The sequence below is a fragment of the Mesorhizobium sp. 1M-11 genome, assembly GCF_001303895.1.
Taxonomy (GTDB): domain Bacteria; phylum Pseudomonadota; class Alphaproteobacteria; order Rhizobiales; family Rhizobiaceae; genus Mesorhizobium.
The window spans coordinates 1-55,802 of record NZ_LJSD01000017.1 but is presented as its reverse complement, the minus strand read 5'-3'; the positions used below and the strand labels follow the sequence as shown (position 1 = coordinate 55,802).

At 60.1% G+C, this 55,802-nt stretch carries 55 protein-coding genes (1 of these 55 running past the window's edge); 29 read left to right on the top strand and 26 right to left on the bottom strand.

Going from position 1 to position 55,802, the window contains the following annotated elements:
• On the top strand, nt 1–412 hold the 3' portion of the coding sequence (locus AO692_RS09895; RefSeq protein WP_054309900.1) for a LysR substrate-binding domain-containing protein. 449 nt of this gene lie to the left of the window's left edge; only the last 412 of its 861 coding nucleotides appear in the window; its start codon lies off the left edge, out of view; its stop codon occupies nt 410–412.
• A 178-nt stretch (nt 413–590) separates the two neighbouring features.
• Here AO692_RS09895 and AO692_RS09890 read toward each other — a convergent pair whose 3' ends face one another.
• Nucleotides 591–1,292: a GntR family transcriptional regulator gene (locus tag AO692_RS09890; RefSeq protein WP_054309899.1), complete on the bottom strand. Its 702-nt coding sequence runs from the start codon at nt 1,290–1,292 to the stop codon at nt 591–593.
• 197 nt (nt 1,293–1,489) lie between these two features.
• Here AO692_RS09890 and AO692_RS09885 point away from each other — a divergent pair, with 197 nt between their 5' ends.
• The 5 genes from AO692_RS09885 to ggt all read left to right on the top strand — a co-directional run bounded on the left by AO692_RS09885 (nt 1,490) and on the right by ggt (nt 7,015).
• Nucleotides 1,490–2,533, top strand: a complete 1,044-nt coding sequence (locus AO692_RS09885) for an ABC transporter substrate-binding protein (RefSeq protein ID WP_054309898.1) — start codon at nt 1,490–1,492, stop codon at nt 2,531–2,533.
• A gap of 76 nt (nt 2,534–2,609) precedes the next feature.
• Nucleotides 2,610–3,692 carry an ABC transporter ATP-binding protein gene (locus AO692_RS09880; protein ID WP_054310022.1) on the top strand — a complete coding sequence of 361 codons (1,083 nt, stop codon included), beginning with the start codon at nt 2,610–2,612 and terminating at the stop codon, nt 3,690–3,692.
• Nucleotides 3,689–4,612 (top strand): ABC transporter permease, encoded by a 924-nt coding sequence (locus tag AO692_RS09875; protein ID WP_054309897.1) that lies wholly within the window; start codon nt 3,689–3,691, stop codon nt 4,610–4,612. Before AO692_RS09880 ends, AO692_RS09875 begins: the two co-directional genes overlap by 4 nt.
• Nucleotides 4,609–5,436, top strand: a complete 828-nt coding sequence (locus AO692_RS09870) for an ABC transporter permease (protein WP_054309896.1) — start codon at nt 4,609–4,611, stop codon at nt 5,434–5,436. The genes AO692_RS09875 and AO692_RS09870 overlap by 4 nt, the downstream gene beginning before the upstream one ends.
• Entirely contained in the window at nt 5,429–7,015 is a 1,587-nt protein-coding gene (gene ggt, locus AO692_RS09865) for a gamma-glutamyltransferase (RefSeq protein ID WP_054309895.1), read from the top strand. The genes AO692_RS09870 and ggt overlap by 8 nt, the downstream gene beginning before the upstream one ends.
• A 1,031-nt stretch (nt 7,016–8,046) precedes the next feature.
• On the opposite strand, the gene AO692_RS09855 is transcribed toward ggt, so the two are convergent.
• Together AO692_RS09855 and AO692_RS09850 are read right to left on the bottom strand one after the other, a co-directional pair.
• Complete coding sequence (locus tag AO692_RS09855; RefSeq protein WP_054309893.1) at nt 8,047–9,123, bottom strand: siderophore-interacting protein; 1,077 nt, start codon at nt 9,121–9,123, stop codon at nt 8,047–8,049.
• A gap of 11 nt (nt 9,124–9,134) precedes the next feature.
• Complete coding sequence (locus AO692_RS09850; protein WP_244483305.1) at nt 9,135–11,090, bottom strand: TonB-dependent hemoglobin/transferrin/lactoferrin family receptor; 1,956 nt, start codon at nt 11,088–11,090, stop codon at nt 9,135–9,137.
• A gap of 347 nt (nt 11,091–11,437) precedes the next feature.
• Here AO692_RS09850 and AO692_RS09845 point away from each other — a divergent pair, with 347 nt between their 5' ends.
• The 5 genes from AO692_RS09845 (at nt 11,438) to AO692_RS09820 (ending at nt 15,612) form a co-directional block, all read left to right on the top strand.
• On the top strand, nt 11,438–12,400 hold the full coding sequence (locus AO692_RS09845) for an ABC transporter substrate-binding protein (protein ID WP_082407285.1): 963 nt from the start codon (nt 11,438–11,440) through the stop codon (nt 12,398–12,400).
• A 1,304-nt stretch (nt 12,401–13,704) separates the two neighbouring features.
• The gene (locus AO692_RS09835; RefSeq protein ID WP_054309890.1) at nt 13,705–14,010 is read left to right on the top strand and encodes a hypothetical protein; all 306 of its coding nucleotides are present in this window, start codon (nt 13,705–13,707) and stop codon (nt 14,008–14,010) included.
• Nucleotides 14,011–14,641: 631 nt separating this feature from the next.
• Nucleotides 14,642–14,851 carry a cold-shock protein gene (locus AO692_RS09830; RefSeq protein WP_054309889.1) on the top strand — a complete coding sequence of 70 codons (210 nt, stop codon included), beginning with the start codon at nt 14,642–14,644 and terminating at the stop codon, nt 14,849–14,851.
• A 113-nt stretch (nt 14,852–14,964) separates the two neighbouring features.
• Nucleotides 14,965–15,201 (top strand): hypothetical protein, encoded by a 237-nt coding sequence (locus AO692_RS09825; protein WP_054309888.1) that lies wholly within the window; start codon nt 14,965–14,967, stop codon nt 15,199–15,201.
• 201 nt (nt 15,202–15,402) lie between these two features.
• Entirely contained in the window at nt 15,403–15,612 is a 210-nt protein-coding gene (locus tag AO692_RS09820) for a hypothetical protein (protein WP_054309887.1), read from the top strand.
• 246 nt (nt 15,613–15,858) lie between these two features.
• On the opposite strand, the gene AO692_RS33380 is transcribed toward AO692_RS09820, so the two are convergent.
• From AO692_RS33380 to AO692_RS09810, 3 genes are all read right to left on the bottom strand, one after another.
• A complete protein-coding gene (locus tag AO692_RS33380; RefSeq protein ID WP_162839660.1) occupies nt 15,859–16,008 on the bottom strand; it encodes a hypothetical protein in 150 nt (49 codons plus the stop codon).
• A 9-nt stretch (nt 16,009–16,017) separates the two neighbouring features.
• Nucleotides 16,018–16,215, bottom strand: coding sequence for a hypothetical protein (locus AO692_RS09815; protein WP_054309886.1), 198 nt, complete (start codon nt 16,213–16,215; stop codon nt 16,018–16,020).
• A gap of 87 nt (nt 16,216–16,302) precedes the next feature.
• The gene (locus tag AO692_RS09810) at nt 16,303–16,713 is read right to left on the bottom strand and encodes a host attachment protein (protein ID WP_054309885.1); all 411 of its coding nucleotides are present in this window, start codon (nt 16,711–16,713) and stop codon (nt 16,303–16,305) included.
• 298 nt (nt 16,714–17,011) lie between these two features.
• On the opposite strand from AO692_RS09810, the gene AO692_RS09805 reads away from it, so the two are divergent.
• Nucleotides 17,012–17,458 carry a DUF305 domain-containing protein gene (locus AO692_RS09805; protein WP_054309884.1) on the top strand — a complete coding sequence of 149 codons (447 nt, stop codon included), beginning with the start codon at nt 17,012–17,014 and terminating at the stop codon, nt 17,456–17,458.
• A 1-nt stretch (nt 17,459) separates the two neighbouring features.
• On the top strand, nt 17,460–17,852 hold the full coding sequence (locus AO692_RS32200; RefSeq protein WP_082407284.1) for a GFA family protein: 393 nt from the start codon (nt 17,460–17,462) through the stop codon (nt 17,850–17,852).
• Here AO692_RS32200 and AO692_RS09800 read toward each other — a convergent pair.
• Nucleotides 17,754–18,935 carry a PAS domain S-box protein gene (locus tag AO692_RS09800; protein WP_082407301.1) on the bottom strand — a complete coding sequence of 394 codons (1,182 nt, stop codon included), beginning with the start codon at nt 18,933–18,935 and terminating at the stop codon, nt 17,754–17,756. The two genes, AO692_RS32200 and AO692_RS09800, sit on opposite strands and share 99 nt — an antisense overlap.
• A 195-nt stretch (nt 18,936–19,130) precedes the next feature.
• Between AO692_RS09800 and AO692_RS09795 the strand changes: the two genes are divergently transcribed.
• The 3 genes from AO692_RS09795 to AO692_RS09785 all read left to right on the top strand — a co-directional run bounded on the left by AO692_RS09795 (nt 19,131) and on the right by AO692_RS09785 (nt 20,378).
• Nucleotides 19,131–19,523 (top strand): nuclear transport factor 2 family protein, encoded by a 393-nt coding sequence (locus AO692_RS09795; RefSeq protein WP_054309883.1) that lies wholly within the window; start codon nt 19,131–19,133, stop codon nt 19,521–19,523.
• A 92-nt stretch (nt 19,524–19,615) separates the two neighbouring features.
• Complete coding sequence (locus tag AO692_RS09790) at nt 19,616–19,831, top strand: hypothetical protein (RefSeq protein WP_054309882.1); 216 nt, start codon at nt 19,616–19,618, stop codon at nt 19,829–19,831.
• A 103-nt stretch (nt 19,832–19,934) separates the two neighbouring features.
• Nucleotides 19,935–20,378: a PPC domain-containing DNA-binding protein gene (locus tag AO692_RS09785; RefSeq protein WP_054309881.1), complete on the top strand. Its 444-nt coding sequence runs from the start codon at nt 19,935–19,937 to the stop codon at nt 20,376–20,378.
• Nucleotides 20,379–20,432: 54 nt separating this feature from the next.
• On the opposite strand, the gene AO692_RS09780 is transcribed toward AO692_RS09785, so the two are convergent.
• Nucleotides 20,433–21,374, bottom strand: coding sequence for a cation diffusion facilitator family transporter (locus tag AO692_RS09780; RefSeq protein WP_054309880.1), 942 nt, complete (start codon nt 21,372–21,374; stop codon nt 20,433–20,435).
• 238 nt (nt 21,375–21,612) lie between these two features.
• On the opposite strand from AO692_RS09780, the gene AO692_RS09775 reads away from it, so the two are divergent.
• Nucleotides 21,613–23,934: a glucose/quinate/shikimate family membrane-bound PQQ-dependent dehydrogenase gene (locus AO692_RS09775; protein ID WP_054309879.1), complete on the top strand. Its 2,322-nt coding sequence runs from the start codon at nt 21,613–21,615 to the stop codon at nt 23,932–23,934.
• A 123-nt stretch (nt 23,935–24,057) separates the two neighbouring features.
• On the opposite strand, the gene AO692_RS09770 is transcribed toward AO692_RS09775, so the two are convergent.
• Nucleotides 24,058–24,540: a RidA family protein gene (locus tag AO692_RS09770; RefSeq protein ID WP_054310020.1), complete on the bottom strand. Its 483-nt coding sequence runs from the start codon at nt 24,538–24,540 to the stop codon at nt 24,058–24,060.
• 192 nt (nt 24,541–24,732) lie between these two features.
• Here AO692_RS09770 and AO692_RS09765 point away from each other — a divergent pair, with 192 nt between their 5' ends.
• The 8 genes from AO692_RS09765 (at nt 24,733) to AO692_RS09730 (ending at nt 34,591) form a co-directional block, all read left to right on the top strand.
• On the top strand, nt 24,733–25,416 hold the full coding sequence (locus AO692_RS09765; protein WP_054309878.1) for a TetR/AcrR family transcriptional regulator: 684 nt from the start codon (nt 24,733–24,735) through the stop codon (nt 25,414–25,416).
• A 144-nt stretch (nt 25,417–25,560) separates the two neighbouring features.
• A complete protein-coding gene (locus AO692_RS09760) occupies nt 25,561–25,959 on the top strand; it encodes a DUF2946 family protein (RefSeq protein WP_054309877.1) in 399 nt (132 codons plus the stop codon).
• Nucleotides 25,960–26,020: 61 nt separating this feature from the next.
• Entirely contained in the window at nt 26,021–27,391 is a 1,371-nt protein-coding gene (locus AO692_RS09755; protein ID WP_054309876.1) for a PepSY domain-containing protein, read from the top strand.
• Between the two features lie 227 nt (nt 27,392–27,618).
• The gene (adiC, locus tag AO692_RS09750) at nt 27,619–28,959 is read left to right on the top strand and encodes an arginine/agmatine antiporter (protein WP_054309875.1); all 1,341 of its coding nucleotides are present in this window, start codon (nt 27,619–27,621) and stop codon (nt 28,957–28,959) included.
• A 2-nt stretch (nt 28,960–28,961) separates the two neighbouring features.
• Entirely contained in the window at nt 28,962–29,267 is a 306-nt protein-coding gene (locus AO692_RS09745) for a hypothetical protein (RefSeq protein WP_054309874.1), read from the top strand.
• Between the two features lie 9 nt (nt 29,268–29,276).
• On the top strand, nt 29,277–30,602 hold the full coding sequence (locus AO692_RS09740; protein ID WP_082407283.1) for an amino acid permease: 1,326 nt from the start codon (nt 29,277–29,279) through the stop codon (nt 30,600–30,602).
• Nucleotides 30,602–32,908 carry an Orn/Lys/Arg decarboxylase N-terminal domain-containing protein gene (locus tag AO692_RS09735; RefSeq protein WP_054309872.1) on the top strand — a complete coding sequence of 769 codons (2,307 nt, stop codon included), beginning with the start codon at nt 30,602–30,604 and terminating at the stop codon, nt 32,906–32,908. Before AO692_RS09740 ends, AO692_RS09735 begins: the two co-directional genes overlap by 1 nt.
• A 315-nt stretch (nt 32,909–33,223) precedes the next feature.
• A complete protein-coding gene (locus AO692_RS09730; protein ID WP_054309871.1) occupies nt 33,224–34,591 on the top strand; it encodes an FAD/NAD(P)-binding protein in 1,368 nt (455 codons plus the stop codon).
• A gap of 70 nt (nt 34,592–34,661) precedes the next feature.
• Here the strand turns inward: AO692_RS09730 and AO692_RS09725 are convergent, their stop codons facing one another.
• Together AO692_RS09725 and AO692_RS33105 are read right to left on the bottom strand one after the other, a co-directional pair.
• A complete protein-coding gene (locus AO692_RS09725; protein ID WP_054309870.1) occupies nt 34,662–35,591 on the bottom strand; it encodes an LLM class flavin-dependent oxidoreductase in 930 nt (309 codons plus the stop codon).
• 80 nt (nt 35,592–35,671) lie between these two features.
• Nucleotides 35,672–35,827: a hypothetical protein gene (locus AO692_RS33105; protein WP_161808054.1), complete on the bottom strand. Its 156-nt coding sequence runs from the start codon at nt 35,825–35,827 to the stop codon at nt 35,672–35,674.
• A gap of 273 nt (nt 35,828–36,100) precedes the next feature.
• On the opposite strand from AO692_RS33105, the gene AO692_RS09720 reads away from it, so the two are divergent.
• Both AO692_RS09720 and mazG read left to right on the top strand, forming a co-directional pair.
• On the top strand, nt 36,101–37,285 hold the full coding sequence (locus AO692_RS09720; protein ID WP_054309869.1) for an amino acid aminotransferase: 1,185 nt from the start codon (nt 36,101–36,103) through the stop codon (nt 37,283–37,285).
• Between the two features lie 98 nt (nt 37,286–37,383).
• Nucleotides 37,384–38,208, top strand: coding sequence for a nucleoside triphosphate pyrophosphohydrolase (mazG, locus tag AO692_RS09715; protein WP_054309868.1), 825 nt, complete (start codon nt 37,384–37,386; stop codon nt 38,206–38,208).
• A gap of 100 nt (nt 38,209–38,308) precedes the next feature.
• On the opposite strand, the gene AO692_RS09710 is transcribed toward mazG, so the two are convergent.
• From AO692_RS09710 to dusB, 9 genes are all read right to left on the bottom strand, one after another.
• Nucleotides 38,309–38,704 carry a VOC family protein gene (locus AO692_RS09710; RefSeq protein ID WP_054309867.1) on the bottom strand — a complete coding sequence of 132 codons (396 nt, stop codon included), beginning with the start codon at nt 38,702–38,704 and terminating at the stop codon, nt 38,309–38,311.
• A 1-nt stretch (nt 38,705) separates the two neighbouring features.
• On the bottom strand, nt 38,706–40,091 hold the full coding sequence (gene hflX, locus AO692_RS09705; RefSeq protein WP_054309866.1) for a GTPase HflX: 1,386 nt from the start codon (nt 40,089–40,091) through the stop codon (nt 38,706–38,708).
• Nucleotides 40,092–40,337, bottom strand: coding sequence for an RNA chaperone Hfq (gene hfq / locus AO692_RS09700; protein ID WP_018428055.1), 246 nt, complete (start codon nt 40,335–40,337; stop codon nt 40,092–40,094).
• A gap of 144 nt (nt 40,338–40,481) precedes the next feature.
• A complete protein-coding gene (locus AO692_RS09695; protein WP_054309865.1) occupies nt 40,482–41,342 on the bottom strand; it encodes a D-amino-acid transaminase in 861 nt (286 codons plus the stop codon).
• Between the two features lie 91 nt (nt 41,343–41,433).
• Nucleotides 41,434–42,795 carry a sigma-54 dependent transcriptional regulator gene (locus AO692_RS09690; protein WP_054309864.1) on the bottom strand — a complete coding sequence of 454 codons (1,362 nt, stop codon included), beginning with the start codon at nt 42,793–42,795 and terminating at the stop codon, nt 41,434–41,436.
• Nucleotides 42,785–45,073: a PAS domain-containing sensor histidine kinase gene (locus tag AO692_RS09685; protein ID WP_054309863.1), complete on the bottom strand. Its 2,289-nt coding sequence runs from the start codon at nt 45,071–45,073 to the stop codon at nt 42,785–42,787. Before AO692_RS09685 ends, AO692_RS09690 begins: the two co-directional genes overlap by 11 nt.
• 148 nt (nt 45,074–45,221) lie before the next feature.
• Nucleotides 45,222–46,682: a nitrogen regulation protein NR(I) gene (ntrC, locus tag AO692_RS09680; RefSeq protein WP_054309862.1), complete on the bottom strand. Its 1,461-nt coding sequence runs from the start codon at nt 46,680–46,682 to the stop codon at nt 45,222–45,224.
• A complete protein-coding gene (locus AO692_RS09675) occupies nt 46,679–47,812 on the bottom strand; it encodes a nitrogen regulation protein NR(II) (RefSeq protein WP_054309861.1) in 1,134 nt (377 codons plus the stop codon). Before AO692_RS09675 ends, ntrC begins: the two co-directional genes overlap by 4 nt.
• On the bottom strand, nt 47,809–48,837 hold the full coding sequence (gene dusB / locus AO692_RS09670; protein ID WP_054309860.1) for a tRNA dihydrouridine synthase DusB: 1,029 nt from the start codon (nt 48,835–48,837) through the stop codon (nt 47,809–47,811). Before dusB ends, AO692_RS09675 begins: the two co-directional genes overlap by 4 nt.
• 139 nt (nt 48,838–48,976) lie before the next feature.
• Here dusB and AO692_RS09665 point away from each other — a divergent pair, with 139 nt between their 5' ends.
• Nucleotides 48,977–50,206 carry a bifunctional 2-C-methyl-D-erythritol 4-phosphate cytidylyltransferase/2-C-methyl-D-erythritol 2,4-cyclodiphosphate synthase gene (locus AO692_RS09665; protein WP_054309859.1) on the top strand — a complete coding sequence of 410 codons (1,230 nt, stop codon included), beginning with the start codon at nt 48,977–48,979 and terminating at the stop codon, nt 50,204–50,206.
• A complete protein-coding gene (locus tag AO692_RS09660; protein ID WP_054309858.1) occupies nt 50,203–50,691 on the top strand; it encodes a CinA family protein in 489 nt (162 codons plus the stop codon). The genes AO692_RS09665 and AO692_RS09660 overlap by 4 nt, the downstream gene beginning before the upstream one ends.
• Before the next feature lie 50 nt (nt 50,692–50,741).
• Here the strand turns inward: AO692_RS09660 and AO692_RS09655 are convergent, their stop codons facing one another.
• The 6 genes from AO692_RS09655 to AO692_RS09630 all read right to left on the bottom strand — a co-directional run.
• Nucleotides 50,742–51,200 (bottom strand): type II toxin-antitoxin system RatA family toxin, encoded by a 459-nt coding sequence (locus tag AO692_RS09655; RefSeq protein ID WP_054309857.1) that lies wholly within the window; start codon nt 51,198–51,200, stop codon nt 50,742–50,744.
• A gap of 9 nt (nt 51,201–51,209) precedes the next feature.
• Nucleotides 51,210–52,178: a lipoyl synthase gene (gene lipA, locus AO692_RS09650; protein ID WP_054309856.1), complete on the bottom strand. Its 969-nt coding sequence runs from the start codon at nt 52,176–52,178 to the stop codon at nt 51,210–51,212.
• Between the two features lie 122 nt (nt 52,179–52,300).
• Nucleotides 52,301–53,743 carry a dihydrolipoyl dehydrogenase gene (gene lpdA / locus AO692_RS09645; protein ID WP_054309855.1) on the bottom strand — a complete coding sequence of 481 codons (1,443 nt, stop codon included), beginning with the start codon at nt 53,741–53,743 and terminating at the stop codon, nt 52,301–52,303.
• Nucleotides 53,744–53,761: 18 nt separating this feature from the next.
• Entirely contained in the window at nt 53,762–54,343 is a 582-nt protein-coding gene (locus AO692_RS09640) for an N-acetyltransferase (protein ID WP_054310019.1), read from the bottom strand.
• Between the two features lie 2 nt (nt 54,344–54,345).
• The gene (locus AO692_RS09635; RefSeq protein ID WP_054309854.1) at nt 54,346–54,984 is read right to left on the bottom strand and encodes an SGNH/GDSL hydrolase family protein; all 639 of its coding nucleotides are present in this window, start codon (nt 54,982–54,984) and stop codon (nt 54,346–54,348) included.
• A 21-nt stretch (nt 54,985–55,005) separates the two neighbouring features.
• Nucleotides 55,006–55,802, bottom strand: a 797-nt coding sequence (locus tag AO692_RS09630; RefSeq protein ID WP_200911721.1) for a 2-oxo acid dehydrogenase subunit E2, incomplete at its 5' end; no start/stop codon positions are given.

Sequence of the window (55,802 nt, the reverse complement as noted above, 5' to 3'; positions counted from 1 at the left end):
GCACAACGGACGAAGCGACGGGGAAATCATTGCCGAAGAAAAATTCGGCTGGTTCGCAGCGCCAGGCTGGCAGCATCGTGCGGACGAGCCCCTGCCCCTCGCCACGATGGCGGAGCCCTGCGGCGTGCGTTCGATGGCTGAGCAACTTCTCAATGCGGCAGGCGTGCCCTGGACCGAAGTATTCGTCGGCGGCGGCGTGACGGCGGTCGCTGCCGCTGTCATGGCTGGACTCGGCGTTGCCGCATTGTCTCCGCGCATGGTGCCATTTGGTGCCGTTGATGTAGGTCCCAAACTCGGACTTCCCGAATTGCCACGCTTACCAATCCTGTTTCACTCAAGAGCCAGGGATGGTCGACCGCGCGATGCGCTTGCCGCACTATCGGCAGCCTTTAGGAACGCGGTGCGGGGCTAAAGGATCAGGCCCTGCGGCTTTCCAGCGGAATCCAGCGGCTCCTCCCACGACCGGCCCCTGCCCTGAATTCAGCCCGGTTACCAAGAATCTCCCGAAGACATAAGTTTGCCGACAGCCAATTCGCCATTCAGAAGTCGGGATTATTTGCGAGCTGACGCTGCTTGATAAGGCAATCCGGTCACGAAGCCTTTGTCAGAAAGGTCTGATAGTCGGACCTGGCCTGCAACAAGCGCAAGATGCCATCGCGCGAACCACGCACATGTGAACGCGCCAGCTTGCCAGCCAGCTCCACCTCACCGTTGCAAATCGCTTCAACGATTTTGGTATGCTCCTGGCGGGTTATTTTCCATTCGTCCAGCCAGAGCAACTCCGCCCATACATAGTGCTGGCACTTGTCCAGTATTCCACAAAGCATCCCGTGCAACATGGCATTGCCGCCTATCTGGGCAATAACCCGATGAAGGTCGATGCCGACCTGCAGTTCCTGAAACTGGTCATTGACGGTACGGTTGGGGATGGCCGCCAGCCTTTCGCATTCCGCGAGTATTTCGCGCAGACGAATCTTGTCTTCTTCTGTCGCGGCAACAGCAGCCAATTCCGCCGAATAGCCATCGAGCACCTCGCGGATATCGAATGCCTCGCGGAACATGTTCAGATCGAACTCGGTGACGACATAGCCTTGGCGTGGCCTTCCGGTAATCAAGCCATCACGCTCCAGGCGATTGAAAGCTTCCCGGATCGGTGTGCGACTGACGTTCAACTTTGCAGCGATATCGTTTTCCGTCACGCGCGCGCCCGGTGGTATCTGGGCGGTCACGATCATTTTCTTCAGAGAATTGTAGACCGCGTCGCGAAGGGTGTTTTTCGTTTGCTTGACCAAAGATCGCTTCCAGTTCTCGGCTCTTTACCCGGTTAATCTAAATCCACCTCAATCCCCATTCCAGGAGTTCCCCAAGGAACCATTGAACCGAGGAACCACGGAAACTCGATGGGTCTTGACAGCATGCATCACCAGTTTACATTCAAAATTGTATACAAAAAAGAATCCAGAATAAAGTGGGAACAACTGGAGGCACAATGAAACGGAAAGGCAATGTTCGACGGGCCGCCGTGGTCGGCATGGTGGCGTTTTCAATTGCAGGGCCAGCCACCGCCGCAGACACGATTACGGTCGCCTCATGGGGCGGCACTTACCAGGAGGCACAGACAAAGGCCTTCTTCAAGCCGACAGCCGAAGCGCTTGGCATTACCATCAAGGAAGACACGACCAACGGCCTGGACGACGTACGCCTTCAGGTTACTGGCAACGCAGTCAAATGGGACATTACCGAGCTTGGTGCCGACGAATGCGCTCGCGGTTCCAAGGAGGGCTTGTTCGAGAAGCTCGACTACAGTGTCATCGACAAGAGCGGTATCAATCCAAAGCTCGTCCATGACGACTGGGTCGGCATCTCCTACACCTCCGTCGTTCTGGTCTACCGGACGGATGTTTTCGGAGATAAGGGGCCGAAAACCTGGGCTGATTTCTGGGATGTCGAGAAATTCCCGGGGCGTCGCGCCCTTTCCGGCAGCCAACCCACAGAAACGCTAAGTGTCGCGGCGCTGGCCAAGGGAATTCCGATCGACAAGGTCTATCCGGTCGATATCGAAGGCGCGCTCCAGTCAGTCGATAAGATCCGCAACCACGTCGATGCCTGGTGGACTTCCGGTGCGCAGGCCATGCAGCTCGTCAAGGACGGCGAAGTCGATATGGCCAGCATCTGGAATGGCCGCGCTGGCACCCTGAGGAAGGAGGGTGCGCCGATCAGCTTCTCCTTCGACCAGGGCGTTCTTACCGCCGACTGCATGGTCATCCCGAAAGGTTCGAAAAACAAGGATATCGCGATGAAGGCGCTGGCCAAATTCGTCAGTCCCGACCTTCAGGCCAGCCTGCCACTTTATGTCGATAATGGACCAGCCAACGAGAAAGCCTTCGAGACCGGCAAGATACCGCAGGAGCGTATCAAGGATATCAACTCCTCGCCCGAAAACATCGGGAAGCAGGTTCTGCAGGACCCGCAATTCTGGCGCGACAATCTGGTCGAGGCGACCGAGAAATTCAACAACCTGATCCAGCAATAGCTGCTGCCGGAGTGGCGCGCGCAGCCACTCCGCTCCGCTTCGCCGGCACAACGATCTGGAGTTGAAGGAGATGCTCTTGTCTCTCGCACCGTCCGCGCTTCCCATCGGCATACACCATATCGAGAAGCGCTTTGGTGCTTTGTCCATCCTCAGCGATCTCAACCTAGACGTCGCAGCGGGCGAATTCCTCACGCTGCTTGGCCCCTCCGGCTCTGGCAAGACGACGCTGTTGATGATCCTGGCAGGCTTCGTGCGAGCCAATGCCGGCAGCATCAAGGTGGGCGGTGAAGAGATCATCACCATGGCGCCCCACAAGCGCAACATTGGCATGGTGTTCCAGAACTACGCGCTGTTCCCGCACATGAACGTATTCCACAACGTCGCGTTTCCGCTGAAACAGCGGCGCGTCTCCGCGGCCGACACCAAGCAACGCGTGGACCACGCGCTCGAACTCGTGCGCTTGCAGGGACTGGGCGAGCGACGTGTCGACCAGCTCTCCGGGGGCCAACGCCAGCGTGTGGCCCTTGCCCGCGCCATCGTCTTCGAGCCTCGGATTGTTTTGATGGATGAACCGTTGTCGGCCCTCGACAAGGGGTTGCGCGAGCACATGCAGATTGAATTGCGGAATCTTCACCGCCGGCTTGGCATGACGACCGTCTACGTCACCCATGACCAGCGCGAGGCAATCACCATGTCGGACCGTATCGCGGTCATGAATGCCGGACGGATCGAGCAGATCGACCAGCCCGAGACCATCTATGCCAAGCCGAAAACGAAGTTCGTCGCAGGCTTCATCGGCGAATCCAATTTTATTCCCGTTGAATGCCGCAACGGCGCTATCTGGCATGAAAATCAAAGACTGCGCCTTAGTGGTCCCGCACCGTCAGCAGGTCGACATTTGATGGTGGTGCGGCCGGAAAAGCTGCGGCTGCTCGCCAATGCGGAACAGGCGGGGGACCTCAATGTGCTGAGGGCCACGGTAGGCGACATCATTTATCAGGGCGACAGCTTCATCTGCTACGCGGCACTCAAGGACGGCCGGCAGATAACTTTGCGCGAATATTGCCGTTCCGACGTGTTGGCGAATTTGCCAGCGCCCGGCGAGCCGATCGCTCTCGGCATCGACGCATCGGACATCGTATTGGTGGCAGATCAATGAGCGCCGTGTCAGCAGGCCATGAGCACGCGGGACGGATAGACGGCACGTTGAATGCTGCGGCGCTACGCGCCGACACGCGGCGTCAGGCGCTGGGTTTTCTGGCGTTGTTGTCGCCGGGCCTGTTCCTGGTCTTCGCCGTCATCATCGTACCGGTTGGCTGGTTGTTCTGGCTTTCGCTCTTCGATGAGACCGGTACGCTGAGCGCTGCCAATTATGCGCGCTTCTTCGAACAGGCATCCTATATCAAGACGTTCATGACCACGTTCAAAGTTGCCTTCGTTGTCACCACGGCCTGTGTGCTGCTCGGTTATCCGCTTGCCTACCTGTTGTCGCAACTGCCCCGACGTGCCGCCTCGATCTGCCTCGTATTCGTCATCTTGCCGTTCTGGACTTCAGTGCTCGTCCGCACCTATGCGTGGCTGGTAATCCTTCAGCGCAAGGGTCTGGTCAACAGCTGGCTGATCGACCACGGCTTGATCAGCCAGCCGCTGCAACTGGCCAACAACTTCACCGGTGTCGTCATCGGCATGATCCACATCATGCTGCCGTTCCTGGTTCTGCCGCTCTATGCCTCGATGAAATCCATCGATATCGACTGCTTGCGCGCAGGTATGAATCTGGGCGCCAGCCCGGCTGCCACTTTCCGGCAGGTATTCTTGCCGCTGTCGCTGCCGGGCCTCGCTTCCGGTGTCGTCATCGTCTTCGTACTGTGCCTCGGCTTCTTCGTCACCCCGGCACTGATGGGCGGCGGCAAGGTCATCATGTGGGCAATGCGCATGGAGCAGGCCGCCAGCCTCTATTCCAACTGGGGCGCCGGCGCGGCACTTGGTGTCGTGCTGCTTGCCGTCACCTTGTCGCTGCTCGGTCTCTTCCGCTGGCTGCTCGGCGCGCGCGCCGCAGGCGTCTGGAGTTCACGATGAACGCGGAGAACAACCTTCCAATCTCGCACTGGCAACGCCTCTGGCTCTACCTGCTCGGCGGACTTGTCATGCTGTTCCTGATCGCTCCGTCGGTGATAATCGTCATCATGTCGTTCTCAGGTTCGACGCTGCTGCAGTTCCCGCCTCAGCAATGGTCGCTGCGCTGGTATCAAAGTTACTTCGGATCGGTGGAATGGCGTGATGCCACCATTGTTTCGGTCAAGGCGGCGACAATGACGGCGATCGTGGCAACGCCGCTCGGCACGGCCGCCGCCTACGCCATCAACGCGGGTACGCTGAGGCTGACAGGCGCAATCAATGCGCTGCTCACGGCGTCGCTGATCATTCCGGTCATCCTCATCGGCATCGGCACCTTCTTCCTTTATGCCCGCATCGGCCTCAACAACACATTGACCGGTCTTGTCATCGCTCACACCGTGCAGGCCCTGCCGCTGGTCGTCCTGACCGTGCTTTCTGGCTTGAGGTCCTACGACATGAACCAGGAGATGGTGGCGCGCAGCCTCGGAGCTGGGCGTTTCGCGGCCTTCTTCCAGGTGACCATGCCGCAACTGCGCTTCTCGATTGTGTCGGGTGCACTGTTTGCCTTCATCACCTCCTTCGACGAAGTGGTCGTCTCGTTCTTCATCTCCGGCGGCGAGACCACGACGCTGACGCGGCGCATGTTCAATGCATTGCGCGATCAGATCGACCCCACGATTGCCGCCATTTCGACATGCCTGATCGTGCTGTCGATCATCTTGTTGTCCGCAGCCCAACTACTTGGCCGCAGACGCCGAACGCAGGACTCTGAACAACATGCGTGATTTCCAGTTCCCAGGCCGCTCCCCTGCCCGCGCCACGGAAGCGATGGCCGCGACCTCGCATCCGCTTTCGACACTTGCCGCGCTCGACATGCTGCGCTCGGGCGGCAACGCCATGGATGCAGCCGTTTGCGCTGCGGCAGTGCAAGCGGTGGTAGAACCGCAATCCACGGGTATCGGTGGTGATTGCTTTGTTCTCTATTGCCCCAAGGGCGAAGACAAGGTCCTCGCTTTCAACGGTTCTGGCCGGGCCCCCCAGGCGGCGACGGTCGACTGGTATCTTGACCATGGTTTCAGCGAATTGCCGAAGGAAGGACCACACGCTGTCACGGTCCCGGGTGCGATCGATGCCTGGTGCCGGCTTTTGAAAGACCACGGCCGCAAAGGTATCGCTGACGCGTTGGCACCTGCCATTCATTACGCGGAAAATGGTTATGTCGTGCACGATCGCGTTGCCGCCGACTGGGAGAAGCCGGAAATCGACCTTTCCACCGACGAGGTTGCGGCGCGCATCTTCCTGCCCGGTGGCAAGCCACCCAAGGCAGGCGATGTGCACTATCAGCCGGAACTGGCTCAGACTTTGCGCCTCATCGCAAGGCACGGTCGCTCCGGTTTCTACGAGGGCCAAGTCGCCGAGGACTTGATCGAGCGGCTTCGTCACCTCGGCGGCCTCCATACACTCGACGATTTCGCGGCAACGAGGGGCGACTACGAGGCCGCGGTCTCCACTTCATACAGAGACTATGATGTGCACCAGATGCCGCCCAACAATCAGGGTCTGACCGCACTCCTGATGCTGAACGTGCTCTCCGGCTTCGACCTGGGCGCTCTCGATCCCAACGGTGCGGAGCGGTTGCATTTGGAAATCGAGGCCGGGCGATTGGCCTACCGCGATCGCGACAACCTGTTTGCCGATCAGGAGCATGTCGCGGTGCCTGTAAAGGAATTGCTCTCTGGTTCCCATGCCGACCGGTTGCGTGCCGCGATCGATCGCGAACACGCCATGACCGATCTGCCGCGCATCGATCTGCCGGGGAGCGATACGGTTTACATCTCCGTGGTCGACCGCGATCGGAACGCGGTCAGTTTCATTAACTCGACCTATTACTCTTTCGGCAGCGGTGTCGTCGGCCCGAAAACGGGCATAGTGCTGCAAAATCGCGGCACCAGTTTCCGCCTCGATCCAAGTCATCCAAATTGCATCGCGCCCCGCAAGCGGCCGATGCATACGATCATGCCGGGCATGATGACAAAGGATGGCCACGCGGTGATGCCATTTGGTGTCATGGGTGGCGGCTACCAGCCCTTCGGTCACGTCCATCTCCTGACCAACATGGTCGATTTCAACATGGATCCTCAGGAAGCGCTCGATGCCGCTCGTGTATTTTACAACCACGATGCCGTCGAAGCCGAGCGAGGCGTTCAGCCCCACGCAATCGAGGGCCTGCGTCGACGCGGCCACAGGCTGGTAGAGGCCGACCATCCGCTTGGTGGCGGACAAACCGTGCTGATCGATTGGAAGAAAGGCACGCTGACAGGAGCATCCGATCCACGCAAGGATGGACTGGCGCTCGGATACTGAGCCCCCGGTGAAGCCTCTGAGCGCGTGTCCAACGGACGCTTCGCGTCCTTTCATCCGGCTATCAATCCCGCCTGCCCGCGGCACCAATAAGCAGCGGCAATGGTTTGATCCCGGCCGCGGCCCATTTCATCTGGCCATGTACCGCGGACAAGTTTGGCGGCTTCCGCCTCCGCGGCAAAACCAGCCGAAGGCAGTTCCTTCCTTCGGCCACTGCGCCGACAGAACATGTTCGGCCAAGCGCTCATCAGTTCCCGGCGCCTTGCCGTCCCGCTCCAGCCAGCACAGTTCGATCTGCGTGACGTTTTTATTGGTTGTCGAATATGCCGTAGATGAGCAGAAACAGCCCCGCGACGATCAGGCTGGCAAAAGCCGCCAAAATCGCATCAGGTTTACAAGAGCGTTCATGCTTTTGGCATATATACGTTTATCGGTTTCAGCCAACTTGCCGCCGCGAAAACAGGTCGGCCGCTGGAAACCAGCAAAGGTGCCAGGTTATTCCAATTGAAACTTCGAGAATTTCCGTGCCGGAAGATTCTGATCAGATGGCCCGCCTATTCGCTTTGCGGCTTTTTGGCCTTCACGGACTTCGCCGGTGCGGAAGAGCAATCCGCCTGGGCAGACCTGGTCTCAGGCACCACGAATGTTTCCGGCATAGGATCTGTCCGATACACGGTCGGATACAGCAGTGTCGGGTACGATCACTTTCAATCGGAGATTACGGTGGAATGGCACGACAACGGCTATCGAACACAAACGATCTACGACGGCATTTATGACAAACCGCCAGCCAAGGTCTGGGGCAGTCTTGGTCGTCTATGCGTTTCGGTGGACGCTTGCGCGCGATATCAGGACGCCTGCACATCGCATGTGATGACTTATCGATATGACGTCGCAACGAAGTCCTTCGACGAGATCCAAGACGGAAATCGGACATGTCGGCGGTGACAGCTGCTCCCGCGAATTGCCTAGACAGCAGCCTGTTCCCCTCACTATTCCTCGACCGGGGCCTTACCCTGACGCGGGCGCCCTCATTACCCAGCCATCAAGCCCGCCTGACCACGACGCCAGTAGGCGGCGGCGATGGTCTGATCCCGCCCGAGCCCCATCTGACCTCGCCAGGTCTCGCGGACCAGCTTGGCAGCCTCTGCCTCCGCCGCGAACCAGCCGAAGGCAGTGCCCTCCTTCGGCCATTCAGCCGATAGGACCTGTTCTGCTAAGCGTCCATCCGTTCCCGGCGCCTTGCCGCCGCGTTCCAGCCAATGCAGCTCGATCTGTGTCGCGTTGTTTATCTGTTGTCTCTCGGCGTTGTCAGCGATTTCGATGAAGGCGACCCCTCTGGTGTGACACGGCAAGGTCTCAAGCAGGCGGCCAATTGCCGGCAATCCCGTTTCATCAGCGCCCAGAACGTACCAATCGGCCGGCCGCACGGGTCTCCCGACAGGCCCCATGATGCCGACCCTGTGCCCTGCCCTCGCCTGCAGGGCCCAGGCGGAGCCAACGCTTTCTCCTTCGTGGATGAGGAAATCCACATCCATATGGCCGGCATCGGGATCGAGCGCACGGATGGTGTAGACCCGCGCCACCGGTCGCCTGTCATCCGCGGGCCAGACCGGCAATCCATTGGCTCCAAGGCTTGGCCACGCAGGGTCAGGGACGGCTCTGGTTGGAAACAGGATGCGAATATGCATGCCCTGGAATTTGCCGAAGCGGCCGAGGTCCTCGCCAGCCAGACGGATTCGCCGCATGTGCGGCGTCAGATCACACACGTCGGTAACCGTCATCTCGCGGAATTGTGCAAGTCGTGTGTCCTGGGCAAGATCCCCGGTCCAGACGATTTCCGGCCCGTCCTGCTTGGCGTAAATTTCAACGGCGGTAGCGAGGATATCCTTGGTCCGCGCGAGTCCGTCACGATCGCCAGCGCTGGCGCGCAGGACCAGCAAGTCGGGAACCATCTCCAACGTCGCTTCGCCAAAGGAGAACCGGAAATCCATCCGGCCCGAGTGCCCGGAAACGGCGGCATCGAAACTCTGCAACCTGTCGGTGATCAGATGCAGATAGCTCGCAAGGTTCGGCAGCCGCAATTGTGCTTGGCAGTTCAAGATGCTCATCCCCGCCCTCCTCAGCCGCCGATACGGCCCGTCAAGGCAATCTTGAACGTCCTGCCCTTCCCTTGCTCAGTCGCCGCCGTGGTCGACCATGAGCTTTGCGGATCGGTGTAGGACGTGTTGAAGACATTATCGATACCGAAATCCAGCCGGGCATGATCGTTGATCTGCCAGTTGGCGAAAACATTCACGAGGTTGAAGCCGGGGTCGACGACGGACGGGTCCTTCGGCCGTGACCTGTTCGTGCGTGTGATCTTGCCGATGCTGAGATATTGCGCTCCGAAGGTCAGCCTGTCCTCGAGCGCGCGAAAGCCTATCGTTGCCGCGAACCGGTCGAGTGGCGTGTTGTTCAAGGTTTGCCCGGCATAGATGCCATCGACAATCTTGGCGTCGATCAGCGCGCCGGAGATATTTATGAAACCTGCGCCGTAGTCGTAGATCATTTCTGCCTCGACGCCTTTGAGGCGGGCATCACCGATATTGATGGCCGTTCTTGGCGTCGTGGTCAGATCGACGTCGATGTAATCCTCGACGTCAGTGTGGAACAGATTGACCTTGCCGCGAACGAGATCCCCGGCAGTCAGCACGTCGTTGTATTTGAGATTGACGCCGGCTTCCCAACTCCTTGCCGTTTCCGGCTGCAGCAGCAGATTTGGAACGTAGCTGTCGCCGGAGCCATGCGCGCCACCGCCGCGGTAGACATCCTGCAATCCAGGCGCCCTGTAGCCTTCGGAATAGGTTCCATAGACCTGAAACCCTTCAACCGGAGTGATCCCTACGGTCACGCGCGGCGACCAGCGGTCACCCGAGATGGACGCATCGACCGGCGGCTTGGTTCTGGTCTGTCCGTCGAGTGTATAGCCGTCGTAGCGTAGCGCCGTGATGACCTGCAGCCAGTTGCTGTAGTCACCTTGCCATTGCAGGAAGCCGCCATAGCCCTGCTGCTTGCCTGCACCGAAATGGGCGGCATCTGAATCGCCGGTCAGATGATAATAATCCGCACCGTATGTGACGGTATGCGCGAGCCCTGCCCCTTCGAAGCGCGAAGAATTCTTCAGATTGAACCCGGTCGTTGCGACCTCGTAGTAGCGAGATTGGCCGATCGCCGATTTCGGCCAGACCTGCGCCTGATCCGCCTTCGTTCGGTTGTGGTAGAGATTGGCGCTGAAGTCGATCAGATTGTTGTCTTCAGGCCGGAACGTATAGGCAGCGGTATAAGTCTGGTTCACCGTATCGGCATCGTAGCGGCTCAGCGTCGGTGACGTGGATCCGCTCGAACCGGTGATGAAATCGTTGTAGTTCTGCAGGATCAGGCCGAGCTTGAGTTCGTGCCCATCCGCAGGGCGCAACGTGGTTTTCAGATAGCCGCTTGTCACCGTCTCGCCGGTCCAGGGCACCTCGTCACCATTGCCATCCTTGTAGGTGTCGCGGTTACGGTAAACCAGGTTGCCGATGACATCCGCATCTTCGCTGAACCGGTAGGCTCCGGTCGTGCTGGTCGTGAAGCCGTTGCCGTTGCTTTCGTAGCCGAGCTTTTCGCTGAGCGCCCACCGCTCCTCCGCGACGAGGAAATCGCTCGCATCCTTCGTCTCGAAGGAAACCACGCCGCCGATGCCTCCCGAACCGTAGGCGTTGGAACTTGGCCCGCGAATGACGGTCGCTTCCTTGATGAGCTCCGGCTCCACATAAAACGAGCCTGAGCCGTGGCCCACGCGCCAGTAATCCTGCCGGGCGCCGTCCAGCGTCACCACGACCCGGCCATACTGCTCCAACCCGCGAATATTGATCGCCGTCGCCGGATCGTCTCCGTTCATCGAGGCGGCAACACCTGGCGTGGCACGGAAAATATCCGCCGCGGTATCAGGCTGGATACGTTCCAGCTCCCTGCTGTCGACGGTGCTGATTGCAGCCAACGCATCGACGACGGCGCCCTTCACCATTGTGGCGGTGATGGTGATCCGGTCCAACATGGTCGGTTGCTGTGTTTCTACGGAACCCGGTCTTTTGACCTTGGTTGAATCGGCAGTCGATACAGCGCCCTGGGCGTTAGCCGGCAAAGCCATCATGCTGCAGCATACGATCGGAACCGCCGTGCTTGTCAGCCATGTCTTCTTGCTTGTCAGTCTCATTCGGATCGAGCCCCCGCGCTCATGAAATGCATAGCTGGCGGTACCCGACGGGCGCGGCTGGCAAAGTTGAATGCGCTACCGATTGGCAACGGCAGCGGTTAGATATTTAAACTTGATGACAATAGTCAACTTTATTCGTATAGGCCTCGAACAGAAAATGAAATCCTCCTGAATTGGGAACGAGCGCCATGGCCACAGGCCAAAACCGAACGCGGAACAGTCTGGCTGAAAGTCTCGTCGGCAGGCTGATACGGCGTTGCGTGACTGTCGCGCTGTTCTTGTCGGCAGCAGCGATCTTTGTCTGTTCAAGCGCGGCGGCGGTCGAAATTCTCGATGCCCGAGGGCGCCTGGTGGAAACCGGTTCGGCAAAGCGGATTGTGGCGCTTGGGTCGGACATCACCGAGATCGTCTTTGGGCTTGGTGCCGGCGAACGCATCGTTGCCGTCGACCGAGGCAGCAAATATCCGCACGATGCGGCGAACAAGCCCAATGTTGGCTACAGGCGCAAACTCTCCGTCGAAGGTTTGGCTGCCCTCGATCCGGATTTGATCATTGCAGCGGAAGACATCGGCCCTGCGGAAGCAATCGATGTGCTGTCATCTCTCAAGACCCCGATCGTCTATGTTCCGGAAGACAATTCGCGTGACGGAATCCGGCGCAAGATCGACCTCGTGGCTGCAGCACTCGATCTCAAGCAGGCGGGAACGGACTTATCCCGCCAGGTGACGGAAGCGTTTGATACCGCTGCAAAACTCACGGCCGACATCCCAACGGACAGACGCAAGAAAGTGGTGTTCTTTCACGGCCTTGTGCGCCTGACGGCGGCGGGATCGGGTACTGCCGCCGATGCCATCATCCGCTACGCCGGAGGGATCAATCCGATGGCGGAGGTGGTCGGCTACAAAGCCGCATCGGAAGAAAAATTGATCCAGTTGGCCCCCGACGTCGTCTTGATGATGAGCGATGGCAAGGGCGGCCCAACGGCGAGCGAGGTGTTTTCCATACCGGCATTGGCAGCCACACCTGCAGCGAAAGACAAGACACTCGTTGTGCTCGACGGAGCCTATATGATCGGCTTTGGTCCGCGCACGGCCGATGCAATACGCGATTTGGCAAAAGCCTTGTATCCAGACGTCGCCAGCCGGAACTGAGCGATGATGATTGGTTGGATATGCTAGGTTTTGCGCTCGCACTTGTGGACACTGAGCCGGGCAATTCTTCGGTCGCCACTGCGATCCTGCATTTTTTCGGAACATCAAATCGTGGCTGGAATTGCTCCTTGGAAGCAACCGAGGAGATGTCACCATGGCAGACCCGAAAAAGCCGGCCCCCGACGTGCCAAATCCGCCGCCTGAGCCCCAACCCAGACCAGACGAAGACCCTCAACCCAGGCCGTTGCCACAGGAAATCCCTGCGCCGGACCCGAATGAGGTTAAGGAGATCCCGCCCCATGCGCGAGGGCAATCGCGGCCATTCCCTGAACCGACGCGTCCGATCCCGCCTGTGCCGGACCCCGGACCGCCCACGCCACCAGGCCCCCTGCCCGACCCGGCACCCGGCCCGATGCCGACACGCTGAACTGAGACCGTTGGCGGGACCACCCCCTTGCTCGCGGCCGCCCGTCGCCAAGATTCCTGAAACCTGGGTATGCATCAGTGCGTTGAACCAAACCCATAGATGTGGGCTTGGAGGCTGAAATGGATAGGCAGCCGAATAGACCTGTGCACGTGATGTTTGAGGACAGAGTTGAAGAAATCGCTACCGTTGACCGGGCACTCAATTTCCTTCGGCGCTGGCCAGAGGACAGGCGTGGCCATGTTTACCAGTGCACCTGGAATGCCTGCAACGCCGTGTCGATTGGCAGGGTGTCGGAATTTGACGCCATGCGAACGTTCATAGGCTTTGCAGAAGTGACTGGCATTTACGTTCGCGCCGAAGACTTGCCGTTTGTGGCGGCTAAACCGCGCGAGCCCCTGTTCAAGAAGGGACACCGATAGTTCGGCCAGAGATTTCTGGAACCAACGCCGCCTGCCCCGATTGGTTACACGCAATCGGAGCCGACATGCCGTGAAACGGGAAAACCGGGGCTCGATCCTCAAGCCGGTCATGCCAAAGCCGGAACCTCCGATACCCGGCTGGAAGACCCGAGCCCTGGAGCGCGGCGAAATCTTGCGGCGAAAAGGGTGTGTACGATTGCCACGAAGAGGTCTGATTTACCGAACGTTCGAAATGCCAATCCCGCCTGCTTCGAACGCGTCACACGGCTGGCTGCGTGGGCTGCCATCACGCGACGCGGCCAGTCGAAAACAACTGGTAGTAACGATCTTCTCCGTCTTGTTGGCCGTCTTGCGCCCGTCCTGAAAACAGGGGCGGAAATAGACCGACTTTTGTCGGAACCTTCATTCCTTTGTCCGGTTAGCCCTATGCAACCGTAACCAGACGGAAGGAGAGCATCATGCTCAAGAAGATCGTAATCGCTTCAGCTTTCGCGATCGGACTTGCCGGTTCGGCTATGGCGCAGAATATCGGTGACCCGATGGTCAATGACCGCGTCGACCCGAACCAGCCGGCACCGACTGCAGTGGAACCTCAGCCGGTCTATCCAAGCCAGGTGGACACGATGACCACCCAGAGCATCAACGACCAGAGTGGACCGTCTCAGGGCAACAGCAGTGCTGGTCCGTGTGCTTACGAGCCGGCATATGACGGACCACAGGCCGGTACAGGCCCTATCGTGAATGACAATTACTGCGGTAAGTAATTTAACCGCCGGGGCGCATAGCGTCCCGGCAAGCGTTGTTCAAGCGGCAATTCCATTTCCAACCGTGTAAGCCGCCGGCTATTTCCAGTCCTCCGGTCAGGCGACGCCTTGCCGTGTCTTGAGTTTGAACCGGGAAAGTCAGTTGGCCAATGACGAGCGCTTAGATGAGATGATTTCGATCCATCGTTTCCCTTGCACGTCGCACTGCGCCCACGGCGTCGTCATCACGGCGCCGCCGCGTTACCGATGACGGCGGAACGGCCGTCATCGCATTTTTAGCGACTGCTGACTTTTCCCATGGCAGGCCCCACAGGTCGCGGCGAAGCCGAAGCAGCGCATTTTTACTGGTAGCGTAAAACGCACGCATCTGCTTGTTCCCGTCCTTTCGAGTTGGCTGCCACCCAAAGAAAACGATGCGCTCCTTGCACCTTGCTGTCCATGTCTAATTTGAATATTTTTTCGCAAGCCTTGTATTTTCTCTAAATTGGTTCTAAGTATTTCGTATCGATCTTGCCTGTTGAGCTTGTTTTCGCGCTTCGGCGCCTAACCGATCTTCCTCTCAATTTCGAAGACTGTGGCGTTTGGCATGATGTCAGGCGACAAATTTCTATGTCAATTGAAAGGAATTCTAATGGCTTCCGGAACAGTAAAGTTCTTTAATTCTACAAAGGGTTTCGGATTTATCGAGCCGGATGATGGCTCGAAGGATGTCTTCGTCCACGTATCGGCAGTGGAGCGCGCGGGTATGCGCGGTCTTGCCGAAGGGCAGAAGCTGAACTTCGAAGTAGTCGCCGATCAGAGAACCGGCAAAAGCTCTGCGGAAAATCTGCAAGCGATCTGAGACAGGGTCGTTTCTGGCCTTTGACCACGGATGTACTGGCATCGGCCATCGAGATGGCTTTTGGAGAAGGTCGGGCTTGCCCGGCCTTTTTTCTTTTTCGGAGAAAGTGCGACATGAACAAGTCAATTCCCAACGATGCGTTCAAGCCGAAACCGACGCGGGTGGAGTCGAAGGACGAGAACACGTCGAGAGCCGCAAAGGCGATAATCAACGACGAAGCGGCTCAGCGCAGGGCCAAGACTCAGCGTTTGCGTCAGGCCCGCCTTGCCCAGGAAGCCGCGGAGATCGCAAGCCAACCAGCAAAAGCAGCAACGGCACGTAGCCGCAAACGCAGCATAACGGCTCGCTAGATCGGTCCGAAAGGTTCAGTCCGGGTTGTCGTCGGAAACATTGGCGCTAGATTGGTTTCTTCCTGGCCTGTGAAGGCTGGGCGCGCTTTGCGCTTGGCTGTCAGCGAGCGCAATCCAGGCAATATATCCCCACCCAAGGTTCGCCCGAGGCTTTTGCATTCTAGGCATCGGCACGTATATTGCCCGCGAGGGAGTGATGCCATGCCCATTCGCCGAAAGCTGGAAGATGCTGCGGTATTTCAGCCTGCGGAAGTCGCGCTGCTCAGCAGGATTTTTGCTGAAACCACCATCGAAGGCGAGACGAATGAAGCCCGGGAGCAGCGCGCCTCAAGGATCATCGCGAACTACCAGCTTGGGATCAGGGATGAGAAGGAACTGATCGAGCTTTCTCGGCGGCCGTTAAGTCGATAATCCTTTCCGGAACCGACCTCAGGCAAGGTGTAGGCCACATCGAGTCAGCGCCACGCGCGCTAGACAAAAGGCCATCCCATCTGGGTGAAAAGGCCAGCGCAATCGTCGCATTCGAAACCACAGCCAGAAACAGGCTGACCCGTTGGGTGCTTCCTGGATCGTACCCGTCTCTTCTGAACCATCACAACATCTCCTTTCGGAAAAGCTGCGCTTGGACGCCATGACTAATGTCAGAAGCTCAACCGGTTAGCGGTAAAGCTTCCTCGTTGCCGCGTCCTGTTCCCGCTGTTCAGCCGGACCTTTCCTGCGCCGCGTGAGAAGAGCGAAGGCTATCACGCCAGCAAGAACAATCGGGCCGACGGTGAGCAGAAGCAGCCACATTTCGTTCTCGAACATCTGGACCTCCTATTGCGGCGGGTTCGCCGGCTGGGATGGTTGCGTTCCCTGTTGATTGCCGCCCGTACCTGTCTGCGGGGCTTGGTTTTTATCCGTTTCGGAGCTCTGCGTGGCGGGCTCGTTGCCCTTTTGGCCGTTGCTGCCGCCATTGTCGCACGCCGCCAGCATGACGGCGGCGAGCAGGGCAATCGGCGCAAGGATTTTCATCGAGTCATCCTCCTCGAGGACGAACGGTTCCCCAGTGCGGAGGTTCCATCTTTGTTATTCTCTGAACCTCCCGGCTCGCGTCCAGCGCTAACCTCGCTCCGCATCGAGCAGTGCCAGCAAGTTCGGTAGCGCGTGGCCGGTCAGGTCCTTGGCGATTTCGGCCTGGATCGCCGGCAGCATGCGGCTGTGGTAGCGCTTCCTCAATTCGCCCAGTGTGCGCGGCGCGGCGATCACCACCAGATGCTCGAATTCATTGGCCAGGAACATGCCGGAAAGGATGCCGGCGACGCCGGCAGCAAAGCCGTCTTCCTCAAGCTGCTGCGCGTCCGGGTTGGCTGCCGTATTGCGGTGCCGCACCCCGCTCGATTTGTTCTGCGTTTCCACCTCGCCCACGGCAAGCGGCGCAAGGTTCAGTGCGAATTCATCGCCTTGGTTGCGATAGAGGCTGAGCTTTTCGCCATTGCACACGGCAATGACGGTTCCGTTGGCAATCAACATTTCCTGCTCCCTGTTCGTTACTCTAATGGGGAACGTGCCGACTGCAGAATGGATGCCTCAATCCCAAATCGCGAAAATCCCGGCGATCGCGCTGAAACAGTTCCAGCAAAAGTGTGCCGCGGTTTTCCCTCGGAATTGCGTCGAACAAGGCGATGGAGTGAGTCCGCCGTTTCCGTGAAACGGTGAACCGCGCCAGCGGAGGGCTGCCGGCTTTTCAGGAACCATCCGGATGAACGCCGGTTCATCCCATGAGCGTCGTTTGAACAAGACCAGTCGAGATTTCGCTGGAGGAAGCGCCATGAGAACGCCCTATCTCAACCTGACGGTCAATCTGATCTTCAGCGCCATCGTCATGTATCTGGTGATGTTTGCCATGATCGATGCGTGGGCGGATTTCTACAACAATCTGAACATGCTCTACATGGCGCTGATGATGCTGGCGCCCATGGCCATCCTGATGATCATCACCATGCCGGGAATGTATCCCAGCAAGCGGGCCAACGTCGTCATCTGCCTTGGCGCCATCGTCGTTTTCATGGGAGCCTTCGGCCTGATGCGAATGCAGGGCCTCGTCGGTGATACTCAGTTCCTGCGCTCGATGATCCCGCACCATTCCGGCGCGATTCTGATGTGCCGGGAGGCGCAACTGGAAAAGCCGGGGATCAAGGAACTGTGCGACACCATCATCAAGTCGCAGCAGGACGAGATCAGGCAGATGGAAGCCCTGTTGGTAGGGGCGGTCTGAGATGCTGCGTCGTGGAGGCTGCCTTTGCGGCAACATCCGCTACAGCGTAAGCCAGGACCCGCGCGTGCACTATTGCCACTGCGAGATGTGCCGGCGTTCGACTGGCAGCGCTTTCGCCGTGTTGTGCTGGGTCGGGAGGTCTGCCCTTCGCTGGGAAGGGCAGGCTCCTAGCTTTCGCCGCTCATCGCCGCTGGCCAGACGCGGCTTCTGCAGGCGATGTGGCACACCGCTTGCCCTGGACTATGACGGCTCGGCCGAAATCGCTTTGCATGGCGGCACATTCGATGAGCCGAACTCATTTCGTCCCGCTTACAATTATGGTGCCGACCGGCGCCTGGACTGGGTGTGTGCCGGAATAGGCCTTCCCGAGCACGCTATCATGGAGCGATGGTGAACGGGCGCGTCTGACGGGGTCGAACACCTGATGGCTGAGCGCCGGCTCTTCCTCGTTGTCTCGCACAGCCGTCACGCTCTCGACGGGGGCCTTGAGCAGCCAGCGCACGTAACCGGTGCCCCGATCGATTTCAGCGCTGCCATCCAGCGCTTGCGGCGTGGCCCGCAACAGCACGATGCTTCCGAATCCACGCGGATTTGCCTCGTGATGAGCCGCCGGCTTACCGGTAAAATTTTCTTCCCAGCAGAGCTGCAGCACAGGCAGGCCCGACGCATCCGGTGCTATTTGCCATGTCACCGTTATGGAGCCCTTGGAACAAGCCAGGGCACCGTATTTGGCTGAGTTGGTGCCCAGCTCGTGCAGAGCCATGCCGAGATATTGAACGGCGCGCGCGTTCAATGTCAGCAGCGATCCCGAAACCTTGATCCGCTCCTCATGTCCGAAAGGCTTGAGATGCTCCTGCACCAGTTCAGCCACGTTCGCGCCCGACCAATCCGAGAGCACGAGCAAATCGTGGGAGCGCGACAGCGCGCATATGCGATCCCTGACATGACGCTCGAACTCTTGCGGAGACGTGGCACGTCGGCTCGTCTCCTTCACCATTGCCAGGATGACGGCATACTGGTTTTTCACCCGATGGTTGACCTCGCGCAGCAGCAGCCGGATACGGCGCTCGTTTTCCCGCGTCGCGGTTATGTCGCGGGCGATCTTGGAGGCGCCGATGATCTTGCCCTCCGACGTCTTGATCGGGGATATCGTCAGGGACACGTGGATCGGCGTGCCATCCTTGCGCAGCCGAACGGTTTCGTAGCTGGCAATGCGTTCGCCGCTGCGGATGCGCTCGATGATCTCCTGTTCTTCGTTGCGCATATGCTCCGGTATCAGCATCAGGATGGATTGTCCCACAGCCTCGCCTGCCCCGTAGCCGAACATGCGTTCTGCGGCGGCATTCCAGCTGGTTATGACGCTGTTGAGATCCTTGCTGATGATGGCGTCGTAGGATGAATCGACGATGGCCGCCAAGCGGGCTTGTGCCTCCGCATCGGATTGAAGTTCGATACGGCCGGTCGTGTTGGACTGCATCATTCCCTCCGGTCACGCGCGTCGTAATGCATCCAGAGAAGAATCCGGTTCTCCCACGGTGGTTCCAAAAATCTGTAACCGACCAAGGCTGGCAGTCGGGACTGGGTTCGCCCCACATTCCTCGGAACCATCACCAGGATCGTTGGTTAGCCAGTTCAAACAGAGCGCCGAGGCGCTCGCAACCAGGCGAAAACCATGACGGATTTCATGACATTCATGCGCGAACGCGATCAGGCGGCACTTGCTTACTGCCAGGGCGATGCAGCGCCGGTGAACGCGTTGACAACGGAGCACGGTCCGGCCTCGTTCTTTGGCCCGGACGGCCACGCCGTCCAGGGTCCGGAGGAAATCAAGGCGGCATTTTCCAAAGGAGCCATGGCCTTCGGCGTCAATGGCAACAGCCATCTCGAGATCGTCCAGTCCGGTTCCGAGGGCGAGATCGCCTACTGGTGCGGGTTCCAGTACGCCGAGGTGGACATGGACGGCAAAATGGTTCCGATGTCGCTCAGGATCACCGAACTGTTTCGCCGTGAGGCGGGCGCTTGGAAACTCGTCCATCGCCATGCCGATATGGCGAAAGCTGCCTGACCGATCCGCCGATGCATCGCCTCGATCAGGACGCCGTTCTGCTCCTGCGATCTGGTCCGGCCGTCAGGCAGCAGTGACATGGAGGTGAGATCGTGTGGCTGGAATTGACCGATCAGAACGGCGTCGCGGTCGCCGTCAATTTCGACAACATCGTCTACATGAACAGCCTGGAGAAAACCGGCCACACCGAGCTGTGGTCGACCGTCGCGCGCAGCGACCACTATCAGGTCTGGGTGGTCAAGGACACAATAACCGATATCCTCGCGCGCCTTCGGATGCCAAAGAAACCGGCAAGGCAATCGGCATGATCGCGTCCCTCGATGGCTTCGCCCCTGGCAGGCAGGGCATGCATAACATCCGTCCGGTGGAACAGGAGGCCAGGTTTCGAGTTAGCCTGAATTGGGAGGCGACATGAAATCGAAGCTGCTCAGCGAGACTTCAGGACAGCGAACCTTTGTGGTCGTGCTGGATACCGGTGAAAAGGCGATAAGGGCGCTGACGGACTTCGCTGTCGAGAACCGGATCTCGGCCGCCTCGTTGACGGCGATCGGTGCATTCGAGAGCGCCACCGTCGGCTGGTTTGATTTCCGGTTGAAATCCTACCGGAAAATCGCTGTAGCCGAGCAAAGTGAGGTGTTGAGCGCCATCGGCGACATCGCCGTCGCCGATGGCGGCAGACCTGGCCTGCATATCCATGCCGTGCTTGGCCTCAGCGACGGTCAAACCCGTGGCGGCCACCTCATGGAAGGTTTCGTGCGCCCCACGCTGGAAGCCATTGTTGTGGAATCACCGGGCTATCTGCGCCGAACGAAGCGCGAGGACCTTGGCATCGCCCTGATCGATCTCGACGCGTAGGGATGATGACCACTCCGACTCCAACCATGACGTATCGGCCTTCGATCTCGCAGGTCAGGTCGCCGACACAGCTTTGCGCCGCTCAAGATAGGTTCCGGCCCGTTGCGGTTTCACAAAAAGCGCCGTGATTTCGGAGTGGCTTGCTTTGACTTGGGCTTCGATCCGCTCCACTGCGAGTTCAATCTCGGAAGCGGTTAGCGCGTCGATAAACTCCAAACTCAAATTCGCGACCACTTGCTTCGGAGCGAGATGCACGGTCAAAACCCCATTGGCATGATCGACAGCCGGATCGCATTCCGCAATGGCAAGGATCGAGCGTTGCAGTTCGGGCGCTGCCGCTTCCCCGATCAGCAGCCCTTTGCTTTCGCGGGCGAGGATCACCGCCACGAATGCCAGGACGAGGCCGATACCGATCGACGCCACGCCGTCCAACTGCGGCATGTCGAAAAGCTGGGAAGTGAAAATGCCGATGAAAGCAATCAGCAGACCGACCAGGGCGGCGCTGTCTTCGAACAGCACGGTGAAGACGGTTGGATCCTTGCTTTGCAGGACGGCATCCACATAGCCCCCGGGTGCTTTGTCCTTGCGGAATTCCCGCAACGCGATCCACCACGACGTGCCTTCGAAAACCACCGATACACCGAGCACCACATAGGTGATCAGCGGGTCCTCGATCTTCTGCGGCGACAGAATGTGGACGATGCCTTCGTAGATGGAGACGCCGGCGCCGAGGGAAAAGATCAGCAGCGCCACGATGAACGCCCAGAAATACAGTTCCCGTCCATAGCCGAGGGGATGGGCGCGGTCCGGCGGGTGCGCGGAGCGCTTCAATCCGTAGAGAAGCAGGCCCTGGTTGCCGGTATCGACCAGCGAATGCACGCCTTCGCTGAGCATCGCCGAACTGCCGGTCCAGGCCGCAGCGGCGAATTTGGCGATCGCGATGCCGAGATTGCCGGCAAGCGCGGCGTAGATGACCTTCTTCGATTGCGACGCCATCTCTACTCGAGCCCCGCTTGATATTCTAGGGAACAGTCCGCCAGCTTACCGGTTCCGCTTAAGTGCCGCAGTGATAGCACTTCTGGCCGTTTACCCGATCATGAAAACGTATGACACGCCGTCATCCGGCCAGCCGGTACCGCACGCCTTTCATCAATCGCAATAACGGGTTAAGGTCACTTGGGGTCGCGGGCTTCTACGAGCTGTCATTCAACAGTCCAAACGTCTGGGCGGCACCATGATCATGTTCACATCTCTCCTGCTAGGCTTGCTCGGCCTTCTGCTCGGAGCCGGCGGCATATGGCTTGTCACTCTTGGCGGCAGTCCGGCCTATCTCGCCATCGGCATCATCTTCCTCGTGGTGGCGCTGCTGCTTTACAGGCGCAGCTACCTGGCACTCTGGGTCTACGCACTCCTGATCATTGCAGCGCTCGCCTGGGCAATCTGGGAAGTCGGATTCGACTGGTGGCAGCTCGGTCCGCGCGGCGGCCTGATCATTCTCATCGGACTCTGGCTGCTCACGCCCTGGGTGCGTCGTTCGCTTCGTTCCGCGGATGGGCCTACGCCAAGCCCATGGCCATTGGCCATCCCCGTGCTGGCGGCCATCGCGGTCGCGGCCTATTCGATGACCACCGATCCGCACGATTTGCCGGGCGAGCTTCCGAAGGAAGGGGCTGCTGTCGCTTCCCTCGGCAATCTCGTCCCGCCAGGCGACTGGCATCAATATGGGCGCACGCAGTTCGGCCAGCGCTATTCCCCACTTGACCAGATCAACCCGGGCAATGTGGCGAACCTGAGGGTGGCGTGGCAATACCAGACGGGCGACGTGAAGCTGCCCGACGATATCGGCGAAACCACCTATCAGGTCACGCCGCTGAAGGTTGGCGATACGCTGTATCTGTGTACGCCGCACAATCTGGCAATCGCGCTCGATGCCGAGAGCGGCAAGGAGAAATGGAAATTCGACGCCAAGCCGGGCCTCAATCCCGACCGTCAGCACCAGACCTGCCGTGGTGTCACCTATTGGGCGGACACCTCGGTCGCAGCCGACCAGCCCTGCGCCGCGCGCGTCTATCTGCCAACCTCGGACGCAAGGCTGATCGCGCTCGACGCCGCCACCGGCAAGGTTTGCGAGAGCTTCGCCGACAAGGGCGTGCTGCATCTCGAAGCCGGCATGAAATACAATCCAGCCGGCTATTATTACTCCACCTCGCCGCCGGTCGCTGTCGACGACAAGCTGATTATCGGCGGGGCGGTCAACGACAACTATTCTACGCAGGAACAGTCGGGCGTCATCCGCGCCTTCGACATCCGCACCGGCGCACTGCTCTGGAATTGGGATTCGGGCAATCCCGACGACACCACCCCGATCGCGGAAGGCAAGACCTATACGACCAACTCGCCTAACAGCTGGTCGGTGTTCAGCGTCGATGACCGTCTCGGGCTGGTCTATATCCCGCTCGGCAATCAGGTGCCGGATCAGCTCGGCATGGGGCGCAGCGACAATGTCGAGCGTTTCTCATCCTCGATCGTGGCGCTGGATATCCTCACCGGCAAGCTGCGCTGGGTCCGCCAGACAGTGCATCACGATCTCTGGGACATGGACGTTCCCGCCCAGCCGGTGCTGTTCGACCTGACCAAGGCGGACGGCGCCATCGTGCCCGCGCTGGTCGGCCCGACCAAGCAGGGCGACATCTATGTGCTCGACCGGCGCACGGGTGAGCCGATCATCCCGGTGCGCGAAGAGCCAGCACCGGGCGGCGCCATTCCAGAGGACTTCACTGCACCGACGCAGCCGATCTCCGATCTCACCTTCTCGCCGCCGCCGCTGCAAGAGAAGGACATGTGGGGCGTCTCGCTGTTCGACCAGCTGATGTGCCGCATCGACTTCCACCGCCTGAAATATGAAGGCCGCTACACGCCGCCCTCGCTGCAGGGCACCATCGTCTATCCCGGCAATTTCGGCGTCTTCAACTGGGGCAGCGTGGCGGTCGATCCAGAACGGCAGATCATGTTCGGCATGCCGACCTATCTCGCCTTCACCTCGCGCCTGGTGCCTCGTGCCGACATTCCGCCGAAGGGCAGCAACGAGAAGGGCAGTGAGCAAGGGCTGAACCGCAACGAGGGCGCGCCTTACGGCGTCTATATGGGCCCGTTCCTCGGCCCGTTCGGCATTCCCTGCCAGGCGCCGCCATGGGGTTATGTCGCCGGCGTCGACCTGAAGTCCGGCAAGATCGCCTATAAACACAAGAACGGTACCGTCACCGACATGACGCCGTTGCCCCTGCCCTTCAAACTTGGAGTACCCGGCATCGGTGGTCCGATGCTGACGCGAGGCGGCGTGGCGTTCCTGGGGGCTGCCGTCGACAACTATCTGCGCGCCTATGACGTGACGAGCGGCAAGGAGCTCTGGAAAGCAAGGCTACCCGCCGGCGGCCAGGCCACGCCGATGACCTACGCCACCGCGAGCGGCAAGCAATATGTGGTGATGGTCGCCGGCGGGCACGGCTCGGTCGGCACCAAGCCGGGCGACTACGTCATCGCCTATACGCTGCCTTGAAGCAAGCCAGCTGTCCGCAGGCCGGTCCGCGAAACCTCGCTGCCGGCTCGCGGAGCGCTTTTCATCTCAACAGGGACATGCATGTCCTGCAACCGGCCGCGCATTCTCGTAGCCCTGGCCGCCCTACTCCAGAATGACGACGGCTTCGACCTCGAACTGCATGGGGTCGATTGCAAGCTTGGGAACGGGAACCAGGGTCTGCGCCGGCAGTGTCTCGCCGAACATTTCCTTGACGTTCTCGGTCAACACCCCAAGCTTGGACATGTCGTGGTCGACCACGAAGACAGTGAGCTTGGCGACCTGATCCGGCCTGGCGCCGATCCCATCGAGGGCGGCCCGCAGATTTGCGTAGGCCTGCTTAACCTGGGCGGCGAAATCGGGTGACAAGGCTCCGGTGCCATCCTGGCCGCCCTGTCCAGAGATGTAGGCCACCCGCGCTCCCGCAGGCGTGATCACCGCCGTGCTGTAGCCATTCGGCGACGGGTCGTAGAGGTTCTTTGGATTGACGATGGTCAGCTTGTGATCCCTCGCATTCGCCGCAGTGGAAACTGCCATGGTCATGATGATTAGCCCTTCGATAAACAGATGTCTGATTGCGCGTGACATGATTTCGGCTCCGCGGACGACGAGCGACGGGTCGTCGCAGGCGACGTGACCGAATTCCAGCCCTGTCGCCGACGCGATTGACTCGTACACTATACGAGTCATCCTATGGTACAATGTACGAGTCAAGCGCCCGACATCGACATTCCTGACGTCGCCTGCCAAGGTCGGGATGCTCACCAGCGAGGAAGATGAATGGCAGCCAAACGCAGCGGCACCCGAAGCACGCGGTCTCAACGGGCGGGATCCGTACCTCAGCCGCGCAGTGAAACGCCACTCTCGCTGGAACGCATTGCGGCAACGGCGGTGGAATTGCTGGATGTCCATGGCGTCGATGGATTGACGATGCGTCGGCTGGCCGATCGCCTCGGCTCAGGCGTGATGAGCCTGTATTGGCACGTCGACACCAAAGAGGATGTCTTTGATCTGGCGCTGGACATGGTGCTTGAATATCGCGGACAGCCACAAGCGGCCGGAACCCAGGACTGGCGCGCGGAAGTCATTCATATCCTGGAAGACTGGCGCGCCCAGATGCTTCGCCATCCCTGGTCGGCGTCGCTTTTGCCGAGCCGAGCGCTTGGCCCGAACATCCTTTATCGCCTGGAGCTCTTGGGAAAGACCTTGTCCGGGGCGGGTGTTGCCGATGCAAATCTGAATGTCGCGATATGGTCGCTTTGGAACCATGTGATGGGCGCCACCATCACCCGAGCGAGCTTCGACCTCTCGAATGACGATCAAGCTGCCGCGCAGCAGCGCCTGCATCTCAGTGAACGCTACCCGACAATCGAGCGCTCGCGCCTGCCGTTGGACAACGATTGGGACGGTGTCTTCCGCAAAGGCCTCGACTTCCTGCTTGACGGCCTTGCTCCAAAACCGTGAAATTCTCTGAACAAGCCGATGTCAGGTCCTCTTCGCCAAGATGCCGTGCTGTCTCGCTAGGCGGTCAGGGGTCTCAGTCACCCTCCCTCCCCCCGCGTCATCTGCCGCAGTGACTTCACGGCAAGAGTCTGGCATCTGAAGCCCATGGGAGCCGCGCGGGACATTTTGAGGGACAGGCTGACGGCCACTGCCGTCGCAGTGATGCTTGTCTATCTGTTCCTGTTGCAGGCTTTTGTTGCGGGCATGACGCAAGGTGCGATGGCGGCCTCGGCCGCAGATCCACTGCACGTCATCTGTACGACAGACGGCGCGGATTCCTCATCGGATCCGACCGGGCCAGCCGGCAAGGACAACACCTGCCCTTGCGCGGCGCTGTGCAGCGTTACCGGGCTCGCGGCCCCGGCTGTCCTGGGCGGCCAGGACCATGTCTATGTGATCGCCGTTCGGACAGAGCCGGTCCGCCCACAACTTGCCGCCAGCCCATTCACGCCGTCACTGCGCGGCTTCGTTCCCGGGCCTCGCGCACCTCCATCTTTTTCCTGACCATCTCGTTCCAGCGCGGCGACTTCGCTCGCCGTGCTACTTTTCACGTCAGGAGATACCCATGTCCGAACTCACCCTCGGGCGGGAGCCCGCAGACATCGTTGCGCGCTCCACGTCCGACCTTTATCGCGCTGTCTGGCGCTGGCATTTTTATGCAGGGCTTCTTGTCCTGCCTTTCATGATCACGCTCGCGGTCACGGGCGCGCTCTACCTTTTCAAGGACGAGATCGACGCGATCATTCATTCCGACCTCAAGCGCGTGGAGGTCCAGCAAGGCACTGCAAAGGCGCTGCCCTCTGCAATGATCACCGCTGCCGTGGCGGCATATCCCGGAACAGCCGTCAAATTCACCGATCCGGCATCTTTCGACAATTCCGCCGAAATCACAGTTGACGCTGCTGAGCAGGGCAAGCTCGCGGTCTATGTCGATCCCTACACCGGCAAGGTGCTCGGTGCCCTGCCCGACCGAGGCACGGTGATGTGGACCATCCGCTACCTGCACAGCCTCAAATATTTCGGCTCTTTTACGCGCATGCTCATCGAGATCGCCGGCGGCTGGTCGATCCTGCTGGTCGGCACCGGAATTTATCTCTGGTGGCCGCGTCGTCAGACGGGCGGCGTGATCAACGTAAGAGGCACGCCGAGCCGACGCGTATTCTGGCGGGACACTCATGCGGTTACTGGCATCTTCGTCGGCTTCTTCATCGTGTTCCTCGCGATCACAGGAATGCCGTGGTCTGGGGTGTGGGGCGCCAAGGTCAACGATTGGGTAAACGGCAACAATTACGGTTATCCTGCGGGCGTCTGGACCGGAGTTCCGATGTCGGACGAACATGCCAATCACATCGCCCAGATGTCCTGGTCCCTTGAACAAGCCAAAGTGCCGCAATCATCAGGGCAGGATGACCAGGCGAGACCGGTCGGGCTGGATGAAGCCGTGGCTACCTTTGAGAAGCTCGGCCTTCACAAGGGCTATTCAGTCAATCTTCCAACCGATCCATCCGGCGTCTACACCGGCTCCGTCTTTCCCGACGATCTTTCGAGCCAGCGCGTCATCCATCTGGACCAGTATTCGGGCAGGCCGTTGATCGATGTCAGCTATGCCGAGTACGGTCCATTTGCCAAAGCGATCGAATGGGGCATCAGCGTCCATATGGGCCAGCAATTCGGCCTTGCGAACCAGCTGGTGCTGCTTGCCGCCTGTATCGCGATCGTCATGCTTGCCGTGTCGGCAGCCGTCATGTGGTGGAAACGGCGACCCTCGGGTTCGTTCGGCGTTCCTCCTCTGCCCGCTGACAAACGTGTGTTTCGCGGCTTGTTGGCCATCCTGATCGTCGGCGGCGTCATTTTCCCGCTGGTCGGGATTTCGCTGGCGCTCATGCTGGCTTTGGATTGGGCCTACTCTAGGACACGTCAGGCTCGAGGTCTCTAAAAAATCACCTTTTCAAGGCGCGGCGTGATTGGCCGCGCCTCATTGGCATTAATAGTATTCCGCAAGATACCGGTCTGGCTGTCGGCCGATAAAACAAGATAAACCTTGTTTATCTGTTGACGAATCCGATCTTAAAGAATTAGCGTCGGGGAAATTACCAATATCTGTTTGTTTACTTAAATAAAAATGTCGCAATCCAGGCAGCACGATTTCGAGGGACAAAGCTTATGGCGACGGATACGGCACAATCAGAAACCGGCAAGGTAGGCGTCGTTGCGGCAACCATGATGGTTGCCGGTTGTATCATGGGTTCAGGCGTCTTCATGCTGCCGGCCAATCTCGCGGCAACCGGCGGCATTGCCATCTTCGGGTGGGCGGTCACCATCGCCGGCGCCATCGCGCTGGCCCTGGTCTATGCCAAGATGTCATCGATCGACGACAGCCCTGGAGGTTCCTACGCCTACGCTCGCCGCGCCTTTGGCCCGGCCCTCGGCTTCCAGACCAACCTGCTCTACTGGATCGTCGGCTGGATCGGCAACATCGCCATGGTCGTCGTCGGCGTCGGCTATCTCAGTTATTTCCTGCCCATCCTGAAGCAGCCTCTGGTCGCCACCGGCGTCAGCATCGCCATCCTGTGGCTGTTCGTTTTCCTCAACATCCTTGGCCCCAGCCTGGTAACACGGGTGCAGTCCGTCACCACGGTCTTTGCGCTGGTTCCGATCGTCGGCGTGGCCATCTTCGGCTGGTTCTGGTTCCGCAGCGAGACTTATCTCGCGGCCTGGAATGTCAGTGGCCTGTCCACCATCGGCGCGATCCAGAGCACGCTCAATGTGACATTGTGGTCCTTCATGGGCGTCGAGACCGCAGCTGCCGCAGCCGGCGTCGTCGCCAATCCTAAGCGCAACGTGCCGATCGCCACCGTTGGTGGCGTGCTGATCGCTGCTGTCTGCTACGTGCTATCCACCACTGCCATCATGGGCATCATCCCCAACGACGTGCTGCAGAAGTCCGCCTCGCCCTACGGCGATGCCGTTCGCGTCGCCATCGGCGATTTAGGCGGCGGCATCGTGGCGTTGTGCGCGGCGCTGGGGTGCCTGGGATCGCTCGGTGGCTGGGTGCTTGTTACTGGTCAGACCGCGAAGGCGGCAGCCGACGACAACCTCTTTCCGGCAATCTTTGGTAAAGTGAACAAGAATGGCGTGCCGGTGGCTGGCCTGCTCGTCGTCGGCGTACTGATGACCATCTTCCAGCTTACCACCATCTCACCGAGCGCCAGCCAGCAGTTCGGCGTGGTGTCATCGATCACGGTGCTGTTCGTGCTGGTGCCTTACATCTACACCTGCGCAGCACTGCTCCTGGTCGGCCATGGCCATCTCGGCTCGTCGAAGGCGCTTTACACCATCATGATGATCGTCGCCTTCGCCTACTCGCTCTGGGCTATCGTCGGTTCTGACGCCAAGGAAGTGATGTGGGCAATGGTCGTATCGCTGGCCTGTATCGGTCTCTACGCACTCAACTACAATCGCACCCATCCGGCGGCATTCCCATTGGACAAGAGCGAGGCCTGAACATGGCAGAGCACCATTCGGCCTGGCGCACCACCGGCATCCTGGTGCTGCTGGCTGTGCTGATCGTCTACGCCTTCGCGCGCTTCCCGGAAGTGCGGGCAGATTTCGAGAAGGTGGCCCACTTCCACCGCGGGCACCTGCCGCCAAGCGAGCCAACCGATAATGCCTTGCTTCCGCAGCCAGGCAACAAGCATCTGCGCGTGCTGCGACCGCAGCCGGACACAGGGCCAGCACCAGCACCGGCCCCCACTACACCCGGAGCCGAGGTGCCGACCGCACCGGCAACGACTGCTCCGGCCGCCAACTAGAGCCGTGTGATGGTAACCGAGAAAAAGATGGGCCTGTTCATGGCTACCATGCTGGTGACGGTGAACATGGTTGGCACCGGCATCTTCCTTTTGCCCGCGACGATGGCAACCATCGGCACAATATCGATCTATGGCTGGATTGCCGGCACGATCGGCGCGGCCGCACTTGCTGTCATGTTTGCTCAACTCGGCACCGTCGACCCGCAAGCCGGCGGGCCTTATGCCTATGCGCGAGAGACCTTCGGCCGCTACCCTGGCTTCCAGACCAACTACGTCTACTGGAGCGCCAATCTGGTCGGCAATGTCGCCGTCGCCACCACCGTCGTCGGTTACCTTACCCAGTTCTTCCCGGCGCTCAAGATTCCGCTGCTCGCCACCATCTGTGGCGTCGCACTGATCTGGCTCTCGGTCGTCATCAACCTCGTCGGCCCGCGTTTCGTCGGCTTTATCACCAGCTGGTCGGCAGGCATTGCCACAGTCGTTCTGATCGTCATTTCCGTGGTCGGCTGGGCATGGTTCGATCCCAGCATCTTCAGGGCAAGCTGGAATCCCGGCAATCTCTCGACGCTGAACGCCACCATGTCGAGCGCAGCCATCGCGCTATGGGCCTTCATGGGCATAGAAAGTGCTTCCGTGGCAGCTGCGGTCATCGAGAACCCTCGACGCAACGTACCGCTTGCCACAATGCTCGGCCTGGCGCTCGCCACCTTCCTCTACATCAGCACCTGCGTCGTATTGATGGGTATGGTTCCGGTCGACCAGCTCAAGAACTCCGAAGCGCCGTTCTCGCTCGCCGCCAGTCATGTCGTTGGTACATTCGGCGCGCTGGCCATCGCGCTCTGCGCTATCCTGAAAGCTGGCGCATCGCTGATCGGCTGGACGCTGACCATCTCGCAATCGGCGCAAGCAGCAGCCAATGACGGCATGTTTCCACGCGAGTTCGGCCTGATATCGGGGTCCGGCGTGCCGATCTGGAATTTCATCATTTCCGGCATGTTGATGTCGGCGATCATCATCGCAACCGCTTCCGCGTCGCTCAACCAGCAATTCGAGGAGGTGATCAACATGGCCGTGGTGCTAACGCTGTTGCCTTACCTTTATACATCAGTGACTTATCTGAAGGCCTTCGGCCTCGACGCGAACCGCAAGAAGGCGGCATTCGCTATCGGTGTTGCGGTGATCGCCACTGCCTATTGCCTGGGTGCGGTAGCAGGCTCAGATGCCGATACCGTGCGCAGCGCGATGATCTTCCTGTTCCTCAGCGTGCCCTTCTACGCGGCCATCCGCCGAAACGATTACGCCAAGTCCCCCACGACCCGACACGGAGGAGCGTGATGCTCGAACGCACGATCAAGCTGCAGAAGACAAAAGTCCTCATCGTTGACGACAAGCTGGCGCAGCCGACAAGCATCGGCGGGCGCGCTGTGCGCGCCTTGGCAGACGAACTGACATCGCGCGACATAGAGGTCGTGGAGGCCGTCAACTATCACGACGGCAGATCGGTGATCGTCTCGGATGCTTCGCTCGATGCGATCCTGATCGACTGGACACGCGAGCGGAAGGAGGGCCTGTCCCGCGCTGACGGGCTCGACTTGCTGAAGACAATCCGCAACCGCAATGCCGACGTGCCAATCGTGCTGATGGCCGATCATGCCAGCCGCGACGACCTCACCGTCGAAGTGATGCAATATTCGGACGAATATGTGTGGCTCCTGTCCGATACCACGCCCTTCATCGCCAGCCGCATCGCGGCGGCGATCCAGCGTTATCAGCACGATCTTCTGCCGCCGTTCAACAAGGCGTTGCTCGACTACATGAATGTCGCCGAATATTCCTGGGCCGCGCCCGGCCACCAGGGTGGCGTCGCCTTCACCAAACACCCGGCGGGCCGCATCTTCTTCGATTTCTTCGGCGAGAACCTGTTCCGTACCGACACCGGCATCGAACGTGGCGGGCTGGGCTCATTGCTCGACCACATCGGCCCTATCGGGGAGGCAGAATCCTATGCGTCACGCGTTTTTGGCTCGCACCGCTCCTATTCCGTGCTTACCGGCACGTCGGGCGCCAACCGCACCATCTTCGGCGCGGTGGTGGGCGATGGCCAGTTCGCGCTTTGCGATCGCAATTGCCACAAATCGATCGAACAGGGCCTGATCCTGTCGGGCGGCATTCCCGTCTTCTTCGTGCCAACACGCAATCGCTACGGCATCATTGGACCAATTCCGCCGGAACAGTTCGATCCGAAAGAGGTCAAAGCCAAGCTTGCCAAACATCCGTTGAAAGAACATGCGACGAAGAAAGAGCCGGTCTACGCCGTGGTCACCAACTCCACCTATGACGGGCTCTGCTACGATTCCTCCCAGGTAGAGGAGCTTCTCGCCAAGAGTGTCGATCGTATCCATCTGGATGAAGCCTGGTACGGCTATGCCCGCTTCAACCCGATCTACAAGAACCGTTTCGCCATGCGCGGCGACGCCAAGGCGCACAAGACTGACGGCCCGACGGTCTTCGCCACCCAGTCGACACACAAGTTGCTCGCGGCTCTGTCGCAATCGTCCTACATCCATGTCCGCAACGGCCGCAATCCGATCGAGCACAGCCGTTTCAACGAAAGCTACATGGCGCAGACGACGACCTCGCCGCTCTACGCCATCATTGCGTCCAACGAGATTGGTGCCGCGATGATGGACGGGCCGAGCGGCAAGGCACTGACGGATGAAGTTATCGAAGAGGCAATTACCTTCCGCCAGACTCTGGCCCGCGCGCACCGCGAATATGCGGACAAGAAGGAGTGGTTCTTCTGGCCCTGGAATGCGCCCAAGGTGAAGGACGCCAAAACCGGCAAGAAAGTCGCTTTCGCCGACGCTGATCCGAAGCAACTGGCCGCGGACCCCGACTGCTGGACCTTCCATTCCGGCGACAAATGGCACGGTTTCGACGGTTTGCCGGACAACTGGTGCATGCTCGACCCGATCAAGGTCGGCATCGTCTGCCCCGGTATGGGCGACGACGGCAATATGGAGAACAAAGGTATCCCGGCAGCGATCCTGTCGTCCTACCTCTATCGTTTCGGCATCATCCCTTCGCGCACCACCGACTTCATGGTGCTGTGCCTGTTTTCAATCGGTATCACCAAGGGCAAATGGGGCACGCTGATGGGCGTATTGCTCGACTTCAAGCGCGATTATGACGCTAACCGTCCACTCGAACATTGCCTGCCGGATCTGATCGCAGCGGCGCCTGAAAAATACGTCGGCATGGGGCTGAAGGACCTTTCCGACCTGATGTTCGAGCACATGAAAACGAACCGCATGGACCATTGGCAGGCCCAGGCGTTTGGCACGCTGCCGAAGCCGGTGTTGTTGCCTCGCCGCGCCTCCAACAAGCTGATGGCCGGAGAAGCCGAACTGCTGCCGGTCGAAAAGCTTGCGAACCGGGTCTCTGGCGTCGGCGTGATCCCCTACCCACCGGGCATTCCGATCATCATGCCTGGCGAAAGCTTCGGGCCGGCCAACGGCCCATGGCTGTCCTACATCCGCTCACTGCAGCAATGGGGTAAGACCTTCCCCGGCTTCGAGAAGGAAGTCGAAGGTACCGAGGTGGTCGACGGCAATTACCACGCCTGGGCGCTGAAGGAGTAGCAACGAGGCGCCGTGGCATCTTCCAATACTGCAGCGCTCAACAAGCCAATGCGAGAATTGGGGACGGCGTTCGCCCGGTGGGGTCAACCGGTTTACACAAGGCCTCAGCCAACCTGCGACGTCGGCTGAAGACGTACATTCCGATGTCAATCGTTTGAATGCTTGTACGTGTTACAAGCCTTGCCGAGCAAAACCGTTCCATTTGCAGCCTGCTGAACCGAATTAGCTTGTCACCTCCTCTCCCAATTTCAGGATTTCGTTTCGCGCAATCATCCTTAAGTTTACTATCCTTATGGACTTAAGGGAGGAGCGACGATGATCGAACGTTCGCGCAATTCCGTCATCATTGTTGGCGGTGGCGCCAGTGGCGTCATGCTGACTGCGCATCTGTTGCGCTCTGACGATCCGGGCCTACGCGTTACCCTGGTCGAACGCCGCGACAGCTTCGGCAAGGGCATGGCCTATTCCGCCGCCCTGCCCGATCACCTGCTGAACGTCGCAGCCACCAATATGAGCGCCTTTCCCAACGATCCGTCACACTATTGGCGCTGGCTTCAGGAAAAGCAGCTTGTGCCTGTGGATGCAGGTCCCGTCTATACCCCGCGCAGCACCTACGGGCGCTATCTGCAGGACATACTTGAAAGCATCGCCGAGCGTGAACGCGCGACGGGGCGCTTGCGACTTGTGCAGCAGGAATGCCTTGGCGTCACAACAACATCAGCAGGGGTGGAAGCGCGGCTGGCCGACGGCACAAGCCTCGTTGGCCATGTAGCCGTTCTAGCCACCGGCCACGATCAAGAACCTGCGCCTGACCAGAATTTCGCGGTCCGTATAGGCTCTGACGATGATACGCCGTTGAATCCCGACGCGCCCGTGCTCATCCTCGGCACCGGCTTGAGCATGGTCGATGCCTGGCTGACGCTCGAACATCGAGGGCACCGGGGCAAGATCATCGCCGTATCTCGGCGCGGGCTCCTGCCCTGGCCGCACCAGAAGGGCAATCCGATCAAGCTGGACAGCGCCGATATCCCCCTTGGTACCGAGCTATCCTATTTCGTCGACTGGTTCCACAAACTGGTGCGCGAGACGGAAAAGGCCGGCGGCAACTGGCGCGATGTCGTCGATGGGCTGAGACCCTTCAACCAGCGCATCTGGCAGAACTGGCCGTCCACCGCCAAACGGCGCTTCCTCGAACATACCAAGGCATGGTGGGACATCCATCGCCACCGCATGCCGCCGCAGATTCATGCCCGCGTGAACCAGGCCGTGCATACCGGCCGTTTGAAGCTGCTTGCCGCACGTGTGCTCGGCACGGGCTCCGACAATGGCGACAGCGTGGTGAAGCTCTTGCCTCGCCGCGCGCGAGAGCCCGAGACCTTAAGAGTTGGCCGCGTCTATGACTGCACCGGTATCGTCAAGGACGTCTCCACAGGTTCGGTCGCGGTGATCCGCTCCTTGACCGATCGAGGCCTTGCCCGCCCCGATCCACTGCGCCTTGGCCTCGATGTGACGCTGGATTGTGCGGTGATCGACCGCAACGGCGCCGCTTCCGACCGTCTCTTTGCGGTCGGTCCCCTCACCCGCGGAACATTTTTCGAAATCGACGCCGTACCTGACATCCGCAACCAGACCGCCAAATTGGCCGGGCAACTGACGCAACGAGCAGCCCCAGGGTTCCGCTAGGCCGCTTCACAACGGTAAAGGCGGCGCGAACCTTGGTCCGCACCGCCTTGCACGCAGTTGCTGCAGAGCTTCAGGAGTTTCGAACGGCTGCCATATCGAAGCGACCAGCGGCGACGCCGGAATTTGCCGCCCATGCGGCTTCGCGCCGCGCCGACGAGTTCTGAACGAAGGACGCCACATGTTCGAAAGCGTCAAGATCCTCGGCTTTCCGGATTCCCCTGACCATAAACTCAGAAACACCGGCATCAACGAAGCCCAGCAATTGAAGAGCCGCCTGGGCCGGCTGTCGCGACAGATTTACCTCGCCTGAGGCTGCGGTTTCCCGGCCTGCTGCGTCAAAGACGACCGGCAGTGCGAAACGAACCTTGCCCTGCCGGCCATGCCGCGCTGCGGCGGAACGAACTCGGCTCGCCAACAAGCGGGCCTCGTCCGGCGACACAGCGGCAAGCTCGAAGATGTCGGCATGTTTTCCCGCGACGTTCAGGGCCGTTCCGGAGAGTCCACCCATGCGGATCGGCACGACGATGCCGCGCGCGCCCTTACGCGGCACGAAGCCGCCGACGATGCTGTAGAAGGGACCTTCGTGATCGATCGGTTTCTCATTCGCCCACAGTCGCTTCAGGAGCGTGATGTATTCGTCGACACGCCGCCAGAAGGCGATATGGCTCGGCTGCTGATCCGTATCGATCAGTCCCCGCGCAGGAACACGCAGCGCAATCCTGCCGTTGTATTGAAGCTGCAAGGCCGCCAGCCGGCGGGCCGCGGTGACGGGATCGAGTTCACCCGCGCCGTGGGTCAGCACAATTTGCTGCGGTTCGCTCTGTCTCATGAAGGCGAGATCGACAGCGCCAAGCTCACCCTGCCCGTCAGACAGCCAGGACTGAAAGCCGGCACGCCACGCCGAAGCGGCGGTGACCCGTTTTCCGGAGACATGCCCTTTGAACGATGCGTCCGGTTGATCGGCAGTTGCAGGGGGTACAAAAGTGAACACAACGCTCATCACAACTTCTCCCTTTGTTGTGGTGGACAGGCGGGCGGTTCAACTCCTTTGGAATGGCAGGCGATCACATCGCCTGTAGCTCAGGGCACAAGCCCGAAGATGAAAGCACTTGCGAAAAGGAAGGAAACCGCGAAAACCGCGTAAGGCAGCAATGCACCGGCATTGCCGACAGGCGACACTGAAATGCCACGGTGGCGTAATTTTCGTGCACCGGCCTGGGTCAGGAAATTCGCCATAGCGTCCTCCATTTCCCATTAGTCTATAAACTCAGTAGATTTTGTCGATTGCTATTTTTTGAAGGAAATTGGCATGACATTCTCAGGAACGGGCACATCGCCGAACATTGTTCTCAACGATAAGGGTTCAGAAAACCTAGCGCTCGGGCACTGTACTGCCGGAATAGCAATGCGGCCTTTGGTGCTTCGTGCAATAATTCTGGCGCAGCCACGCCGTTTTTCGTATCACTCCGCCGCGCCCAAAAGGCGGCGCGATGCCATGGAAAGCCTCAGATGTTCGAAGACCTGCAGCCAGCGCCAACAGACAAGATTCTTGCCCTGATCGGGCTTTATCGCGCCGATCCGCGCACCGACAAAGTCGATCTCGGTGTGGGCGTCTACAAGGATCGCGACGGCAAGACGGCGGTCATGCGAGCGGTGCGGGAAGCTGAGACACGGCTTCTGCAGAGCCAGGACACCAAGACCTATCTCGGCCTTGCCGGCGATCTCGCCTTCAACGACGTAATGACGAAGCTGGTTTTCGGCGACGCCGCCGATCTCACGCGTATCCGCGCGGCACAGGCGCCAGGCGGATCCGGCGCGCTGCGGCTTGCAGCCGAGTTGCTGAAGCGCACTCGGCCGGATGCGGCGATCTGGATTTCCAACCCGACCTGGCCGAACCACATTCCTATGATGCGGGGAGCCGGACTCACCATCGCCGAATATCCTTACTTCGACGCGGCGAGCGGCTCGGTCCGCTTCGACGACATGCTGGCGACGCTGAAGACGGCCAAGCCGGGCGACGCTGTGCTGTTGCATGGTTGCTGTCACAACCCGACCGGCGCCAACCTCAGCCTCGGGCAATGGGCGCAGGTGGCGGATCTGTTGGTGGAACGCGGCCTGCTGCCTTTTGTCGACATCGCCTATCAGGGTTTCGGCGAAGGTCTGGAGGCTGATGCCGCCGGCCTGCGCCTTATCGCTGGCAAGGTTCCTGAAATGCTGGTCGCCTCGAGCTGCTCCAAGAATTTCGCTGTCTATCGCGATCGCGTCGGCGCCGCGATGATCCTGGCGAAGAACGGCGCGAAAGCAGACATCGCACTGAGCCACATGCTGGCCGCAGCACGCACACTCTATTCCATGCCGCCGGATCATGGCGCAGCCGCGGTCCGCATCGTTCTGCAGGACAAGGAACTGCGTGCCGACTGGGAGGCCGAGCTTGAAGAAATGCGCCAGCGCATGTTGCGGCTGCGCGTCGCTTTCGCGGAAGCGCTGCGCAGGCAATCCAATTCGGACCGTTTCGACTTCGTCGCGGAGCACCGCGGCATGTTCTCTCGCCTTGGTCTGACGGAGACGCAGGTCGAGCGGCTTCGAGCCGAATACGGCGTCTATATGGTGGGCGACAGCCGCATCAATGTGGCCGGTCTGCCGGAAGATGGCCTGGACAAGCTCGCCACGGCAATTGTTTCGGTACTCGACTAGCGCGTCGCGCAGGGCTCTGTTCTGCGAGATTGTGGACAAAAGGCCAATGCCGCTCAGCGGCATTGGCCGTTCTGCCCGATGCGGATTAGGCTCTTGCCATGAAGCCCTCCAAGGACATTTCCCGCCTCATCGAGATCATGGCGGCCCTGCGTGCGCCCGTCACCGGATGCCCGTGGGATATCGAGCAGGATTTCTCGACCATCGCGCCCTATACGATCGAGGAAGCCTACGAGGTGGCCGACGCCATCGCGCGCAATGATATCGACAATCTGCGTGAGGAACTTGGGGACCTCTTGCTTCAGGTCGTCTACCACGCCCAAATGGCTGACGAAAAAGGTGAATTCGCCTTCGGCGACGTGGTCGAGGGCATCACCCGCAAGATGATCCGCCGCCATCCGCATGTCTTCGGCAGCGAGGAAGCCCGCAGTGCCGGAATGGCCAAGGGCATGTGGGAGAAGATCAAGGCCGAGGAAAAGGCGGAGCGCCGCGCCGAAAGGCTGGCGCGCGGCCTGGATCCGGAGGATCACGGCAAGGGGTTCCTGGATTCCGTCCCGGTCGCCCTGCCGGCGCTCACCAGGGCGCTCAAACTGCAGGAGAAAGCCGCGCGCGTCGGCTTCGATTGGAGCCAGGCTGAACCCATCCTCGACAAAATCGAGGAAGAGATCGCGGAATTGCGCGAAGCCCTGGCCAAGGGCGACACCGCTGCGATCAAGGATGAGTTCGGCGACATGCTATTTGCCGTCGTCAATCTCGGCCGCCATCTCAAGGTCGATTCGGAAGCGGCCCTCTCCGGCACCAACGACAAGTTCCGAAAACGCTTCCACTATGTCGAGCAGGCACTAGACACCTCGGGCGGCAGCTTGGAACAAGCCTCGCTGGACGAGATGGAGGCACTTTGGCAGCAAGCCAAGGGCGCTGGCTGAATCCTGGAGCGTTTTCGTTTTTCACGGAAACGCTCTATCTCTTTGTTTTTTTCACAATTCCGGACGGAAAACCGTCACACGCGCTTTTCCTTGAATTGCTCTAGCGGCTCCACTCGGCACGCTGAAGCACCATACGGTATCCATCCGGATCCTGGAAAGTGGCACCAACCTTGTCCCGATACGGATTGAATGACGGCACCGGATCGAAACCCGCAGCCTTCATGGAACTGACGGCATTGGCCCATGTGGTCTGATCGGGAAGATAGAAGACGAGAAGATGATCTTCGGACGGCGCGCGACCAGCAGCCGCGCCATGCGCCTTCGTAAACTCCAGATGGTAGGGCGCGTTCGGGTGCCCTAGTATGATCCCGTCGAAGCCATCATGATCGTCGAAACGCGTCAGGATCTGCAGACCCAAGCCGTCTCCGTAAAAGCGCAGCAAAGCTTCGAGATTGTCGGATGGCCTTGCCACCCGCATCTTTGGGAGACTGGACATCTCATCCGCTTTTGCGTTGCAGTCGACCTTCGATCTCTTCGCGCGCGCTTTCGGTCGCCATCAACGACAAGGAAACGCTGCCATCTTCGTTGTCGGTGCGCTTGATGACATCGCCGTTGCGGTAAAGCCAGTCGACCATTCCCAGCTGTGCCGGCTGCAAGGTGATCTCGACCGACTGCAATTCTCCCGACACGCGCGTTTCGATCAGAGCCTTGAGCGCGACGATGCCCTCGCCCGTCACAGCCGAAATGGCGATCGGAGGACGTTTTCCGTCAGCGCTTTCGGCCAGCAGGCGCTCTCGATTGCCTTCATCCAGCAGATCGACCTTGTTCCAGACCTCAACGACACGGTTGGCGTCGGCGGCATCGACGCCGAGATCGCCCAGAATACGTTCGACATCCTCCGCTTGCGCAGCAGTATCCGGATCGGAGATGTCGCGCAGATGGATGACCAGGTCGGCCTCAACCACCTCTTCGAGAGTGGCGCGGAAAGCGGCGACCAGATGCGTCGGCAGGTCGGAAATGAAACCGACCGTATCGGAAAGGATGATCGGGGTCCCGTGCGGCAGGCGTACCCGTCGCAATGTCGGGTCGAGCGTCGCAAACAGCATGTCTTCTGCCAGCACCCCAGCGCCGGTCAATTTGTTGAACAGCGTCGACTTCCCGGCATTGGTGTAGCCGACAATCGCAACCACCGGAAAAGGCACCTTTTTTCGCTTCGCGCGATGCAGGTCGCGGGTGCGTCGCACCGTCTCCAGTTCGCGCTTCAGACGGATGATCTTTTCCTGCAATGCACGCCGGTCGGCCTCGATCTGCGTTTCACCTGGACCGCCAAGGAAGCCGGCGCCGCCGCGCTGGCGCTCAAGGTGTGTCCAGGAACGCACCAGGCGACCTTTCTGGTAGTTGAGATGCGCGAGCTCGACCTGCAGCGTGCCTTCCTTAGTGCGTGCGCGCTCACCGAAAATTTCGAGGATGAGGCCGGTCCGGTCCAGAACCTTGACGTTCAGTTCCTTCTCCAGATTGCGCTGCTGCACCGGCGTCAGCGGATGGTCGACGATGGCGAGTTCCGCGTGCTTATCCTTGACCGCCTCTGCTAGTTCCGAAACCTTGCCCGAACCCAACAGTGTCGCCGGTCGGGGTTCGGCAACGATGGCGATCGATGTCTGGACGGGATCGAGATCGATGGCACGCGTCAGGCCGACGGCCTCTTCCAGCCGCGCCTCGGGCGAACGCGCCAGCCGCACGCGACCAGTGTCGTCCTCTTGCCTTGCGTGATTCGGTAGTACTGGCACGATGACCAGGGCACGGGTTGCCTCTCCGGAGCCCGCGCCCCCATCGTGTGCCGATTGCTCGCGGCCCTTTCGGCTCGCGTCGTTCTGCTTGGTCAATTAGCCGCCTTGGCTTTCCTCACCATCGAACATCTGAACCGGCTGGCTCGGCATGATCGTGGAAATGGCATGCTTGTAAACGAGCTGCGAATGCCCGTCGCGCCGCAGCAACACGCAGAAATTGTCGAACGAGGTCACCACCCCGGTCAATTTCACGCCGTTGATGAGGAAGATTGTGAGTGGATTCTTGCTCTTGCGCACCGAGTTCAGGAACAGGTCCTGAAGATTTTGCGAACGCTCTGCCATTGTTCTTATCTTTCGCCGATCCCCTTCGGTATGCATGCCAGTGCGCCAAAATACTCGGCATATGTCAAGCTTGCAGACGTGCTTGTCGTGAACAACGACAAGTAGAACGAGATGTATTGATGTCCATTCCTGTTGTGCCGGTTATCAGGCCGGACTTTTTTCCGCAACGTCAAAAAACGCTTGTCTCAACGAAAGTGTTACTGATCCCGGGTGGCCATTGGCAACGGTTTGTCCGTCGATGGCCACTACCGGCATAGCGATCGTGGTTGCAGAACTAATGAACGCTTCGCGTGCAGCCTTGGCCTCTGCAACAGAAAAACTGCGTTCCTCGATCTTCAGGTCAAGCTTGGCCGCGACGTCGAATATCGTGGTACGGGTAATGCCGCGCAGGATCCCATGTTCCGCCGGTCGCGTCACCAGAACACCGTCCTTGGTGACAATCCAGGCGTTCGACGATCCACCCTCCTTGACGTTGCCGTCTTCATCGACAAACCAGGCCTCCTGAGCTCCGGATTCCTTGGCCTTCTGCTTTGCCAACACGTTCGGCAGCAGGCCGACTGACTTGATGTCGACCCGATCCCAGCGATTTTCCGGCACCGTAATGATCTTGATGCCGTCTTCGGCGCGTTTGGCCGCAAGCGCCGGATTCACTTTCCTGGCGGTCACAACGAGCGACGACATCGTGTCTGCGGGAAACAGGAAGTCTCGGCTGGCCACGCCACGCGTTACCTGCACATAGACCAGTCCGTTGAATACCTGGTTGCGCCTGACAACCTCACGCAAGACGATCTCAAGCGGTTTTCTACCAATTGGCCAGTCGATACGAAGCTCCCGCAGGGACCGGTCGAGCCGGTCAAGATGGCGTTTCATATCGACGATGAACCCACGCGCCACCTCGCAGACTTCGTAGACGCCGTCGGCAAACTGGTAGCCACGATCCTCGACATGCACGGCCGCATCGCGATGTGCGACGTAGCGTCCGTTGACATAGGCAATGCGCGGCATGGTGAACCCTCTGAAATATCAGGTTTTCTTACGCGATTCCGCTGACCGCGTATCGGACAAAGAAATGGTCCAGCCGGTCGACACCGGCTGGTCAGACCCCGAGAGATTTAAGCTTGCGATGCAAGGCGGAGCGCTCCATGCCGATGAATTCGGCTGTCTTGGAGATGTTGCCCCCGAAGCGATTGATCTGGGCGATCAGATAATCCTTTTCAAACTGCTCGCGGGCCTCGCGCAATGGCAATGCCATGATGTGCTGGTCCGATTGGTTGGGTGTGCGCGGCATGACGTCGCCAATCTCCGAAGGCAGCAGATCGGCGGTAATGGGCGTCTCCACATCGTCACCTCGTGCCAGAATCATCAGGCGCTCGATGTTGTTACGCAGTTGGCGCACATTGCCCGGCCAATTGTGGGCCTGAAGAACAGCCATCGCGTCGTCACCGATGCGGCGTGCTTTGATCCCCGCCTGCCTCGATATCTGTTTGACGAAGGTATCGACCAGATAAGGAATGTCCTCCCGCCGTTCCGCAAGCCCCGGCACCGCCACCGGCACGACTGCCAGGCGATGATAGAGGTCTTCGCGGAAGCGCCCCTCGGCGATCATGGCTTCCAGGTTCTGCGCGGTCGAGGAGATGATACGCACATCCACCTTGACGCGTTTGGTACCGCCCACCCGCTCGAACTGTTGTTCGACCAACACGCGCAGGATCTTGTTCTGAGTCTCGCGCGGCATATCGGCGACTTCATCGATGTAGAGTATGCCGCGATGCGCCTCCTCCAGCGCGCCGACCTTTCGCTCCGTCCCATTCGATTCGGTGCCGAACAGCTCGATCTCCATACGCTCGGGCGTGATGTTGGCTGCGCTCAAGGTCACGAACGGCCCGCTCTTGCGCGCAGACAAGGCGTGGATGGCCCTTGCCGCCAGCTCCTTGCCGGAACCCGACGGTCCCATGATCATGATGCGGCTGTTGGTCGGCGCTACACGTTCGATGGTCTGCCGCAACTGGCTCATCGCAGACGACATGCCGATCAGGTCAAATGTCTCGCCGCTGCGCTGTTTCAGGTCGGAAACCTCGCGCCGCAACTTGGAAGTTTCCAGCGCACGCTCGGCAACGAGGATCAGCCGGTCCGCCTTGAAGGGCTTTTCGATGAAATCATAAGCACCACGACGAATGGCCGACACCGCCGTTTCGATATTGCCGTGGCCGGAAATCATCACCACCGGCAGATTGGGATGCAGGGTTTTGATTTCATCGAGCAGTGCCAGGCCGTCCAGTCGCGAGCCCTGCAACCAGATGTCGAGGAAGACGAGCCTCGGTGCACGGTCGGCGATTGCCGCCAGCGCACTGTCCGCGTCGTGAGCGGTGCGGGTTTCGTGACCTTCATCACTCAGGATGCCGGCAACAAGTTCACGGATGTCTTCTTCGTCGTCGACGATCAGAATATCAGACGCCATTACCGACCTTTTCAGTTTCTCGTTCGTTTTCCGCCGTCACCCGGGCGCGCTGCGTCGCGCCGGTGGCGGGAAGGATGATGCTGATCATGGCACCTCGCCCGCCGTGGAAGTCGGCCGGCGCATCGTGCAGTTCGAGCCGTCCGCCATGGTCTTCCACGATCTTTTTGACGATCGCGAGGCCAAGCCCCGTACCTTTCTCGCGCGTCGTCATATAGGGCTCGAGCAGCCGACCCCGGTTTTCGCGCGGAAGCCCCTTGCCATTGTCAATGACGTCGACCTGGATCGAGCCGTCGACATGCGCTGCCTGGATACGGATCACGCTCTTTTCGCCAGGCGCCCGTTCGAGCCCTTCCATGGCCTCGGCGGCATTCTTGATGACATTGCCGAACGCCTGCGAGAGCAGGCGATTATCGAAAGTGCCCTTGAGCGGTTCGTCACCGAACGCACGTTCGAAGGCGATGTCGGAGCGGCTGACTTCCACAAGGAACGAAGCCTCGCGCAACGGTTCGCGCAAATCGATCGCTTTCATTTCGGGCTTCGGCATGCGCGCGAAGGAAGAGAACTCGTCGACCATGCGACCGATATCCTCGACCTGCCGGATGATGGTATCCGTGCATTGATCGAAGACTTCGCGGTCCTCGGTGATCACTTTGCCGTAACGACGCCGGATGCGTTCGGCCGAAAGCTGGATCGGCGTCAGCGGATTCTTGATTTCGTGAGCGATGCGCCGGGCGACATCGGCCCAGGCCGACGTGCGCTGGGCGGTAACGAGATCGGTGATGTCGTCCACAGTCACGACATAGGACTTCTCGCCCTCATAGGCCTCGTCCTGGTCTTCCTCGATCGTCACCTGAACGTTGAAAGTCCGTTCGGCGCCGGCGCGGAAGAAGGTCACCTGCTCGCGGTAGACCGGCTTGCCGGATTTGCGGCCGATTTCCAGCACGCGCCCGACATGAGGCAGCACCGTGGACAGGTTCTGCCCCAGCGCAGCGTCGGATGACATCGCCAGCATCGCTTCGGCCGACTTGTTGACGATGGTGATCGTGCCGAAGGGGTCGACACCGACTACGCCGGAAGTGACGCCGGCGAGAACGGCTTCAGAGAACCTAAGCCGCTCGTCGGCAAGATCCTTGGCGGTCAGAATTTCGTTGCGCTGGGATTTCAACTCCAGCAGCATCTTGTTGAAGGTGTCGCCAAGATGGGCAACGTCGCCGTCGGAATGGCGAACGGGCACCGAGACGTCGAGATTGCCGGTCGCCACTTCGTCGGCAGCGCCGATGAGTTGGCGGATAGGCCGCACCAGCCTGTCGGCCACAGCAATACCCGTCCAGATCGCCGACAGGATGACAATGAGCGTCAGCGACATATAAGGCAGTGCGAACGCGACCTGCGAGAACCCCCGGTTGGTTTCGAGCCCGCGATATTCGGCGGTATTTGCCCGAACGATCTCGCGCGCCCTGATCACCTCAGGATCCACCACGCGGATGGTGTAGAGATAAAGCCCCTCGATTTCCTTTAGCCTGATGATCGCGCCCATGATGTTGCGCGTGCGCGGCTCGATCAGCAGCGGCCTGCCGTCCTGTGCCTGCTTCACCGCACCATCGGGCGGCCCCGGCATCGGGAAATCGGCGCTGGTCTTGGCACTCATGACGAAGGAGCCGTCTTCCTTGACCAAGGCGGCGTGGGCGAGGCCGCGTCCAACAGCTTCCTTGTTCATGAGATCCAGGAATCCGCCGCGATCGAGACCGTAGAGCGTGCGTGAGCTATCCAGGTCGTAGGCCATGGAAAGCGTCGTGCCCTGCAAATTGCGAGCATTCTCCTGCACATAGGCTTCCGCAATCGACAGCGACGAATTGATGATCGTCTTGGTACGAATCTCGAACCAGCGGTCGAGGCCGATGTTCAGCGTGATCGCGGCGATAATGGCGACCAGGATCGCCGGCACCGCTGCGACGAGGGCAAACATGATGACGATGCGCACATGGAGCCGGGATGCGGCCTTGCCGACGCGGCGTGCCATGATGATTCGTTGCGCTTCGCGGGCAACCAGCGCCACAAGGAAAAAAATGAACAGCGCATTGAGGCCGATGAGCCACAGCGTGGTTGTTCGGTCGGGCACAATCGGTGTCGCGCCGACCAGAATTGCGAAGGAAACCGCCGCCGTCAGCAACGCGCCAATGATCGCAATGATGCCAGGCAGCGCCATCAGCCGCCTGGCTTCCTGCACACCGGATCTTCGAAACAATGGTCCGCTCAATGGTATGGCCTGCTCAGCCATTTCGCCGCTTGCTGTCATGATTGCGTAGCATCTATGCAACGCATTGTGGCGAATATGCAACAAGACGCCAGATCACAAAAATCTTTCGACGCCTCATCAACTGATTTTTGATGGACTGGTGCAGCGAGACGGTCGCCGTGCTTCACGCCTAACCCTGCCGCGCGCCGCGATAGACGTTGACGCCAAGATCGCGGATTTTCTTGCGCAATGTGTTGCGATTGAGTCCAAGCAGATCGGCGGCGCGGATCTGATTACCGCGCGTCGCCGTCATCGCCGCCAGAACAAGGGGATGCTCCACCTCTTCCAGGATGCGCTGATAGAGACCAGCCGGCGGCAGATCACCGCCAAAGGAAGCAAAATAACGTTGCAGATAGTGTTCGACAGCCTGGCTGATCGACAGGTCATCGGGGATCAAGGCATTCGTGCCGGGCGCGACGGCCACGTCGCCAGTCCTTAGTTCCGCTTCGACGATTTCGGCGGAAATTTCGTCCTGCGGATAGAGCGCGGCCAGACGGCGCACCAGATTTTCAAGCTCGCGCACATTGCCTGGCCAGGGATAGCGCTTCATCAGCTCGATGCCGGCCGGCACGATGCGTTTGGTCTGCAGCCCTTCTTTGGCCCCAAGCTTGAAGAAATGGCGCACGAGATCCGGAACATCCTCGGCGCGTTCGCGCAGACCTGGAAGTCTGAGCGGCACGACGTTGAGACGATAGAACAAATCCTCGCGGAACAGACCCTGGTTGATCAGCGTTCGCAGATCCTTGTTGGTCGCCGCGACGATACGCACATCCGTCTTGATCGGCGTGCGCCCTCCCACGGTCGTGTATTCGCCCTGCTGCAACACGCGCAGTAGCCGCGTTTGCGCTTCCATCGGCATGTCGCCGATTTCATCCAGGAACAGCGTGCCGCCCTCAGCCTGCTCGAAACGACCCGTGGAGCGGTTCTGTGCTCCCGTGAATGCCCCCTTTTCGTGACCGAACAGCTCCGATTCGATCAGGTCGCGTGGGATAGCAGCCATGTTGATGGCAACGAATGGGCCTCCTCGGCGCCGGCCATATTCATGTAAAGCGCGCGCAACGAGCTCCTTGCCGGTACCGGATTCACCGCTGATCATCACAGTCAGATCTGTCTGCATCATGCGCGCCAGCATGCGATAGATGTCCTGCATGGCGGCGGAGCGGCCAACCAGCGGCATCGTTTCCGGCTGTTCCTCGGGCCGGACATCAGCCTTCGGCCGGCGTGGTTCAGCCATGGCGCGGCCGACGATGTTGAGCAGTTCGGTGAGATCGAATGGCTTGGGCAGATATTCATAGGCGCCGGTCTCGGAGGCGCGGATGGCGGTCATGAACGTGTTCTGTGCGCTCATGACGATCACGGGCAGTTCCGGTCTCGCCTTTTTGATGCGCGGCAGCATATCGAAGGCGTTTTCGTCCGGCATCACCACGTCGGTGATGACGATGTCGCCCTCGCCCGCCGCAACCCAGCGCCAGAGCGTGGACGCGTTCGACGTCACCCGCACGTCATGGCCGGCGCGCGACAATGCCTGGTTGAGTACGGTGCGGATCGCCGCATCGTCATCAGCGACGAGAATGGTGCCGCGGGCACTCATAGGCGTTGTCCTTCTTCGCTTTCAGTCACGGGTTCCTTCCAGGCGGGCAGAAGCACACGAAAGGTGGTGCCACGCGGCGTCGCATCGCATTCGATGATGCCGCCATGCTCGCCCACGATCTTGGCCACCAATGCCAGCCCCAGACCGGAGCCATTCGGCTTGGTGGTGATGAACGGATCGAACAGAATCGGCAGGATATCGTCCGGGACACCCGGACCGTTGTCGTGCACGCAGAACTCGAGCGGCAGCGATACGCGGTCCTGTGTGCCGGGAACGGACATGCGGATGCCGGGGCGGAATGCCGTAGTGAGCGTGATTTCCCCCAGCGGATCGGAGCCGATCGCCTCGGCGGCGTTCTTGACCAGATTGAGGAACACCTGGATCAACTGATCGCGGTTGCCATAGACCGAAGGCAATGAGGGATCGTAATCCTCCCCGATCTTGATCCGGTTGGCGAAGCCGTTCCTGGCAATTGCTTTCACATGATCCAGCACGACATGGATGTTGACGGGATAGCGATCGATCGGCCGCTCGTCCGAGAACACCTCCATGCGATCGACCAGCGAGACGATGCGATCGGTCTCGTCGGTGATCAGCCGCGTCAGGGCCCGATCGTCGTCAGAGGCGGAGAGCTCGAGCAATTGCGCGGCGCCACGGATGCCGGACAGCGGGTTCTTGATTTCATGCGCAAGCATTGCGGCCAGGCCGGTGACGGAACGGGCAGCGCCGCGATGCGTCATCTGGCGGTCGATCTTGTCGGCCATCGACCGCTCTTGGAACATCACAACCACGGAATCCGGAAATTCCGGCACCGGCGCCACATAAAGATCGACGATCTTTTCGATACCGAGGCGTGGCGAGGAAACGTCCACGCGATATTCGTTGACCGGCGCGCGCCGTTCGCGAACCTGGTCCACCAAAGTCAGCAGCGGACTGCCAAAGGGGATGAGCTTCGCCAGCGTATTGCGCGCCAGCATGGTCGCGCTGGAACGAAAGAAATCCTCGGCGTCGGCATTGGCATAGGTGATGTGACCCTCCGGCCCGACCATGATCACCGGCCGGCGAATGGTATTGAGCAGGATCTGTGCGGCATCGGCCATGTCCGCGACGGGAGCAACTGTCGCGGTCATGCCGCGCTCCGGATGTCTTCCGCATCGCCGCCGGGCAGAAGCGCCTCTCTCAACAACGCGCTGACACGGCCAGGCTCGAAGGAAGTCAGCACATCTTTGCGCAGGTCCCTGGACGTCGCGGCCGCGTAGCGGTCCAGATACCAGCCGAGATGCTTTCGGGCCTGCCTCAACCCGCTTTCCACGCCATAGTGAGCGAGCATGTCTTCATAATGCGCAACCACGTAGTCGGCGAGTTCCGTTGTATCCTTCGGCACGCCGGCTGCCTCAATGCCGGCAGCGGAGGTAGCAATAGCACCTGCAGCCCACGGTGCGCCGTAATGGGCTCGACCGACCATGACGGCATCAGCGCCGGATTGTTCGAGGATCGCAATCGCATCGGCTGGCGTCGCGACATCGCCATTGGCAACGACAGGGATCGACACAGCCTCCTTCACGCGCGCGATGGCACGCCAATCGGCCTTGCCTTGGTAGAATTGGCAGCGCGTACGGCCATGCACCGTCACCATGCTCACGCCGGCCTGTTCGGCGCGGCGGGCAAGCATCGGCGCATTCAGCGCATCCTCATCCCAGCCGAGCCGCATCTTGACCGTCACCGGCACTTTCACCACACCGATCACCGCCTCGATCAGGGTGAGCGCGTGGTCGAGGTCGCGCATCAGCGCCGAGCCGGCATAACCGCCCGTCACCTTCTTGGCCGGACAGCCCATATTGATGTCGATGATGTCAGCGCCCTCATCTGCCGCGATGCGTGCTGCTTCGGCCATGTGCGTTGCTTCGCGCCCGGCAAGCTGCACCATATGCACCGGCAGACCGGAATGGCGAATGCGCAGGTCGAACCCCTCCCTGCCCCGCGCCAGCTCGCCGCTGGCCACCATTTCCGAAACGACAAGACCAGCGCCATGCGCATAGGCGCGCTTGCGGAACGGCTCATCGGTGATGCCGGACATCGGCGCCAGGAAGACGCGATTGCGCAAAGCGACCCCGCCAACGGCGAGCGGCAAGGCGAGCTTATTCGGATCGGTCATGCACAAAAACCAAGCAACGTCTATCTTTGCCTATTCACTAGCCAGATCGGGTTGATTGTGCAATGCAGAATGAACATGCATTGCGGCTTATTTGGGAAAAAGCTGGCCTTCCTCTTCGCCCGCGACTAAGCCTCTGCGCATGAAGGAAACGAGCGCAATCAAGGCCGTATCCGCCGGTGGCGGTGTCGCCGCCGTCATCGTAGCGGCAGGCCGCGGCGAGCGTGCCGGTCAGGCTGATGGGCCCAAGCAATATCGCCATATTGGCGGCCGCGCCATCCTCGTCAGAACGCTGGAGACTTTCCTTTCGCATCCGCGCATCGACCACATCGTCATCGTTATCCACACCGACGACCAGGAATTGCTTCAGAAGGCAGTCGGCGATCATCTCGCCAGGATCACAATCGTCACCGGCGGGCGCACCAGACAGGATTCGGTCCGGCTTGGCCTCATCGCACTGGACGGCAAGACACCGGACAGGGTGCTCATTCATGACGCCGTGCGGCCTTTTGCCGATCACGATCTCATCGACCGCGTCATCGACGTCATTGCCGCCGGTCAAGGTGCACTGCCGGCACTTCCGGTGGCCGACACGCTGAAACGCGAAAGCCGTGACGGCACGATCGGTGAAACCGTTCCGCGTGCGGGCTTGCATGCTGCGCAGACACCGCAAGGTTTTCCATTCCGTCCCATTCTGGACGCGCATGAAAAAGCACATCAGGCTGGCAGGGACGATTTCACCGACGATGCCGCCATCGCCGAATGGGCGCGGCTACCGGTCAAGATCGTCGCCGGTTCACCCGACAACGTCAAACTCACCTGGGCACGGGATATCGTCATGGCAGATCAACGATTGAATGGCGCGCGTTCGAGCTTTCCCGACATCCGCACGGGCAACGGCTATGATGTGCACGCCTTCGAAGCCGGCGATCACGTGACGCTGTGCGGTGTCGAAATCCCGCATGATCGCAAGCTTTCTGGCCATTCCGATGCCGATGTCGGCCTGCACGCCCTCACCGATGCATTGCTTGCCACCTGTGGTGCTGGCGACATCGGCACGCATTTCCCGCCGTCAGATCCGCAATGGAAAGGGGCCGCCTCCCACATCTTCGTCGAACACGCCGCAAAGATCGTGCGCGCGCGGGGCGGTCGCATCGCCAATGCCGACATCACGCTGATCTGCGAAGCACCACGCGTTGGACCGCATCGCGAAGCGATGACCGCCGCACTCTCCGGCATGCTGGGAATCGCGCCCGAACGCATCTCCATCAAGGCGACGACGAACGAGAAACTCGGCTTTGTCGGTCGCCAGGAAGGCATCGCAGCGATCGCCACAGCGAGTGTCGTCTACCCCGGAGAGGTGCCGGAATGAACGAACTCACGCTGCTGGCGGACCGCTTCCTGAGAGCCTGCCTCACACGCAAGGTCATGGCCGCGACCGCCGAAAGCTGTACCGGCGGCATGATCGTTGCCCACCTGACCGATATCGCCGGCTCGTCGGCTGTCGTCGATCGCGGCTTCATCACCTATTCGAACGAAGCCAAGATGGACATGCTCGGCGTCAAGGCAGACACGCTGGAAACCTTTGGAGCGGTGTCATCCGAAACAGCGCTGGAGATGGCTGCCGGTGCGCTGGCCCGTTCCCGTGCCGGCATTGCGTTGGCGGTGACGGGCATTGCTGGACCGGATGGCGGCTCAGATGAAAAGCCGGTCGGCCTTGTATGGTTCGGCCTGGCGCTTGACAATCAGGCGACCATTTCCGAGCACCGCATCTTCGACAATCGGGGGCGTGACTTCATTCGCCGCGAGACGGTGCGGCATGCACTGGAAATGGGGCTCAGGGCCCTCGCCAACTGAATTTTTTGCTTGTGTGCCGGTCCCGTTAGCATTGCCGATGAACCGCGGCTTCAGGAGATGACATCCCGCCCATAGATCACGTCGGCGCGTTTTTCGAACGCCTCGGAGAACATGCGGAAGGCACGGTCGAACATGGTGCCCATCATCGCCCCCAGAATGCGGCTCTTGAATTCGTAGTCGATGAAAAAGCGCACGAAGCAACCGTCGCTCGCCGGCTCGAAACCCCAGATATTGCTCAGATACTTGAAGGGGCCGTCGATGTATTTGACATCGATGATGCGTTCGTCCGGCTTCAGCAGCACCTGGGTCGTAAAAGTCTCGCGGATCGCCTTGTAACCGATACTCATGTCGGCGACGAGCACGGTGCGCCCGTCGCGCTCGCGACGAGAGCGCACGGCAAGCGCTTCGCACAGCGGCACGAATTGCGGATATTTCTCCACATCGGCAACCAGAGCGAACATCTGGTCCGGAGAATGTGATACGCGGCGCGTCGCCTCGAATTTCGGCATGAAACCGGCTTATTGGGCGGTTTTCTTGAGCTGCTCTGCGCGGGCAGTGCGCAACTGAGCGAAGTCTTCCCCCGCGTGATGGGACGAGCGCGTCAGCGGGCTTGATGCCATGAGAAGAAAACCCTTGCTCTTGCCGACGATGGCGTAGGACTGGAATTCCTCTGGCGTGACGAACTTCTTCACCGGGTGATGCTTCTTCGACGGCTGCAGATACTGCCCGATGGTCATGAAGTCGACGTCGGCCGAGCGCAGATCATCCATCAACTGCAGAACCTCGTGACGTTCCTCACCAAGCCCGACCATGATGCCGGATTTGGTGAAGATCGAAGGATCGAGCTCCTTCACCCGCTGCAGGAGCCGGATCGAATGGAAATAACGCGCACCTGGGCGAACCGTCAGGTAGTTGGACGGCACGGTTTCGAGATTGTGGTTGAACACATCCGGCTTGGCAGCAACGACGATTTCCAGCGCGCCGTCCTTGCGCAGGAAGTCCGGCGTCAGGATTTCGATCGTGGTCGTCGGCGCAGCTGCGCGGATGGCGAGAATGACATCGGCGAAATGCTGCGCGCCACCGTCTTCGAGGTCGTCGCGGTCGACCGAGGTGATAACGACATGGGAAAGCCCCATCGTCTTGACGGCTTGCGCCACACGGTTGGGTTCGTCCGCATCGAGCGCGGTTGGGATACCGGTCGCGACATTGCAGAAAGCGCAAGCGCGCGTGCAAATCTCGCCCATGATCATGAAGGTGGCGTGCTTCTTTTCCCAGCATTCGCCGATGTTGGGGCAGCCGGCCTCCTCACAAACCGTCACCAGCTTGTGTGACTTCACGATCTCGCGCGTCTCGGCATACCCCTTGGAGACCGGCGCCTTGACGCGGATCCAGTCAGGCTTGCGCAACACTTCCTGATCGGGCCGATGTGCCTTCTCCGGGTGACGGGGGCGCGGCTTGTTGGCGACGAGATCGAGAACGGTAACCATCTGATCTTTCCTGCATCTCCCTGAAACGCAAAGTCAGGGATTGGGTACGAGCCTCATCTAAGGCTTTTCGTCGGTAAGAAAAAGACCACGGCAACGCATGCCGCCACGGTCTTTTAGCATCCCTACGCGTTCAGCACCCGCCCGTAGGCGTCGAGCACGCTTTCCTTCATCGTTTCCGACAGCGTCGGATGCGGGAAGATGGTGTGCATCAGCTCTTCCTCGGTGGTTTCAAGGTTCATCGCCACCACGAACCCCTGGATGAGTTCGGTCACTTCCGCGCCGACCATATGAGCCCCCAGCAATTGCCCGGTCTTCTTGTCGAAGATCGTCTTGACCAACCCCTGGTCCTCGCCGAGCGCCACGGCCTTGCCATTGGCGACGAACTGGAAGCGGCCGACGCGGATGTCCTTGCCCTGTTCCTTGGCCTTGGCTTCGGTCAGGCCGACGGATGCCACCTGCGGGCTGCAATAGGTGCAGCCCGGGATCTTGAGCCTGTCCATCGGATGGACATGCAGGCCTGCGATCTTCTCCATGCAGATCACGGCTTCATGCTCGGCCTTGTGCGCCAGCATGGGCGGTCCGGCGACGTCGCCGATGGCGTAGATGCCTGGCACATTGGTGCGGCAGAATTCGTCGATGGCGATAGCGCCGCGATCGAGCTTCACGCCAACGGTCTCCAGTCCGAGATTTTCGGTATTGCACTGGACGCCGACCGCCGAAATCATCCGGTCGGCGGTGATCGTCTGCGTCTTGCCATCCTTGCCTTCGACCGTCGCAGTGACGGAGTTGGCACCTTTCTCGACCTTGGTGACCTTGGTCTCGAGAAGGATCTTCATGCCCTGCTTTTCGAGCTGCTTCTTTGCCCAGATGGAGATTTCAGTATCTTCCACCGGCATGATCTGCGGCATGATCTCGACCACGGTCACGTCGACGCCCATGGTGCGGTAGAAGGAGGCGAATTCGATGCCGATGGCGCCCGAACCCATCACCAGCAGCGACTTCGGCATGTCCTGCGGCACCATGGCCTCGAAATAGGTCCAGATCAGCTTGCCGTCCGGCTCGATCCCCGGCAGCGCGCGCGGCCGCGCGCCGGTGGCGATCACGATATGCTTGGCGGTATAGGTGCCCTCGCCCTTGGTACCCTTCGGGATCGGCCCCATCGGCTCCATCGGCTTCTTGGACGACTTGCCGACGACGATCTCGCCCGGCTTGGTGATCTTGGCTTCGCCCCAGATCACGTCGACCTTGTTTTTCTTCATCAGGAAGCCGACGCCGTTGTTCATACGCTGGGCGATGCCGCGCGAACGGTCGACAATGCCCTTGAGATCCGGCTTGATCGTTCCTTCGAGTGTCAGGCCGTAGCTCTTGGCGTGTTCGGCGTAGTGGAAGATCTCGGCCGAACGCAGCAGGGCCTTGGTCGGAATGCAGCCCCAGTTGGAGCAGATGCCGGCCAGATGCTCGCGCTCGACGATCGCGGTCTTGAGACCGAGCTGCGCGGAACGGATGGCCGCGACATAGCCGCCCGGACCGGAGCCGATGATGATGACGTCGTAGTTGTCAGCCATGTTTTCCCTGCCTTTTCATCAAGCGGCGCCACGTGTCAGCAGCACCCAGTCATGTTCCTTGCTGTCGTCAGACAGCGGCACGGCTTGCCGTCGGGTCACCTCGGCAAATCCGTGCGATTTGTAAAGCCCGAGCGCGGTCTCGTTGTGGCTTTCGGTGATCAGGCTTATCGGCCTCCCAGCGCCGCGCTCGACCTCGTGCAGGAGCAGACGTTTGCCCAAACCCTTGCCGCGCAGGTGCCGGTAGACCCCCAGACTGTCGATGAACCAGTGGTCGACCAACATCTTCTGCAGGGCCAGGATTGGTTCGATGGCGGCGTGAGGCGCCACTTCGTTCGCGATGGACGGTTCGATCGGATGGCCGATGATCACGCCCGCAATTTCCTCGCCTGCCACAGCCACGCTCGAATCCTTCCAACTGGCGCGTTCGGTATCGGAGCGCATGAACGAGCGCCCCTGCTCGAACGCGGTCTCCTTGCTTCCGTCGAGCACAGCGCCATACCAGAACCAGGATGCAAAGCCGTGCGAACTCACATCGACCAGAATGGCAAGCTCGGCTGCATCGCTTTTCTTCGCCGGGCGGATGATGATCTCGTCCGGCACGATCAAAGCTCCAGCATGGTGCGCACTCTTGGCGCCAGTGCCGCGCCAATGCGGCGGGTATTCTCGGCGTCGAGATGGATACCGTCGAGCGGTGTCGTCTCAGCCACCGTGCCCGCATCGAAGAAGCCGCAGCCCGTCTCCTGGGCCAAAGCACCATAAAGCCCTGCGAGCTTTCGCGATTCAGCAATCCCACCCTCGAACGTGGCGGCAAAATTGACATTCGCCGTCTCTCGAACAACCGGCGGTGACACGATCAGCACTTTTGGCGCCGCTGCCGTCATTGGATAGACCACACTGCGCACGATATCGACCAGCCGCGCCATGCCCTGCTTGGCACCGATCGCGCGACCGCAGATAAACGACTTCATGTCGTTGGTGCCGAGCAACAATATGACGAGATCGAGCGGTGCATGCGTTGCAAGAACAGTCGGCAGCATGCGCGCGCCGTTGCGATCAACGTCGGCCAGATGATCGTCGAAGGCCGTGGTGCGACCATTCAAACCTTCGGCAATCACACGCGCCGTGCCGCCGAGCTCCACCTGCAACACGCTCGGCCAGCGATCCTCGAACACGTGGCGGCCGAGACCTCCGGCGTCATAGCCCCAGGTCAAGGAATCGCCATAACAGAGTACGGTCTTCATATGGCCGTCCTGCTGCAGTTATCAGACCAGCATGGTCATCGGGTTCTCGATGATACGCTTGAAGGCGCCGAGCAGTTCGGCTCCCAGCGCGCCGTCGACGGCACGGTGGTCGGTCGACAGCGTCACCGACATGACGGTGGCTATCCTGATCTCGCCGCCCTTCACGACCGCGCGCTCCTCGCCTGCACCCACTGCCAGGATCGTCGCATGCGGCGGGTTGATGACGGCGGCGAAGTCCTTGATGCCGAACATGCCAAGGTTCGACACCGCCGTGGTGCCGCCCTGATACTCTTCCGGCTTCAGCTTGCGATCGCGGGCGCGCTTGGCGAGGTCCTTCATCTCGTTGGAGATCACCGACAGCGTCTTCTGGTCGGCCTTCCTCACGATCGGCGTGATCAGCCCGCCCGGGATCGATACCGCCACCCCGACATCGGCGTGCTTGTGCTTGACCATGGCCGTTTCCGTCCACGACGCATTGGCATCCGGCACGGCGACCAGTGCCTGGGCCATCGCCTTGATGATCATGTCGTTGACCGAGAGCTTGTAGGCTGGGACATCGCCCTTTTCGGTCTTCTTCATCGGCGCAGCGGCATTGAGCTCGGAGCGCAGCTTCAAAAGTGCGTCCAGCTCGCAATCCAAGGTCAGGTAGAAATGCGGGATGGTCGACTTTGCCTCGACCAGACGCCGGGCGATGGTCTTGCGCATATTGTCGTGCGGAACAAGGTCGTAGGAGCCCTCTTCGAACAGTTTGAGCACCGCCTCGTCCGACATCGGCTTGGCAGCAGGTGCAGCAGCCGGAGCAGCGGCAGGCGCCGCAG

Excerpts from the sequence above, each read along its gene's own strand:
- lipA (WP_054309856.1), bottom strand. The coding sequence starts at position 52,178 with ATGGTTACCGTTCTCGATCTCGTCGCCAACAAGCCGCGCCCCCGTCAC.
- AO692_RS09795 (WP_054309883.1), top strand. The coding sequence starts at position 19,131 with ATGACGGATTTCATGACATTCATGCGCGAACGCGATCAGGCGGCACTT.
- AO692_RS09850 (WP_244483305.1), bottom strand. The coding sequence starts at position 11,090 with ATGTTGGACCGGATCACCATCACCGCCACAATGGTGAAGGGCGCCGTC.
- AO692_RS09820 (WP_054309887.1), top strand. The coding sequence starts at position 15,403 with ATGCCCATTCGCCGAAAGCTGGAAGATGCTGCGGTATTTCAGCCTGCG.
- AO692_RS09855 (WP_054309893.1), bottom strand. The coding sequence starts at position 9,123 with ATGAGCATCTTGAACTGCCAAGCACAATTGCGGCTGCCGAACCTTGCG.
- AO692_RS09660 (WP_054309858.1), top strand. The coding sequence starts at position 50,203 with ATGAACGAACTCACGCTGCTGGCGGACCGCTTCCTGAGAGCCTGCCTC.
- ntrC (WP_054309862.1), bottom strand. The coding sequence starts at position 46,682 with ATGAGTGCCCGCGGCACCATTCTCGTCGCTGATGACGATGCGGCGATC.
- AO692_RS09780 (WP_054309880.1), bottom strand. The coding sequence starts at position 21,374 with ATGGCGTCGCAATCGAAGAAGGTCATCTACGCCGCGCTTGCCGGCAAT.
- AO692_RS09835 (WP_054309890.1), top strand. The coding sequence starts at position 13,705 with ATGCTCAAGAAGATCGTAATCGCTTCAGCTTTCGCGATCGGACTTGCC.
- AO692_RS09810 (WP_054309885.1), bottom strand. The coding sequence starts at position 16,713 with ATGTTGATTGCCAACGGAACCGTCATTGCCGTGTGCAATGGCGAAAAG.
- AO692_RS09675 (WP_054309861.1), bottom strand. The coding sequence starts at position 47,812 with ATGACCGCGACAGTTGCTCCCGTCGCGGACATGGCCGATGCCGCACAG.
- AO692_RS09770 (WP_054310020.1), bottom strand. The coding sequence starts at position 24,540 with ATGTCACGCGCAATCAGACATCTGTTTATCGAAGGGCTAATCATCATG.
- hfq (WP_018428055.1), bottom strand. The coding sequence starts at position 40,337 with ATGGCAGAGCGTTCGCAAAATCTTCAGGACCTGTTCCTGAACTCGGTG.
- AO692_RS09885 (WP_054309898.1), top strand. The coding sequence starts at position 1,490 with ATGAAACGGAAAGGCAATGTTCGACGGGCCGCCGTGGTCGGCATGGTG.
- AO692_RS09685 (WP_054309863.1), bottom strand. The coding sequence starts at position 45,073 with ATGGCTGAGCAGGCCATACCATTGAGCGGACCATTGTTTCGAAGATCC.
- AO692_RS09725 (WP_054309870.1), bottom strand. The coding sequence starts at position 35,591 with ATGAGCGTTGTGTTCACTTTTGTACCCCCTGCAACTGCCGATCAACCG.
- AO692_RS09760 (WP_054309877.1), top strand. The coding sequence starts at position 25,561 with ATGGGAGCCGCGCGGGACATTTTGAGGGACAGGCTGACGGCCACTGCC.
- AO692_RS09690 (WP_054309864.1), bottom strand. The coding sequence starts at position 42,795 with ATGGCGTCTGATATTCTGATCGTCGACGACGAAGAAGACATCCGTGAA.
- AO692_RS09765 (WP_054309878.1), top strand. The coding sequence starts at position 24,733 with ATGGCAGCCAAACGCAGCGGCACCCGAAGCACGCGGTCTCAACGGGCG.
- AO692_RS33105 (WP_161808054.1), bottom strand. The coding sequence starts at position 35,827 with ATGGCGAATTTCCTGACCCAGGCCGGTGCACGAAAATTACGCCACCGT.
- AO692_RS09775 (WP_054309879.1), top strand. The coding sequence starts at position 21,613 with ATGATCATGTTCACATCTCTCCTGCTAGGCTTGCTCGGCCTTCTGCTC.
- AO692_RS09830 (WP_054309889.1), top strand. The coding sequence starts at position 14,642 with ATGGCTTCCGGAACAGTAAAGTTCTTTAATTCTACAAAGGGTTTCGGA.
- AO692_RS09755 (WP_054309876.1), top strand. The coding sequence starts at position 26,021 with ATGTCCGAACTCACCCTCGGGCGGGAGCCCGCAGACATCGTTGCGCGC.
- dusB (WP_054309860.1), bottom strand. The coding sequence starts at position 48,837 with ATGACCGATCCGAATAAGCTCGCCTTGCCGCTCGCCGTTGGCGGGGTC.
- AO692_RS09805 (WP_054309884.1), top strand. The coding sequence starts at position 17,012 with ATGAGAACGCCCTATCTCAACCTGACGGTCAATCTGATCTTCAGCGCC.
- ggt (WP_054309895.1), top strand. The coding sequence starts at position 5,429 with ATGCGTGATTTCCAGTTCCCAGGCCGCTCCCCTGCCCGCGCCACGGAA.
- AO692_RS09740 (WP_082407283.1), top strand. The coding sequence starts at position 29,277 with ATGGTAACCGAGAAAAAGATGGGCCTGTTCATGGCTACCATGCTGGTG.
- AO692_RS09720 (WP_054309869.1), top strand. The coding sequence starts at position 36,101 with ATGTTCGAAGACCTGCAGCCAGCGCCAACAGACAAGATTCTTGCCCTG.
- AO692_RS09870 (WP_054309896.1), top strand. The coding sequence starts at position 4,609 with ATGAACGCGGAGAACAACCTTCCAATCTCGCACTGGCAACGCCTCTGG.
- AO692_RS32200 (WP_082407284.1), top strand. The coding sequence starts at position 17,460 with ATGCTGCGTCGTGGAGGCTGCCTTTGCGGCAACATCCGCTACAGCGTA.
- AO692_RS33380 (WP_162839660.1), bottom strand. The coding sequence starts at position 16,008 with ATGTTCGAGAACGAAATGTGGCTGCTTCTGCTCACCGTCGGCCCGATT.
- AO692_RS09735 (WP_054309872.1), top strand. The coding sequence starts at position 30,602 with ATGCTCGAACGCACGATCAAGCTGCAGAAGACAAAAGTCCTCATCGTT.
- AO692_RS09695 (WP_054309865.1), bottom strand. The coding sequence starts at position 41,342 with ATGCCGCGCATTGCCTATGTCAACGGACGCTACGTCGCACATCGCGAT.
- AO692_RS09875 (WP_054309897.1), top strand. The coding sequence starts at position 3,689 with ATGAGCGCCGTGTCAGCAGGCCATGAGCACGCGGGACGGATAGACGGC.
- AO692_RS09825 (WP_054309888.1), top strand. The coding sequence starts at position 14,965 with ATGAACAAGTCAATTCCCAACGATGCGTTCAAGCCGAAACCGACGCGG.
- lpdA (WP_054309855.1), bottom strand. The coding sequence starts at position 53,743 with ATGGCTGACAACTACGACGTCATCATCATCGGCTCCGGTCCGGGCGGC.
- mazG (WP_054309868.1), top strand. The coding sequence starts at position 37,384 with ATGAAGCCCTCCAAGGACATTTCCCGCCTCATCGAGATCATGGCGGCC.
- AO692_RS09745 (WP_054309874.1), top strand. The coding sequence starts at position 28,962 with ATGGCAGAGCACCATTCGGCCTGGCGCACCACCGGCATCCTGGTGCTG.
- AO692_RS09655 (WP_054309857.1), bottom strand. The coding sequence starts at position 51,200 with ATGCCGAAATTCGAGGCGACGCGCCGCGTATCACATTCTCCGGACCAG.
- AO692_RS09845 (WP_082407285.1), top strand. The coding sequence starts at position 11,438 with ATGGCCACAGGCCAAAACCGAACGCGGAACAGTCTGGCTGAAAGTCTC.
- AO692_RS09665 (WP_054309859.1), top strand. The coding sequence starts at position 48,977 with ATGAAGGAAACGAGCGCAATCAAGGCCGTATCCGCCGGTGGCGGTGTC.
- AO692_RS09800 (WP_082407301.1), bottom strand. The coding sequence starts at position 18,935 with ATGCAGTCCAACACGACCGGCCGTATCGAACTTCAATCCGATGCGGAG.
- AO692_RS09815 (WP_054309886.1), bottom strand. The coding sequence starts at position 16,215 with ATGAAAATCCTTGCGCCGATTGCCCTGCTCGCCGCCGTCATGCTGGCG.
- AO692_RS09785 (WP_054309881.1), top strand. The coding sequence starts at position 19,935 with ATGAAATCGAAGCTGCTCAGCGAGACTTCAGGACAGCGAACCTTTGTG.
- adiC (WP_054309875.1), top strand. The coding sequence starts at position 27,619 with ATGGCGACGGATACGGCACAATCAGAAACCGGCAAGGTAGGCGTCGTT.
- AO692_RS09635 (WP_054309854.1), bottom strand. The coding sequence starts at position 54,984 with ATGAAGACCGTACTCTGTTATGGCGATTCCTTGACCTGGGGCTATGAC.
- AO692_RS09730 (WP_054309871.1), top strand. The coding sequence starts at position 33,224 with ATGATCGAACGTTCGCGCAATTCCGTCATCATTGTTGGCGGTGGCGCC.
- AO692_RS09710 (WP_054309867.1), bottom strand. The coding sequence starts at position 38,704 with ATGTCCAGTCTCCCAAAGATGCGGGTGGCAAGGCCATCCGACAATCTC.